The organism is Halomonas sp. YLGW01 (assembly GCF_014840935.1).
Lineage (GTDB): Bacteria > Pseudomonadota > Gammaproteobacteria > Pseudomonadales > Halomonadaceae > Onishia.
On sequence record NZ_CP062005.1, the window covers coordinates 564,167 to 620,626 of the forward strand.

At 67.2% G+C, this 56,460-nt stretch carries 51 protein-coding genes (2 of these 51 only partly in view); 30 read left to right on the top strand and 21 right to left on the bottom strand.

From position 1 onward, the window contains the following. Positions 1 to 348, top strand: the 3' end of a protein-coding gene (locus IEJ03_RS02670) for a DUF3488 and transglutaminase-like domain-containing protein (protein ID WP_192036186.1). It extends 2,031 nt beyond the left edge of the window; 348 of the gene's 2,379 nt are visible here — the last part of the coding sequence; its start codon lies off the left edge, out of view; the stop codon is at positions 346 to 348. A gap of 19 nt (positions 349 to 367) precedes the next feature. Then, on the top strand, positions 368 to 862 hold the full coding sequence (locus tag IEJ03_RS02675) for a glutathione peroxidase (protein ID WP_192037147.1): 495 nt from the start codon (positions 368 to 370) through the stop codon (positions 860 to 862). A 75-nt stretch (positions 863 to 937) separates the two neighbouring features. On the opposite strand, the gene IEJ03_RS02680 is transcribed toward IEJ03_RS02675, so the two are convergent. After that, positions 938 to 1,333 (bottom strand): hypothetical protein, encoded by a 396-nt coding sequence (locus IEJ03_RS02680; protein ID WP_192036187.1) that lies wholly within the window; start codon positions 1,331 to 1,333, stop codon positions 938 to 940. Between the two features lie 139 nt (positions 1,334 to 1,472). On the opposite strand from IEJ03_RS02680, the gene fabV reads away from it, so the two are divergent. From fabV to rluF, 4 genes are all read left to right on the top strand, one after another. Continuing rightward, positions 1,473 to 2,672, top strand: a complete 1,200-nt coding sequence (gene fabV / locus IEJ03_RS02685; protein WP_192036188.1) for an enoyl-ACP reductase FabV — start codon at positions 1,473 to 1,475, stop codon at positions 2,670 to 2,672. 65 nt (positions 2,673 to 2,737) lie between these two features. Next, positions 2,738 to 2,941: a hypothetical protein gene (locus IEJ03_RS02690; RefSeq protein WP_192036189.1), complete on the top strand. Its 204-nt coding sequence runs from the start codon at positions 2,738 to 2,740 to the stop codon at positions 2,939 to 2,941. A 210-nt stretch (positions 2,942 to 3,151) separates the two neighbouring features. Next, positions 3,152 to 4,126, top strand: a complete 975-nt coding sequence (locus IEJ03_RS02695) for a GlxA family transcriptional regulator (protein ID WP_192036190.1) — start codon at positions 3,152 to 3,154, stop codon at positions 4,124 to 4,126. 178 nt (positions 4,127 to 4,304) lie between these two features. Next, entirely contained in the window at positions 4,305 to 5,456 is a 1,152-nt protein-coding gene (gene rluF, locus IEJ03_RS02700; protein ID WP_192036191.1) for a 23S rRNA pseudouridine(2604) synthase RluF, read from the top strand. On the opposite strand, the gene IEJ03_RS02705 is transcribed toward rluF, so the two are convergent. The 7 genes from IEJ03_RS02705 to IEJ03_RS02735 all read right to left on the bottom strand — a co-directional run bounded on the left by IEJ03_RS02705 (position 5,436) and on the right by IEJ03_RS02735 (position 12,614). Further along, complete coding sequence (locus IEJ03_RS02705) at positions 5,436 to 6,068, bottom strand: class I SAM-dependent methyltransferase (RefSeq protein ID WP_192036192.1); 633 nt, start codon at positions 6,066 to 6,068, stop codon at positions 5,436 to 5,438. The genes rluF and IEJ03_RS02705 overlap by 21 nt on opposite strands. A 42-nt stretch (positions 6,069 to 6,110) precedes the next feature. Beyond that, positions 6,111 to 6,977 carry an ABC transporter ATP-binding protein gene (locus tag IEJ03_RS02710; RefSeq protein ID WP_192036193.1) on the bottom strand — a complete coding sequence of 289 codons (867 nt, stop codon included), beginning with the start codon at positions 6,975 to 6,977 and terminating at the stop codon, positions 6,111 to 6,113. After that, positions 6,977 to 8,122, bottom strand: coding sequence for an iron ABC transporter permease (locus tag IEJ03_RS02715; RefSeq protein WP_192036194.1), 1,146 nt, complete (start codon positions 8,120 to 8,122; stop codon positions 6,977 to 6,979). The genes IEJ03_RS02710 and IEJ03_RS02715 overlap by 1 nt, the downstream gene beginning before the upstream one ends. Before the next feature lie 63 nt (positions 8,123 to 8,185). Beyond that, positions 8,186 to 9,163 (bottom strand): iron ABC transporter permease, encoded by a 978-nt coding sequence (locus IEJ03_RS02720; RefSeq protein ID WP_242458094.1) that lies wholly within the window; start codon positions 9,161 to 9,163, stop codon positions 8,186 to 8,188. A 122-nt stretch (positions 9,164 to 9,285) separates the two neighbouring features. Then, on the bottom strand, positions 9,286 to 10,218 hold the full coding sequence (locus tag IEJ03_RS02725) for an iron-siderophore ABC transporter substrate-binding protein (RefSeq protein WP_242458027.1): 933 nt from the start codon (positions 10,216 to 10,218) through the stop codon (positions 9,286 to 9,288). After that, the gene (locus IEJ03_RS02730; RefSeq protein ID WP_192036196.1) at positions 10,215 to 10,550 is read right to left on the bottom strand and encodes a DUF2218 domain-containing protein; all 336 of its coding nucleotides are present in this window, start codon (positions 10,548 to 10,550) and stop codon (positions 10,215 to 10,217) included. The genes IEJ03_RS02725 and IEJ03_RS02730 overlap by 4 nt, the downstream gene beginning before the upstream one ends. A 129-nt stretch (positions 10,551 to 10,679) precedes the next feature. After that, positions 10,680 to 12,614 (bottom strand): ligand-gated channel protein, encoded by a 1,935-nt coding sequence (locus tag IEJ03_RS02735; RefSeq protein WP_192036197.1) that lies wholly within the window; start codon positions 12,612 to 12,614, stop codon positions 10,680 to 10,682. Positions 12,615 to 12,780: 166 nt separating this feature from the next. On the opposite strand from IEJ03_RS02735, the gene IEJ03_RS02740 reads away from it, so the two are divergent. The 7 genes from IEJ03_RS02740 (at position 12,781) to zapE (ending at position 21,602) form a co-directional block, all read left to right on the top strand. Beyond that, the gene (locus IEJ03_RS02740; protein ID WP_192036198.1) at positions 12,781 to 13,686 is read left to right on the top strand and encodes a LysR family transcriptional regulator; all 906 of its coding nucleotides are present in this window, start codon (positions 12,781 to 12,783) and stop codon (positions 13,684 to 13,686) included. 115 nt (positions 13,687 to 13,801) lie between these two features. Next, on the top strand, positions 13,802 to 15,016 hold the full coding sequence (locus IEJ03_RS02745) for an aspartate aminotransferase family protein (RefSeq protein WP_192036199.1): 1,215 nt from the start codon (positions 13,802 to 13,804) through the stop codon (positions 15,014 to 15,016). Between the two features lie 65 nt (positions 15,017 to 15,081). Then, entirely contained in the window at positions 15,082 to 16,146 is a 1,065-nt protein-coding gene (locus IEJ03_RS02750) for an arginine N-succinyltransferase (RefSeq protein ID WP_192036200.1), read from the top strand. Then, a complete protein-coding gene (astA, locus tag IEJ03_RS02755) occupies positions 16,146 to 17,186 on the top strand; it encodes an arginine N-succinyltransferase (RefSeq protein WP_192036201.1) in 1,041 nt (346 codons plus the stop codon). The genes IEJ03_RS02750 and astA overlap by 1 nt, the downstream gene beginning before the upstream one ends. A gap of 116 nt (positions 17,187 to 17,302) precedes the next feature. Continuing rightward, positions 17,303 to 18,772: a succinylglutamate-semialdehyde dehydrogenase gene (gene astD / locus IEJ03_RS02760; protein WP_192036202.1), complete on the top strand. Its 1,470-nt coding sequence runs from the start codon at positions 17,303 to 17,305 to the stop codon at positions 18,770 to 18,772. Beyond that, the gene (gene astB, locus IEJ03_RS02765) at positions 18,769 to 20,112 is read left to right on the top strand and encodes an N-succinylarginine dihydrolase (protein ID WP_192036203.1); all 1,344 of its coding nucleotides are present in this window, start codon (positions 18,769 to 18,771) and stop codon (positions 20,110 to 20,112) included. Before astD ends, astB begins: the two co-directional genes overlap by 4 nt. A 299-nt stretch (positions 20,113 to 20,411) precedes the next feature. Further along, the gene (zapE, locus tag IEJ03_RS02770) at positions 20,412 to 21,602 is read left to right on the top strand and encodes a cell division protein ZapE (RefSeq protein ID WP_192036204.1); all 1,191 of its coding nucleotides are present in this window, start codon (positions 20,412 to 20,414) and stop codon (positions 21,600 to 21,602) included. An 83-nt stretch (positions 21,603 to 21,685) separates the two neighbouring features. On the opposite strand, the gene IEJ03_RS02775 is transcribed toward zapE, so the two are convergent. From IEJ03_RS02775 to IEJ03_RS02820, 10 genes are all read right to left on the bottom strand, one after another. After that, the gene (locus IEJ03_RS02775) at positions 21,686 to 23,083 is read right to left on the bottom strand and encodes an amidase (protein WP_202884387.1); all 1,398 of its coding nucleotides are present in this window, start codon (positions 23,081 to 23,083) and stop codon (positions 21,686 to 21,688) included. Next, on the bottom strand, positions 23,080 to 23,763 hold the full coding sequence (locus IEJ03_RS02780; protein WP_192036205.1) for a DUF2848 domain-containing protein: 684 nt from the start codon (positions 23,761 to 23,763) through the stop codon (positions 23,080 to 23,082). The genes IEJ03_RS02775 and IEJ03_RS02780 overlap by 4 nt, the downstream gene beginning before the upstream one ends. A gap of 173 nt (positions 23,764 to 23,936) precedes the next feature. Further along, positions 23,937 to 25,223: a TRAP transporter large permease gene (locus tag IEJ03_RS02785; RefSeq protein ID WP_192036206.1), complete on the bottom strand. Its 1,287-nt coding sequence runs from the start codon at positions 25,221 to 25,223 to the stop codon at positions 23,937 to 23,939. After that, positions 25,223 to 25,798: a TRAP transporter small permease gene (locus IEJ03_RS02790; protein ID WP_192036207.1), complete on the bottom strand. Its 576-nt coding sequence runs from the start codon at positions 25,796 to 25,798 to the stop codon at positions 25,223 to 25,225. The genes IEJ03_RS02785 and IEJ03_RS02790 overlap by 1 nt, the downstream gene beginning before the upstream one ends. Before the next feature lie 53 nt (positions 25,799 to 25,851). Then, positions 25,852 to 26,916 (bottom strand): TRAP transporter substrate-binding protein, encoded by a 1,065-nt coding sequence (locus IEJ03_RS02795; RefSeq protein ID WP_202884388.1) that lies wholly within the window; start codon positions 26,914 to 26,916, stop codon positions 25,852 to 25,854. A 105-nt stretch (positions 26,917 to 27,021) separates the two neighbouring features. After that, positions 27,022 to 27,822, bottom strand: coding sequence for a putative hydro-lyase (locus IEJ03_RS02800; RefSeq protein ID WP_242458028.1), 801 nt, complete (start codon positions 27,820 to 27,822; stop codon positions 27,022 to 27,024). Positions 27,823 to 27,932: 110 nt separating this feature from the next. Then, positions 27,933 to 28,832, bottom strand: a complete 900-nt coding sequence (locus IEJ03_RS02805; protein ID WP_192036208.1) for a LysR family transcriptional regulator — start codon at positions 28,830 to 28,832, stop codon at positions 27,933 to 27,935. 4 nt (positions 28,833 to 28,836) lie between these two features. Further along, complete coding sequence (locus IEJ03_RS02810; protein WP_192036209.1) at positions 28,837 to 29,886, bottom strand: SPFH domain-containing protein; 1,050 nt, start codon at positions 29,884 to 29,886, stop codon at positions 28,837 to 28,839. Positions 29,887 to 29,888: 2 nt separating this feature from the next. Then, the gene (locus IEJ03_RS02815) at positions 29,889 to 30,359 is read right to left on the bottom strand and encodes an NfeD family protein (protein ID WP_192036210.1); all 471 of its coding nucleotides are present in this window, start codon (positions 30,357 to 30,359) and stop codon (positions 29,889 to 29,891) included. A 99-nt stretch (positions 30,360 to 30,458) separates the two neighbouring features. Continuing rightward, complete coding sequence (locus tag IEJ03_RS02820; RefSeq protein WP_192036211.1) at positions 30,459 to 30,656, bottom strand: hypothetical protein; 198 nt, start codon at positions 30,654 to 30,656, stop codon at positions 30,459 to 30,461. Positions 30,657 to 30,856: 200 nt separating this feature from the next. Between IEJ03_RS02820 and IEJ03_RS02825 the strand changes: the two genes are divergently transcribed. The 5 genes from IEJ03_RS02825 to IEJ03_RS02845 all read left to right on the top strand — a co-directional run bounded on the left by IEJ03_RS02825 (position 30,857) and on the right by IEJ03_RS02845 (position 39,181). Beyond that, entirely contained in the window at positions 30,857 to 32,194 is a 1,338-nt protein-coding gene (locus IEJ03_RS02825; RefSeq protein ID WP_192036212.1) for a DUF2252 family protein, read from the top strand. Between the two features lie 45 nt (positions 32,195 to 32,239). Beyond that, positions 32,240 to 33,211, top strand: coding sequence for a cysteine synthase A (gene cysK, locus IEJ03_RS02830; RefSeq protein ID WP_192036213.1), 972 nt, complete (start codon positions 32,240 to 32,242; stop codon positions 33,209 to 33,211). Between the two features lie 94 nt (positions 33,212 to 33,305). Continuing rightward, positions 33,306 to 35,291 (top strand): DNA recombination protein RmuC, encoded by a 1,986-nt coding sequence (gene rmuC / locus IEJ03_RS02835; RefSeq protein ID WP_242458029.1) that lies wholly within the window; start codon positions 33,306 to 33,308, stop codon positions 35,289 to 35,291. A gap of 120 nt (positions 35,292 to 35,411) precedes the next feature. Next, a complete protein-coding gene (locus IEJ03_RS02840; RefSeq protein WP_192036214.1) occupies positions 35,412 to 37,388 on the top strand; it encodes a PhoX family phosphatase in 1,977 nt (658 codons plus the stop codon). Between the two features lie 251 nt (positions 37,389 to 37,639). Next, positions 37,640 to 39,181 carry a glycoside hydrolase family 32 protein gene (locus tag IEJ03_RS02845; protein WP_192036215.1) on the top strand — a complete coding sequence of 514 codons (1,542 nt, stop codon included), beginning with the start codon at positions 37,640 to 37,642 and terminating at the stop codon, positions 39,179 to 39,181. 36 nt (positions 39,182 to 39,217) lie between these two features. Here IEJ03_RS02845 and IEJ03_RS02850 read toward each other — a convergent pair whose 3' ends face one another. Next, entirely contained in the window at positions 39,218 to 40,246 is a 1,029-nt protein-coding gene (locus IEJ03_RS02850) for a LacI family DNA-binding transcriptional regulator (RefSeq protein ID WP_192036216.1), read from the bottom strand. 271 nt (positions 40,247 to 40,517) lie between these two features. On the opposite strand from IEJ03_RS02850, the gene ltnD reads away from it, so the two are divergent. From ltnD to IEJ03_RS02910, 12 genes are all read left to right on the top strand, one after another. Beyond that, positions 40,518 to 41,471: an L-threonate dehydrogenase gene (ltnD, locus tag IEJ03_RS02855; protein ID WP_277950338.1), complete on the top strand. Its 954-nt coding sequence runs from the start codon at positions 40,518 to 40,520 to the stop codon at positions 41,469 to 41,471. Continuing rightward, entirely contained in the window at positions 41,468 to 42,841 is a 1,374-nt protein-coding gene (gene otnK, locus IEJ03_RS02860) for a 3-oxo-tetronate kinase (protein ID WP_192036218.1), read from the top strand. The genes ltnD and otnK overlap by 4 nt, the downstream gene beginning before the upstream one ends. Further along, positions 42,838 to 43,485: a 3-oxo-tetronate 4-phosphate decarboxylase gene (gene otnC, locus IEJ03_RS02865; protein WP_192036219.1), complete on the top strand. Its 648-nt coding sequence runs from the start codon at positions 42,838 to 42,840 to the stop codon at positions 43,483 to 43,485. The genes otnK and otnC overlap by 4 nt, the downstream gene beginning before the upstream one ends. Positions 43,486 to 43,570: 85 nt before the next feature. Beyond that, positions 43,571 to 44,365 (top strand): 2-oxo-tetronate isomerase, encoded by a 795-nt coding sequence (gene otnI / locus IEJ03_RS02870; RefSeq protein WP_192036220.1) that lies wholly within the window; start codon positions 43,571 to 43,573, stop codon positions 44,363 to 44,365. Between the two features lie 93 nt (positions 44,366 to 44,458). Continuing rightward, positions 44,459 to 45,421, top strand: a complete 963-nt coding sequence (gene denD, locus IEJ03_RS02875) for a D-erythronate dehydrogenase (RefSeq protein WP_192036221.1) — start codon at positions 44,459 to 44,461, stop codon at positions 45,419 to 45,421. A gap of 59 nt (positions 45,422 to 45,480) precedes the next feature. Next, a complete protein-coding gene (locus IEJ03_RS02880) occupies positions 45,481 to 46,482 on the top strand; it encodes a TRAP transporter substrate-binding protein (protein WP_192036222.1) in 1,002 nt (333 codons plus the stop codon). Positions 46,483 to 46,546: 64 nt separating this feature from the next. Beyond that, positions 46,547 to 47,164 (top strand): TRAP transporter small permease, encoded by a 618-nt coding sequence (locus tag IEJ03_RS02885; protein WP_192036223.1) that lies wholly within the window; start codon positions 46,547 to 46,549, stop codon positions 47,162 to 47,164. After that, on the top strand, positions 47,161 to 48,435 hold the full coding sequence (locus IEJ03_RS02890) for a TRAP transporter large permease (protein WP_192036224.1): 1,275 nt from the start codon (positions 47,161 to 47,163) through the stop codon (positions 48,433 to 48,435). Before IEJ03_RS02885 ends, IEJ03_RS02890 begins: the two co-directional genes overlap by 4 nt. Before the next feature lie 93 nt (positions 48,436 to 48,528). Continuing rightward, a complete protein-coding gene (locus IEJ03_RS02895) occupies positions 48,529 to 49,989 on the top strand; it encodes an aldehyde dehydrogenase family protein (protein WP_192036225.1) in 1,461 nt (486 codons plus the stop codon). Between the two features lie 33 nt (positions 49,990 to 50,022). Continuing rightward, complete coding sequence (locus IEJ03_RS02900) at positions 50,023 to 50,910, top strand: NAD(P)-dependent oxidoreductase (RefSeq protein WP_192036226.1); 888 nt, start codon at positions 50,023 to 50,025, stop codon at positions 50,908 to 50,910. A gap of 86 nt (positions 50,911 to 50,996) precedes the next feature. Beyond that, positions 50,997 to 51,737, top strand: a complete 741-nt coding sequence (locus tag IEJ03_RS02905) for a trimeric intracellular cation channel family protein (RefSeq protein WP_192036227.1) — start codon at positions 50,997 to 50,999, stop codon at positions 51,735 to 51,737. A gap of 83 nt (positions 51,738 to 51,820) precedes the next feature. Beyond that, a complete protein-coding gene (locus tag IEJ03_RS02910; RefSeq protein ID WP_192036228.1) occupies positions 51,821 to 52,900 on the top strand; it encodes a DUF3541 domain-containing protein in 1,080 nt (359 codons plus the stop codon). A 6-nt stretch (positions 52,901 to 52,906) separates the two neighbouring features. Here IEJ03_RS02910 and IEJ03_RS02915 read toward each other — a convergent pair whose 3' ends face one another. Together IEJ03_RS02915 and IEJ03_RS02920 are read right to left on the bottom strand one after the other, a co-directional pair. Next, on the bottom strand, positions 52,907 to 53,677 hold the full coding sequence (locus IEJ03_RS02915; RefSeq protein ID WP_192036229.1) for a PEP-CTERM/exosortase system-associated acyltransferase: 771 nt from the start codon (positions 53,675 to 53,677) through the stop codon (positions 52,907 to 52,909). Between the two features lie 53 nt (positions 53,678 to 53,730). Next, positions 53,731 to 56,460, bottom strand: the 3' portion of a protein-coding gene (locus IEJ03_RS02920; RefSeq protein WP_192036230.1) for an EAL domain-containing protein. The gene runs 117 nt beyond the window's last position; the window shows 2,730 of its 2,847 coding nt (coding positions 118-2,847); its start codon lies beyond the right edge, outside the window — the gene reads right to left on this strand; the stop codon is at positions 53,731 to 53,733.

Here is a 56,460-nt window from a genome sequence, read left to right on the forward strand (position 1 = left end):
TGGCCGGGGGAGGCGCCGGCCGCGCGGCTCAGGCGCCTGGCCGCAGAGCAGGTGAGCGATGCGAGCGAGCCTGAAGGCCGGGATGGGGCTGTCGAGGGGGCTGTCACAAGGGATGCCCGGCGTGAACGGCTGGCCTTTGCAAGCGAGGCGCTGGCCGAGGCCATCGAGCGGCTCTGTTACGCGCCTCTGGAAGAGGCCGAGCGGAGGCGCTGGGAGGCCCGCCTCGAGAGGCGGCGTCGGCACTGGCGCCGTGCCTTCCGCCGCGTCCGCTGGTCCCGTTCAGGGGGCTCTTCGGGGCGGGCGGGCAGGCTGGCGCGCTGGCGCCAGACATGGCATCTTGGAAGCTAAAGCCGGACCGGTGCTCGCCATGCATATCCACGACATCGACTGTCAGACTCCCGCGGGCGACCCCTTCAACCTGTTGGCCCTGCGGGGGCAGGTGCTGCTGGTGGTGAATGTCGCCAGCCGCTGCGGTTTCACGCCCCAGCTCAAGGAGCTCGAGGGCCTCTACCGGCGCTATCGCGATCGGGGCTTCATGGTGCTCGGCTTTCCCTGCAACCAGTTCGCCCACCAGTCGCCGGAATCGGCGCGGGCCTTCTGTGCCTTCGGCGAGCAGGAGTTCGGGGTGACCTTTCCGCTGCTTGAGAAGGTCCAGGTCAATGGCGCGGGGGCGCACCCGTTGTTCCTTGAGCTGCGCCGCCAGGCGCCGGGGGTGCTCGGCACCACCATGATCAAGTGGAACTTCACCAAGTTCCTGGTCGGTCGCGAGGGGCAGGTGATCCGCCGCTTCGGCCCCCGTGACGGGGCCCGGGCGATCCGCACGGCGCTGGAGGAAGCGCTGGACGCGCCTTTCTCGGCCTAGGATCGGCCCGAGCTTGGACGGCCCGAGGCGCCCGGGCCTCTCACTGACGGTTCTCGCGACGGCGCCGCCACCCTGTCAGGGCGACTCCGGGGCCTCGCCACGTGCCACCATCACCCGCGACATCAGCTCGTTCCAGCGGTGGCGGGTCATCATGGTGGTCAGCCCCGAGAACAGCAGCCACATCTTGCGACGCCAGCCGGTCAGCCGCTTGTGATGGGCCACCAGCTGGGCGACCAGCTGCCGGTCATCGAAGCGGCGCCACTCGCCGGCCACCGACAGCTGGTGGCGCGCCAGCACCGGCGCCAGCTCCAGGCGAAAGATCCACTCCAGCTCCTTGAGGGTCAGGTCATGGCGTTCGATGACCTCGACCATATGGGCATAGTCGCTCTCGCGGGGCTCGCGCTCGAGCCACAAGGGCGCCAGGGCGAGCCACAGGGGGGAGCGCAGGTCGACCAGGGTTTGGGTGTCCATGACTATCCTCTCGGTTGAGGGGGCATCTTCGGCGATGGGCGCGGCTGACTCAAGGGGCGGACACTCGCGCGCCGAGCCGCTAGAATATGCACCACTGTCATTTTGAATACTCTTATATCACCGACTGTCGAGGTTGCCTGTGATCATCAAACCGAAGGTTCGCGGTTTCATCTGCACCACCACTCATCCCGTCGGCTGCGAGAAGAACGTCCTCGAGCAGATCGAAGCCACCAGGGCGCGTGGTCTGGACAAGGCGAGCGGACCCAAGAAGGTGCTGGTGATCGGGGCCTCCAGCGGCTACGGCCTGTCGGCGCGCATCACCGCGGCCTTCGGCTATGGCGCCGACACCCTGGGCGTGTTCTTCGAGAAGCCCGGCACCGAGAAGAAGCCGGGCACCGCCGGCTGGTACAACTCGGCCGCCTTCGACAAGTTCGCCAAGGCTGAGGGCCTGTACAGCAAGTCGATCAACGGCGATGCCTTCTCCCACGAGGCGCGCGACAAGGCCATCGAACTGATCAAGCAGGACATGGGCCAGGTCGATCTGGTGGTCTACTCGCTGGCCTCCCCGGTGCGCAAGCTGCCCGACAGCGGTGAGATGAAGCGCTCGGTGCTCAAGCCGATCGGCGAGACCTACCGCGCCACCGCCATCGACACCAACAAGGACGCCATCATCGAGGCCGAGGTCGAGCCGGCGAGCGACGAAGAAATCCAGGACACCATCACCGTGATGGGCGGCGAGGACTGGGAGCTTTGGATGCAGGCCCTCGACGAGGCAGGCGTGCTGGCTCCGGGCGCCAAGAGCGTCGCCTTCAGCTATATCGGCACCGAGATCACCTGGCCGATCTACTGGCATGGCGCCCTGGGCAAGGCCAAGGAAGACCTGGACCGCGCCGCCCACGCCATCGACGCCAAGCTCAAGGCGACCGACGGCGGCGCCAACGTGGCGGTGCTGAAATCCGTGGTCACCCAGGCCAGCGCCGCCATCCCGGTCATGCCGCTCTACATCGCCATGGTCTACAAGGTGATGAAGGAGCAGGGCCTGCACGAGGGCACCATCGAGCAGCTTAACCGTCTCTACGGCGAGGCCCTCTACGCGGGTGCCCCGGCGGCCACCGACGAGGTCGGTCGCCTGCGGCTGGACGACTGGGAGCTGCGTGACGATATCCAGCAGGCTTGCCAGGACCTGTGGCCCCAGGTGACCACCGAGAACCTGTTCGACATCACCGACTATGCTGGCTACAAGCACGAGTTCCTCAAGCTGTTCGGCTTCGAGCGTGACGATGTCGACTACGATGCCGATGTGGACCCTGTGGCGAATTTCGATGTCGTAAGCCTGTAAGAGGCTTGTCGCACGCCTGCGAGGGTCTCTGCTCGGCAACGACACAGCGACCACGGAGGTGGGTGATGGATACACGAACCAGCCAGATGCCCGAGGAAGAGCTTCAGCACTTCAAGGAAGTCAGCCAGCCCGAAGACTTCGAGCATCCGGAGCCTGATGAACTGCAGGCCGAGGCACAGGAATCCGCCCACGGCCTGCACTGGATTCTGCCGGTGGTGGTCGGCCTGGTGCTGGTTGCCGGCGTGGCCTTCGTGATGCTGAAGGGCTGAGCGCCCGCCGCGCTTTTTCGGGGCGGTTCGCCGCCTAACTGTGACCTTCAGTCGGCGGCCGTCTGCTGCCAACGCCCGCCTCTGCGGGCGTTTTTCATGCTGGCACCGCAAGTTTCATCGTCGCCCCGGGCGACGGCCGGTTCGGCTGTCGCCGTCGCGGCGATGCCCTATGATGTTCTTCCCGCGCTGGATGGAAAATGGCGACCCGCGATGCATGACCTTTCTCTCGAGCCTTCGGCCCGGCCCCCGCGCCAGGTCGGGGTGCTGCTGCTGCCCGGCTTCTCGCTGCTGGCACAGGCCTGTGCGCTGGAGCCCCTGGCGGTGGCCAGCCAGCTAGCCGGTCGGCGGCTCTATGCGCCGGTGGCCTTCAGCCTCGATGCCCGGTCGGTGACCAGTGCCGCCGAGCTCTCGCTCTCGCCACAGCTCGGCGCCGGAGACGACGACCGGGATCTCGACCTGCTGCTGGTCTGCGCGCCGAGCCCCTTGGCCGCCTCGCTGCCGGCGAGCCTCGCCGACTGGCTCAAGCGTCTGGCGGGGCGGGGAGTGGTGCTCGGCGGCATCGCCGGCGGCGCGGAGGTGCTGGCCCGAGCCGGGGTCCTCGACGGTTACCGGGCGACCCTGCCCTGGCAGCGGGTCGAGGCGGTGGGGCAGGAGCATCCGCGCATCAACCTCTCGCCGCAGCTCTTCGAGATCGACCGGGATCGGCTGACCTGCGGTGGCGGCACCTCGGCCATGGACATGGTGATGACCCTGATCGGCATGCATCACGGCCAGCGCCTGGCCGAGAAGGTCTCCGAGCACTTCGTCTGCGAGCGCATCCGCATGGCCGACGAGCCCCAGCATGTGCCGCTGCGCTCCCGACTCGGCCATGCCCCCCAGAGCCTGATCGATGCGGTGGCGCTGATGGAGGCCAACATCGAGGAGCCGCTGACCACCCATGAGCTGGCCGAGCACCTGGGCATCTCCCGGCGCCAGCTCGAGCGGCTGTACAAGAAGTATCTGCAGGCGGTGCCGAGCCGCTACTACCTCGACCTGCGCCTCCAGGAGGCCCGCAAGCTCCTGCGCGAGAGCGACCGGGCGGTGGGTGATATCGCCCTGCAGACCGGCTTCTCTTCCGGCGCTCACTTCTCCACCGCCTACCGCAATCATTTCGGCATGACGCCCCGGGAAGAACGCCTGGGCTGAATGGCCACTCCTGACTCGAGCCCCTGACCTGCGGATCAGAGGCGGCCATCCGCCGGCGCCGCTGGGCGCGGGCGGCCGGGGACGCTACCATTGGCCGACATTCATACACGCAGGATGCGGCGATGGTCGAGCCCCGTCTCGACGCCCGCGTCATGCCCCGACTCTCCACGGTTTCCCCATGGCACTCGACGCAAGCGATACCCGCCTCAACAAGTTCATCAGCGAGACCGGCATCGTGTCGCGCCGCGAGGCCGACCGGCTGATCGAGGAAGGGGCGGTGAAGGTCAACGGCCGTCGTGCCGAGATGGGCATGCGCGTGACCGATGCCGACCGGGTCACGGTGCGCGGCAAGCCACTGCGCCCGAAGCCTCGGCCGGTCTATCTGCTCTACAACAAGCCGGTCGGCGTGACCTGCACCACCGATCCTGCCGATCCCACCAACATCGTCGAGGCGGTCAACTACCCCGAGCGCATCTTCCCCATCGGGCGGCTCGACAAGCCCTCCCAGGGCCTGATCCTGCTGACCAACGACGGCGATATCGTCAACAAGATCCTGCGGGCCGGCAACGCCCACGAGAAGGAATACCAGGTGCGGGTCGATCGGCCCATCGACGCCCGCTTCATCGAGCGCATGGGCGCCGGCATTCCGATTCTCGGCACCGTGACCCAGCCCTGTCCGGTGCGCCAGACCGGGCCCGACAGCTTCACCATCGTGCTGACGCAGGGCCTCAATCGTCAGATCCGCCGCATGACCGAGTACCTGGGCTATGAGGTCACCTACCTGAAGCGGGTGCGGCTGATGAATATCCGCCTGACCGGGCTTTCAACCGGCCAGTGGCGCGAGCTGAGCGATCAGGAGATGGCCACCCTCGAGGGTATGCTCGGCGATTCGCGCAAGACCGAAGATGCCTCGCTGCCTAAGCGCAAGGCCAAGCCCGCTAAGCCAGGATCTGGTAAGCAAGGGGCTGGGAAGCCAGGCGCTGGTAAACAAGGCTCCGGCAAATCGGGTGCGGCCAAGCCCGGCGCCAAGCGGACCGCCGGGCCTGGACAGCGTAAGCCGGGGCAGGGCAAGGCGGGCCAGAGTCAGTCAGCGCAGGGCAAGCCCGCCGCCAAGCCCAAGCGGGCGATCAAGCAGGCGGGGAAATCGGCAGCGGGCAAGCCCGGCGAGGGCCAGGGTGCCAAGCCCAAGCGCGCGATCAAGCAGGCGGGAAAACCGGGCGCCGGCAAGCCAACAGGCAAGGGCGGTCAGGACAAGGCTGGATTCAGCAAGAAAGGGCCGAGCAAGGCTGGTGGCCGGCCCGCGCGCCGCTCACCGCGCGGGCGTTCCTGACTTTCGCGCCAGCAGGGCGCGAAACAGCTCGCCCATCATCACCGGCTCGTCGTTCTCGATCGCGAAGCCGGCGCCTTCCAGCAGCGGCCGGGCCTGACGGGTAATGTCGGTGGCGATGGCGCTGGTCACCAGGTTCAGGGCGCGCCGCCCCGGGCCTGCCGGGCGGGCATCGGGTTGGAACTTGTCCAGCACGCACAGCTGACCGTCCTCGGCGAGCACCCGTCGGGCCTCACGCAGGCCCTGCTCGGGATGCGGCATCACCGCGAGGATCAGGTGCATGATCACCACGTCGAAGTGGCCGTCCGGGTAGTCGAGGCGCTCGGCGTCCATCACCCGGGCGCTGGCATCGATGCCCAGGTGGTCGGCCCGTGCCTGAAAGCGGCGCACCATGGCCGGGGCGAGGTCGGTGCCATGCACTTCGATGCTGCGGGGCAGCCAGGGCAGGTCGAGCCCGGTGCCGGCCCCGACGATCAGCACCCGCTGGCCAGGCCGCCAGTCCACCGCGGACAGCGCCTGGCGCCTGGCGCGGCGAAAGGCCCGATCGGCCACAGCATCGTAGACCGGGGCGTAGAGGCTGTAGCGCAGCCGGTTCCATCCGGTGGTGTTGAACATCGCGACGTCTCCTTTCGATCGCCTGATCCCGCTTTCCCTGCATCATGCGCCAGTGTTGCGAGCCTGAGAAGAGGGGCGATCGCTGCCGCCTGCCAGTGGCGCGTCGGTGCGGCGCATGTTGGCAAGGATCGGGCTACCGGTGGCGGGATCACTGAGCAGCGTGCAGTCGATGCCGTAGAGCTCGCGGACCAGGTCCTCGGTGACCACCTGGCGGGGGGCGCCTGCGGTGACGATGCGCCCGGCCTGCATGGCCACCAGGTGGTCGGCGAAGCGGCAGGCGCTGTCCAGATCGTGGACTACCATGACCACCGTCTTGCCGGCGGCGGCGAGGCCGCGCACCAGCTCGAAGACCTCGATCTGGTGGCCCAGATCCAGCGCCGAGGTCGGCTCGTCGAGCAGCAAGAGCGGCGTCTGCTGGGCGATCGCCATGGCGATCCAGGCTCGCTGACGCTGTCCGCCGGACATGGCATCCAGCGTCCGGTCGGCGAGATCCGTGAGATTGGCCGCCGAAAGCGCCGCCTCGACCACCCGTTCGTCCTCGCCGGACCACTGCCGGAGCACGCCCTGATGGGGCTGGCGGCCGAAGCGGATCAGCTCGGTGACGGTCAGGCCTTCGGGGGCGTGAGTCTCCTGGGGCAGCAGCGCCAGGCGCCGGGCCAGCTCCCGGGCCGGCAGGCGCTGGATGTCCCGGCCGTCCAGCTGCACCGCACCCTGTTGGGGAGCATGCAGGCGGGCGAGACCGGCCAGTAGGGTCGACTTGCCGCAGCCGTTGGGGCCGACGATGGCGGTGACCTGGCCTTGTGGCAGGGCGAGGTCGAGATTCTCGATGACGACCTGGCGGTCCTTGCCGCGGCCGTAGCCGAGGCGAAGTCGCTGGGCGCCGAGCGGCGCCTGGGGGGCGGAATGCATCAGGGGGTCCTCCGATTGGGGCGCAACAGTATCCATAGCAGGACGGGGCCGCCGATCACGGCGGTGACGATGCCGACCGGAACCTCCAGCGGCGCGAGCATCAGCCGGCCGGCGAGGTCGGCGCTCACCATCACCAGGGCGCCGGCCAGCGCCGAGCCCAGCAGCGGCACGCCCCGCGGCGACGAGACATGACGGGCCAGCTCGGGGCCGATCAGGGCCACCATGCCCACCGGGCCTGCCACCGCGACGGCAAGCGCCGTGAGCGCCACCGAAATCATCAGCGCCCAGCGGCGACAGCGCCGAACCCGGATGCCGAGCCCCGCGGCCACGCCGTCGGAGAAGCGCAGCACGTTAAGGGCCCGGGAAAGGCGCCTGGCCATCAGCAGGCCGATCGCAAGCGCCGCGCCCAGCACCCAGAGCGAGTCAGGATCGCGGGCATTCAGGCTGCCCACCGTCCAGGGGTAGGTGGCGTTGGCGGTGTCGATATCGACCCGGGCCAGCATCAGCTGGGTCAGGGCTCCGAACACCGCACCGACGCCGATCCCGGCGACGATGAAGCGGTAGCCCCGGGTGCCGATGCCACCGGCCAGGCCGAAGGTCAGGGCGGTGGCGGTGGCTGCCCCGACAAGGGCCAGGGCCGGCGGGGCGAGACTGGTGCCCAGCCCGACCACCGAGGCCACCGCGAAGGCGGTGGCGCCGTTGTCGATGCCGATGATGCCGGGCGTGGCCAGGCGGTTGCGGGCCAGGGTCTGCATCAGGCAGCCGGACAGGGCGAAGGCGGCGCCGGTGGCGATGCCGGCGGCCAGCCTGGGCAGGCGCAGCTCTCGCACCAGAAGCTTGTCCATCGCGCCGCCCTGGCCGAGTAGCGTGCGGGCCGCCTCCAGCGGCGACAGCGTCACGCTGCCCAGGCACAGCGACAGTCCGCCAAGGGCCAGCAGGGCGAGGGCCAGGCCGAGGTTGGCGGCAAGGGCGCGCCGATCGATGAGGATCGCCGCGTCGCTGCCCACGACGGGCAGGGCGAGCCGCCAGTAGCCGGCGGGCGGCCTGATGGTCGGCGCATGGTGCCGGGTGTCGCCCGGTGAGCCGGCGCTGGCGCCGGATAGGTCGTTCAGAGCCACGAGCGAAGGGGAGGGGCTAGTGTTCATGGAGTGTGGACATCTCGGGTGGCACGAGTCAGGAAACGTTGAGCTGGCGTCACGGTTCAGGGCTCACAGGGTCGGCAGACGGCGGGCGCGCACCACAAGCACCAGGACCGGGGCGCCGATCAGCGCGGTGATCACGCCAAGCGACAGCTCCGAGGGCGGCACGAGCACCCGGGCGACGATGTCGGCGGCGAGGACCACGATGGGCCCCAGCGCCAGCGCCAGCCACAGGGTACGGCGGATGTCCGGGCCGGCCAGCGCACGGGCGGCGAAGGGCACCACCAGGCCGACGAAGGCAATGGGACCGGCCACCGCGGTGGCCGCCCCCACCAGCAGCGCCACCACGACCACCGCCAGCAGCCTGACCCGCCGGGGGTGATGACCAAGCCCCATGGCGACCCGCTCACCGAGCGCCAGTGCCGAAAGGGGGCGGCCGATGGCCAGGGTGATGGCCGCGGCCAGCGCCAGGCTTGGCAGGATCGCCTGCAGATCGGCGAGGTGACGGCCGGCCAGGCTGCCGACCAGCCAGAAACGGATCTCGTCGGCGGCGCGCTGATCCAAAAGCAGCATCAGCGAGGTCAGCGCCACCAGCAGGCCGGACAGCACCGCGCCGGTGAGCACCAGGCGAATCGGGTCGTGACCCACGGCATTGAGGCGACTGGCGGCAAGCACGCAGGCACAGCCCCCAAGGGCGCCGAGCTGGGCCACCGACACCCGCAGGGTGGCGGCGCTGGCGCCAAGCATCAGCGCCAGGGCGATGGCGAAGGTGCTGCCGGCACTGACGCCAAGCAGGCCCGGCTCGGCGAGCGGATTGCGGGCGACCGCCTGCAGCAGGGCGCCGGCCACGCCGAGGGCGGCGCCCACGGCCAGCCCGACCAGGGTGCGGGGCCCACGCAGCTCGAAGATCACGAAGTGCGCTTCCTCGCTGCCCATCGAAGGATCCAGCAGGGTGGCAAGCGACGTCAGGGGGCCGATCTCGCCGGCGCCGATCACAAGGCTCGCCACACTCAGTACGGCCAGCACCGCGACCAGCCACAGCCCGATGATCACCCAGGCATGACGACGCTCCCCGCGGGGAGCATCGTCAGGGGTGTCAACGAGAGCAGCAGCGGGCGTGGCCTTTAGCGCAGCATCGGGCCCGCGCGGCTCGCCCCAGCGTCTTTGCCTCATGGCAGTGCCGTTTCGATGTCGTCGAGGATGGCGCTGGCGGCCAGTGGCCCGGAGGCGCTGGTCCACAGCTGGCCATCCACCGGCACCACCCGATCACGCTTGGCCACGTCCAGGCGAGCGAAGGCGGGGGAATCCATGGCGGCGGCCAGGGCCGACTCGCCCTCGGCGTCGAGGGTGGCCATGAACAGCCAGTCGCCGTCGAGGCGCGAGAGGTTCTCGAGGCTCAGCGGGTCGCTGTGCGGGCGGCCCTCGGGCACGCTGTCGCCGCCGATGACGGTGAAGCCGCTTGCCTTGAGCAGGCCGGTGGCAAAGAGCTTGGGCGACATCACCAGGGCTCCCTGGGGCATCCAGCGGGCCAGGCTTGCCGTCTGGCCGCTTGCGGCGTGCTCGCGTAGCTCGGCGGCCTTTACTTCCACGGCCTTGATGGCGGCCTCGACGGGCGCTTCGCGGCCCAGCGCCTTGGCGAAGAAGCGCGCCTCCTGCTTCCAGGCGCCTGCGGAAAAGGGCGCGACGTCGGGCACCAGGGTCGGGGCGAGCTTCGACAGCAGCCGATACTGCGCCTCGGGCAGGCGCGCCGGGGCGAGGATGATGTCGGGACGCTGGGCGATGACGGCCTCGAGGTTGGTCTCTCGCGCGGTGCCGATGATGGCGATGCCTTCCGTTCGCTCCTGTAGATAGCTAGCCACATCGTCCCCGCCGCGGGTGGCGATGGCGGCCAGGGGCGTCACCCCGGCGGTCAGGGCGGCGTCCAGGGCGCCTTCATAGAGCGTTACCACGCGCTTGGGCTGGCCCTCGACGCTGACCTCGCCGTAGGCGGTGTTCAGGGTGCGGGCCGACGCTGGCGAGGCCGCCAGCAGCAGGCCAAGCCCGAGGCCCGCTAGCAGGGTGGAAAGGGCCTTGCCCCGGTGACGTCCAATGATCCGCATCATGCCTCTCCCGCCGCATGCTCGCTGGCATGTGGGCGTTCGATGGCCGGGGCGCCGGGCTGCCAGTCGACCGTCAGGGACTCCTTGTGGGCGAAGCGCAGCAGGTGATCGGCGGTCACCTTCTTGAGTTGTTCGAGCCTGGCCTCGTCGTCCGCCTGGCCTGTGAGCACCAGCGTCTGATCGCGGATCTCGAGCCGGGTCAGGCCGAAGGGAAAGCGGATCTCGCCCTGGGTGTCGTCGAAAGAGACCTCCAGCTTGTGGGCAAAGTGGCGGCAGAGCTTCTTGAGCTGAGTTGACGGGTTTTCGGTGGCGACCCGCGCATGCGTTGCAAACATGAGGGGCTCTCCTGTGTTGGTGGTGAGGGAAAAAAGGGTGAAATAGAAAACGGTGAATGCGGAACGGTGATCGGCAAGCATGGGCCCGGCACGGCCCCGGGTCGCGTGCCGAGCGTTTGTGGGCTTGGATCAGAAATCGATGTTCAGGCCCAGCCAGTAGCGACGGCCGTCCTCGACATAGCCGTACTCGTCGAAGCCCACCTCCTTGTCGAAGAGGTTGTAGACCCCGAGGTTGAGCTTGGCCTGTTCGGTCAGCTGGTAGCCAAGACCGGTGTCGACGAAGGTGTAGGAGGGCGCGACGGTGGCATCCTGGGAGGGGCCGGTGTTGGGCTGGCTTTCCTCGCCGCGATAGCTCACCCGGGCCCAGGGGCTCAGGCGCCGGGAGGCCTGCCAGTCGAGCGACAGGGTGGCCAGGTGCTTGGGCAGCTGGGTCAGCGGCTCGCCTTCGTATTCACCGGTCTTCTGTTCGGAGTCGGTGTAGGTGTAGCTGGCCGTGGCCTCGACGCTATCGCCAAGCGGCGTCGACAGGGACAGCTCGACCCCCCGGGTGACAGCCTCGTCGACGTTGACGCGGTAGGTGGGGGCGGCGCCGAACTGGTTGGGGCCCGCGGTGCAGACGTCGCTCGGACAGGCGATGCGAGTAATCTTGTCCTTGAAGTCGTTGTGGAAGACGGTGACGCCGGCATTGAGCCCGCCCCGCGCGGCATAGAGCAGCGCCATCTCCTTATTGAGGGAGGTCTCCGGTTCGAGATCAGGGTTGCCGTAGACATTGCCGCTGCGGCTGATCTGGGCCCAGCCGGGGCTCAGCTCACGCAGGCTCGGCGAGCGATAGCCGGTCGAGACGCCCCCCTTGAGGGTCCAGCGGGGTGCCAGGTTCCACACGCTGTAGAGGCGCGGGCTGATATGGCTGCCGTAGTTCTCGTTGTCGTCCAGGCGCAGCCCGCCGGTGAGCGACCAGTCGCGGGCCAGCATCCACTCGTCCTCGACGAACAGCGCCCATTGGGTCGCCTCGAGTTCTTCAAGATCCGAGGCCTGATTGGAGGTCCTGTCCTCGAGGCGTTCCTCTTCGAGGCTGGCGCCGAGGGTCACGATATGAGCCGCAAGCGGCATCACCAGGCTGGACTTGGCGGTGGTAGTGGTGATCGTCATCTCGCGGGAGGTGTTCTCGTTGACCTCGCGCTGCACATAGCTTTCGCTGGTGCCGAGGTCCCAGCGCCCGTCATGGCTCAGGGCGAGGTGCTCGCGGGTATAGTCCTGGTCCACCGCGTCGCTGGCGTCGGCGGCCGAGCGCCCGAGCCTGGCCTCGCGGGTCTGTTCGGAGCGGCCGGCCTCGAGGGCGAGATCATGATCGTCGCTGGCGGTCAGGGTCAGGCGCGCGTTGAGGCTGCCAAGGTCGCTTTCGGCATGGCCGCCCGGGATCTCGTCCTCGTCCCGGGTGCTGGTCTGGCCATAGACCTGCAGGCCTAGCAGGCCAGGTGCGAGGGGGCCGCTGAGATAGACGTTGGTCTGCTGGCTGTCGCCGGAGGCGCTGTCTTCCTGGAGCACGGTCTGAGTCTGCAGGTTGCCATGCCAGTCGTCGGCGACCTTGCGGGTGATCACGTTGATCACGCCGCCGATGGCGTTGGAGCCGTAGAGGGTCGACATGGGGCCGCGCACCACCTCGATGCGTTCGATGGCTGCGAGCGGCGGCAGCCAGCCCTGTTCGATGCCGGGGCCGTCGCTGTTGGGGCGGGTCTCGCGGCTGCTTTGCGGCTTGCCGTCGACCAGCAGCAGGGTGTAGTCGGCGGGCATGCCGCGCAGGCTGATGTCCTTGGAGGCGCCGCCGCCGGTGACGATCACGCCGGGCACGTCGCGCAGGGCATCGGTGACGTCCTGGTAGTAGCGTTCCTCCAGATCCTCTCGTGTCAGCACGCTGATCGAGGCCGGGGCGTCCTTGGTCTGCTGTTCGTAACCCGCGGCCGTGACCACGACGTCATCCAGGGCCACCTCGTCGGCGGCCTGTGCCGTGGCACCAAACCCGGCCACTGCCAGGCCGAGCAGTGTCTTGCGATATGGAGAAGCCATGTTGCCCCTTGCTTTATAGTAATGCGAATCTTTGTCATTTGCATTATTCCATGGCTTCAGGTCAGATGTCCTGCGACGCCGCGTTGCAATTCCTGCAACGGCTCGATCCCGACCAATGTCCGCCCCGACAAATGCTCGATCCCGACCAACGGAAGACGCCCTGGATATGTACGATTTCGATGAGCTGGCCGCCTTTGCCGCGGTCATGGAGGATGGCAGCCTTTCCCGCAGCGCCACGCGGCTGGGGGTGTCCAAGTCGACGCTCAGCCGACGCATCCATCAGCTGGAGGGCCACCTGGGCCAGCCGCTGCTGCGCCGCCAGTCCAATCGCATGATCGCCACCGAGGCGGGCGAGGTCTTCCTGCGCTATTGCCATCAGCTCCAGCAGCTGGCCCGGCAGAGTCACCAGGCGCTGGATGAGCTCAAGGAGGCGGTCAGCGGGGAGCTCACCGTGCACGTGCACAGCGTGTTTCTGCGCGGCTGGTTTGCGTCCTGCGCCGAGGCGTTCCTGGCGCACTATCCGGGGGTCAGGCTCGAGGTGCGAACCCAGTTCGCCGTACCGACAGCGGGCGACGATCGGGCGCTATGCCTGTGGTTGGGGAGGGTGCCGGAATGTGGCCTGCGTCAGGAGACCCTGGGGCGGCTGAGCCGCCGTCTCTATGCACACCCGGATTATCTGGCGCGCCGTGGGATGCCTGGCCATCCTCGCGAACTGGCCGGGCATGATTGGGTGGATCTGCTGGGGGATGCCGAGGAGGGGCTTGGCCTTCACCACGAGCGGGAAGGTATCGTCGACGTCGCCCCTTCGCCGTCGCGGCTGCGGGTCGATCAGTACGCCATGCATATCGATGCCATTGCCCGGGGCCGGGGGCTTGGGGTGTTGCCCGACTGGATGGTCGCGCAGCGCGAGAAGGCGCATCCCGGTGACCTGGTGCCTTGCCTCGAGACCTGGCGTCCGGCGGATCTGCCGGTGATGCTGCTGTACCCCTTCGGCCAGCGGCCCAGGCGGGTCTCAACCCTTCTTGAGATGCTGCGTCAGTCGGTCCCGCCGGCCTGGCAGCGGGATCGCTGAGACCCGACAGTCGGCCGCCGCTTTTCATAATTCGCCGTCCCATCGCTGAAAGCCCCGCGTGACGACGCCCCCGTATACTCTTTCAATACCCAGATCCCAAAGGATGGAACAGACCATGAGCTATACCCCGACTCGCAGCGACTTCGACCGCTACATGGCGCCCAACTACGCGCCCCAGCAAGTCATCCCGGTGCGCGGGGAGGGCAGTCGGCTGTGGGATCAGGAAGGCCGCGAGTACATCGACTTCGCTGGCGGGATCGCCGTCAACGCTCTCGGCCACTGCCACCCGGTGCTGGTCGATGCCCTCAAGGATCAGGCCGACAAGGTCTGGCACCTGGCCAACGTCTATACCAACGAGCCGGCCCTGAAGCTCGCCAAGGCGATTACCGAGCGCACCTTCGCCGACAAGGTGTTCCTGTGCTCCTCCGGCGGCGAGGCCAACGAGGCGGCGCTCAAGCTGGCGCGTCGCTGGGCCTACAACGAGCACGGCGAGCACAAGGACAAGATCATCTCCTTCCGCCAGTCGTTCCACGGCCGCACCTTCTTCACCGTCAGCGTCGGCGGCCAGCCCAAGTACTCCCAGGGCTTCGGGCCGGTGCCGGGCGGCATCCTGCACGCCGAGTTCAACGATCTCGAGGCGGTGCGCGAGCTGATGGGCGACGACACCTGTGCGGTGATGGTCGAACCGATGCAGGGCGAGGGCGGCATCGTGCCGGCCACCCAGGAGTTCCTCGAGGGCGTGCGGGCGCTGTGCGACGAGCACCAGGCGCTGCTGATCTTCGACGAGGTGCAGACCGGTGTCGGCCGCAGCGGCTCGCTGTACGCCTACATGGAATACGGCGTGACTCCGGACATCCTGACCAGCGCCAAGTCGCTGGGCGGCGGCTTCCCGGTCGGCGCCATGCTGACCACCGACGCCATCGCCCCGGCGCTGGGCATCGGTACCCACGGCTCCACCTACGGCGGCAATGCCCTGGCGTCTGCCGTGGCGCTGGCCGCGGTCGAGTTCATCGACACCCCCGAGGTGCTCGAGGGCGTCAAGCGTCGCCACGCGCTGTTCCGCGAGCTGCTCGAGGAGATCAACCAGAAGCACGGCGTATTCAAGGAAGTGCGCGGCATGGGCATGCTGCTGGGCGCCGAGATGTCTCCCGCCTTTGAGGGCCGCGCCAAGGACATCCTGCCGCTGGCCATCGAGGAGGGCCTGATGGCGCTGATCGCCGGGCCCAACGTGCTACGCATGGCGCCCTCGCTGGTGATTCCCGAAGAGGACATCCGTGAGGGCATGGCGCGCCTCGAGCGAGCCATCGAAAAGCTCGTCGCGGCGGCATGAGCCTGACCATGACGGCCTCCGCCCCCGGTTCTTCCCCCACTCATGGTTCAGATGGAGGACAGCCCATGCTGGTCGTTCGTCCCGCCCGGTCGGCGGATCTGCCGGCCCTGGAGCGCCTGGCCGGCAGCGCCACGCCGCGCCTGACCAACCTGCCGGCTCACCGCGATCGCCTGGAGGAGCGGATCACTCGCTCCCAGCGTGCCTTCGGCCGTGCGGTCGACTTTCCCGGTGACGAGCACTACACCTTCGTGCTCGAGGACCGGGAGCGCGGCGAGGTGGTGGGCACTGCCACCATCCGCGCCCAGGCCGGGGCGGTGGATGCCTACTACACCTACCGCCAGGAGACCCTGATCCACGCCTCGCAGCAGCTCAACGTGCGCCGCGAGGTACAGACCCTGTCGCTGTCCCACGAGGTCTCCGAGGCGTCGCTCTTGTGCGCGCTGTCTCTGGACCCGCGCTACAAGGGCACCAGCGCCGAGAGTCTCTTGCGCCGCGCGCGGCTGATGTTCATCGCCCAGTACCCGGAGCGCTTCGCCGATTTGCTGGCGGTGGCCTTCCCGGGCTTCCTCGACGAGGCGGGCGAGTCCCCGTTCTGGGCGAGCGTCGGTGAGCACTTCTTCCAGCGCGGCTATCAGGAGATCAATCACATCGCGGGGGTGCGCTCGAAGAGCTTCATCGCCGAGGTGATGCCGCAGTTCCCGCTTTACCTGCCGCTGCTCACGCCCCCGGCGCGGGCCGCCATCGGCCGCGAGCACCCGGATCACGAGACGGCGCTGGAGGAGATGCTGGCCGAGGGCTTCGTGCGCAGCCGCCACGTCGACATCTTCGATGCCGGCCCGGTGGTCAAGGGCGAGCGCGAGCGCCTGGAGACCTTCCGCCGGGCCAGCTGGCATCCGGTGCGCATCCGTCCGGCGGGCGCGCTGCCCGATGCGGAGCCGGCGATGATCGCCAACCAGAAGCTCGGCGAATTCCGCTGCGTGGTGGCCCGCTATGCGCTGTCGCCCACCGGCCAGCTGATGCTGTCCCCCGAGCATGCCGAGATCCTCGGCGTCGAGGAGGGCCGCGCCGTGCTGGCCGCGCCGCTGACGCTGCCCGACGCCATCGATGCCCTCGATGAAGGAGAACTGTGATGCGCATTCGTCCGATTGCCCGCGGCGACCTGGACGGCCTGCAGGCCCTCTCCCGACAGACCGGCGTCGGCTTCACCTCGCTGCCCGACAACCGGGACTTCTTGGAAAGCAAGATCGAGTCGGCGGCGCGCGCCTTCGAGGAGCGCACCCCGGTCGATGACCGCCTGTACTTCTTCGTGCTGGAAGACGAGACCAACGGCGAGCTGGCCGGCTGCTGTGCCATCGAGGCCCAGGTGGGCCGCGAGGTGCCCTTCTACCACTACCGGCTCGGCACCCTGGCGCATTCCTCGGTACAGCTCGACCTGCACCGCACCATCGACACCCTCTTCCTGAGCTCGGATCACACCGGCGATGCCGAGGTGGCCTCGCTGTTCCTGCGTCCGGAGTACCGCGGCGCGGATCGTCGCCATGAGCGCAACGGGGCCCTGTTGTCCAAGGCGCGCTGGCTGTTCATGGCTCAGTTCCGCGATCGCTTCCCGGACAAGGTGCTGGCCGAGATGCGCGGCGTCTTCAACGAGGACGGCGTGAGCCCCTTCTGGGAGAACCTGGGCAGCCACTTCTTCCCGCTCGACTTCAACCAGGCCGACCGCCTGACGGGCCTGGGGCAGAAGAGCTTCATCGGCGAGCTGATGCCCAAGTTCCCGATCTACACCACCTTCCTCTCCAAAGAGGCGCAGGCCTGCATCGGCGAGGTCCACGAACACACCCGCCCCGCGCTCGAGATGCTCAAGAAGGAAGGGCTGCGCTGGGAAGGCTACATCGACATCTTCGATGCCGGCCCTACCGTGGAGGCCTACATCGACGACGTGCGCGCGGTACGCCAATCGACGCTCTGTCAGGTCGAGGTGAGCGCCGAGGCCGGGGGCGAGAGTGAGAGCGGTGAGCGCCCCGAATGGCTGGTGTCGACCACCGCCATGGTCGGCTTCTGCGCCTGCTGGGTCGGCCGCGGCCCCGAGGGCGAGACCATCAACCTGACCGACACCGAGGCCCGTCGCCTCGGTGTCAGCGCCGGCGACACCGTGAGGGTGCTCGGCACCTGAGCCGCTGACGCTCCACCATAACAATCCGCGACCGGGCGCTCGGCAGCGCCGCGACATCCCGGTCCGCCACCCACTTCGCGAGCGCGGCGGCCTCGCCGCGCCGAGGGAGAGACTCCATGCACGCCAAGCAGCAACTCCTGATCGGTGGCACCTGGCTTCCCGGCGAGGCCGAGGGCTTCGTCAAGATCGACCCGGTGTCTAACGAGACCCTGTGGCAGGCCGGCAGTGCCAGTGCCGACCAGGTCGGCGCCGCCGTCAAGGCCGCCCGTACCGCCTTTCCGACCTGGGCTCGCACGCCCTTCGCCGAGCGCCAGGCGCTGGTCGAGCGCTTCCGCGATGTGCTCGACAGTCGCCGCGAGGCGCTTGCCACCGCCATCGCCCAGGAGACCGGCAAGCCGCTCTGGGAGGCCAGAACTGAAGTCGGCGCCATGATCGGCAAGGTGGCGCTGTCGGTGGCTGCCTACCACGAGCGCACCGGCGAACGCAGCAAGGACGTCAACGGCACCACGGCGGTGCTGCGTCATCGCCCCCACGGCGTGCTGGCGGTGTTCGGCCCCTACAACTTCCCCGGCCACCTGCCCAACGGGCACATGGTGCCGGCGCTGCTGGCCGGCAACACGGTGGTCTTCAAGCCCAGCGAACAGACGCCGCTGACCGCCGATCTGACCCTGCAGTGCTGGCGCGAGGCCGGCCTGCCGGACGGCGTGATCAACCTGGTGCAGGGCGCCGCCCCGGTCGGTCAGGCGCTCTCCGCGGACCCGGACATCGACGGCCTGCTGTTCACCGGCAGCGCCAAGGTCGGCGGCATCCTGCAGCGCCAGTTTGCGGGCCAGCTCGACAAGATCCTGGCCCTGGAGCTCGGCGGCAACAACCCGCTGGTGGTCAAGGACGTGCCCGATGAGAGTGCCGCGGTGCTGGCCATCCTGCAGTCGGCCTTCCTCTCCGGCGGCCAGCGCTGCACCTGCGCACGCCGGCTGATCGTGCCGGAAGGCCCGGTGGGGGATCGCCTGATCGAATCGCTGGTCACGGCCATTTCAAAGCTGCGGGTGGCCGGTCAGTTCAGCGAGGATGCTCCCTTCTACGGTGGCCTGGTAAGCCGGGAGGCGGCCGACGGCCTGCTCAAGGCTCAGGACGATCTGGAAGCCATGGGGGGCAGTGTGCTTTCGCGCATGCACTGCCTGGAAGCGGACACCAGCCTGCTGTCGCCTGCGCTGATCGACGTCACCGGCATCGCGGTGCCCGATGAGGAGCACTTCGGCCCGCTGCTCAAGGTCCACCGCTACGCCGACTGGGACGAGGCGATCGCACTGGCCAACGACACCCGCTATGGCCTCTCCGCCGGCCTGATCGGCGGCGAACGCGCCGACTGGGACGACTTCCTGCTGCGCATCCGCGCCGGTATCGTCAACTGGAACCGCCAGACCACCGGCGCCTCCGGCGACGCGCCCTTCGGCGGCGTCGGCGACAGCGGCAACCATCGTCCCAGCGCCTATTACGCCGCCGACTACTGCGCCTACCCGGTCGCCTCCATGGAAGCCGAGAGCCTGGTGCTGCCCGAGACCCTGCCGGCGGGGGTGGTGTTATGAGTGACGTGCGCGAAGTGAACTTCGACGGCCTGGTGGGGCCGACCCACAACTACTCGGGGCTGGCCCACGGCAACGTGGCCTCGATGAGCCACAGCGGCCTGGTCTCGAACCCCCGGGAAGGCGCCCTGCAGGGCCTTGGCAAGATGAAGTCGCTGATGGACGCCGGCTACGCCCAGGGTGTGCTGCCGCCCCAGCAGCGCCCGGACCTCGGCGCCCTGCGTGCGCTGGGTTTCACCGGCAGCGATGGCGAGGTACTCGCCCGGGCCGCCAAGGAGGCCCCGCAGATCCTGCGCGCGGTCTGCTCGGCCTCCAGCATGTGGACCGCCAATGCCGGCACCGTGACACCGAGCGTCGACGCCCCTGACGGCCGGGTGCACTTCACCCCGGCCAACCTGCAGTCGAGCTTTCATCGCTACCTGGAGCCGCAGACCACCGGGCGGGTGCTGGCGGCGATCTTCGCCGACGAGGGCCACTTCGCCCATCATCCGGTGCTGCCGGCGACCCCGGCGTTCTCCGATGAGGGCGCGGCCAACCACACCCGGCTGTGCGGCGCCTATGGCGAGCCCGGCGTGCACCTGTTCGTCTATGGTCGCCAGGCCTTCGGCGGCGATGGCATCGAGCCCAAGCGCTACCCGGCCCGCCAGACCCTCGAGGCCAGCCAGGCCGTCGCCCGTCAGCACGGCCTGACGGACGCCCAGACGGTGTTCGCCCAGCAGCACCCGGCGGCCATCGACGCCGGCGTCTTCCACAATGACGTGATCGCCGTGGGCAACGGCCCGGTGCTGCTCTACCACGCCAAGGCCTTCCGCGACGAGCAGGGCACCCTGGACGAGCTGCGCGCCAAGATGGCCACGCCGCTGATCCCGGTGCGGGTGCCGGAAGAGGCGGTCAGCCTCGAGGACGCCGTGGGCTCCTATCTCTTCAACTCCCAGCTGCTCGCCAACCCGGATGGCTCCATGACCCTGGTGGTGCCCGGCGAGTGCCAGGAGAACGAGGCCGTATGGCGCACCATCCAGGACCTGCTGATCGCCGGTCCGAACCCGATCAACGAGGTGCTGGTCAAGGACGTCAAGCAGAGCATGCGCAATGGAGGCGGCCCCGCCTGCCTGCGTCTGCGGGTAGCGCTGTCCGACGCCGAGCGTGCCGCCGTGACCGGCCGGGTGCTGCTCGACGACGGCCTCTATGGTGATCTCACCGCCTGGGTCGAGCGTCACTACCGCGATCGCCTGGCGCCGGAGGATCTGGCCGACCCGCAGCTCGCCGTCGAGACCCTCACCGCCCTGGATGAGCTGACCAGGCTCTTGAAGATCGGCTCGGTGTATCCGTTCCAGCTGGGCTGAGCGGTCACCTTACGCGGCCCGTCGAGCGCCTCCATCCACTTGATGGAGGCGCTCGAGCGGTAACGTGACAAAGCTGCGCCCTCGTCGGCTTCTCTGGTCGGCGGGGGCGTTTTCTCTGGTGGCGCTTTTTACAGTGCCCCGATGCCGGCACCTTTACCGTGCCCCGACGCCGACACTTTCTACCGTGCCTCTTTCTACCAAGCTCTGGGCTGACACTTTCTCAAGTACCCCTTTCTGCCCTGTCCCGAGGCTGGCACAGTCATGTCTCCTTCAAGCTCTCGTTCTCCCAGGTCTCGCCCATGACCCAGTCGTCCCTCTCGCGCCTCTCACCCCTCTCACCCCTTGGCGCCTATGAGCACGCCCTCGAGCGCGGCTTCGTCGAGGACGGCGCCCAGCGTCGGGCCGCCGAGGCGTTGGACGCCTGTGTCGAGGCGCTGCACGAAGCGCCATCCCAGGGGCCGGGCGAAGGGGACAGGCAAGGGGATCGGGTGGCGGCCGGAGGCCTCTATCTCTGGGGGCCGGTGGGTCGCGGCAAGACCTGGCTGATGGATCGCTTCGTGGCATCGCTTGAGGTGCCGGCGCGCCGCCAGCATTTCCATCACTTCATGCGCTGGGTACACCGGCGCCAGTTCCAGCTGATGGGCACCGCCGACCCGGTGGGGCAGTTGGCGGCCGAGCTCGCCGACGAGGTGCGGGTGCTGTGCCTGGATGAGCTCTACGTCAACGATATCGCCGATGCCATGCTGCTGGGCGGCGTGCTGATGGCACTGTTCGAGCAGGGCGTGGTGCTGGTCACCACCTCCAACCAGGCACCGGATCAGCTCTATGCCGACGGCTTCAACCGCGAGCGCTTCCTGCCGGCCATCGCCACCCTCGAGCAGCATCTTGAGGTGCTCAACCTCGACGGCGGCAAGGACCACCGCCAGCATCCGGGCGAGGCGCGGGAGCGCTACTGGGTGGTCGCGCCCGGCGCGCCGAGTCCCTTGCCGGCGGTCTTCGAGGAACTGGTGGGGCAACAGGTGACGACAACCGCGCCCATCACCCTTGGCCATCGGGAGATCGATATCGAGCGCCGGGGTGAGGACGTGCTCTGGTGTCGATACGCCATGCTATGCGAGCAGCCGCTGTCGGCGCTGGACTTCATCGGCCTGTGTGATCGGTTTCGAGCCATCCTGCTGGATGAGGTGCCAAGCCTTGGCGGCGAGCCCGAGGCCGCGCTTATCGCTCGCGGCACCGAGGATGGCGTGGCGCGGGTCGCCGCCGGCGATCGGGCGCTGCCCGCGCTCTCGCCCCGGGACGACGGCGTTCGCCGCTTCATCGCCCTGGTCGATGAATGCTACGACCGGGGCATCCCCCTCTACCTCGCCGCCCGGGTGCCCCTCGAGGCGTTGTACTCCGAGGGGCACCTGGCCTTTCCCTTCCGGCGCAGCCTGAGCCGCCTTCAGGAAATGCAGCTCAGGCGCTTCGGCGCCGAGGCGTCCAGGCGATGAGGCCCAGCCCCTGGCGCGAGTGGTTTACCACCTGTCCGACGGTCCGTGGTCCGGACGTGACGCGAGGGGCCTGGCGGCAGGGCTTAGCCCAGTTCGGCCTCGAGCACGCAGGCCACCTGCAGCAGCGCCGCGTCCTCGCCCTGGGGACGGGCCAGCATCAGGCCGATCGGCAGCTCGGCACCGGCCGCGGTGTAGGGCAGCGAGATGGCACTGGCATCCAGGTAGTTGAAGACGCTGGTGTTGCGCAGGGCGCGCCGGTTGGCGGCCTGGAAGGCCTCGGCGTTCGTTTCGAGCGGGCGGCGCTCGGGCGGCAGCATGGCCACGGTGGGCAGCAGCACCGCATCGAAGCCGACCAGTTCGGCGGCGAAGCGTGTCTGAATGCCGGGGCGCGGCCAGAGCCTGTCCAGGTAGTCGCTTGCCAGCACCTCGCGACCGCCACGCAGCCGCTCAGCGATGAAGGGGTCATAGTCGGCTTCGTGGGCGGCCAGCTGCTCCCGGTGTAGGGCCGCCGCCTCAGGCACCACGAGCCCGCCCTGCAGGTTGATGGCGTGAGCATCCTCCACCGCAGCCAGCGGCAGCCGCTCGATGTGCCAGCCGCGTCGGCGCAGGCTGGCCACGGCCTCCTCGAAGGCGGCGGCGACCTCGTCGTCGAGCTCCTCGAGCAGCGCACCGTCGGGCATCGCCAGGCGCAGCGGGCGAGGCGTCGCATCCAGCGTGACGGTCTGCCCGCTCAGTACCTCCCACAGGGTGGCGCAGCAGGCCACACTCGGGGCGATGGGGCCCACGCAATCGAGGCTCGGCGACAGCGGGTAGGCGCCCTCGCCGGACACGCTTGACTGGCTAGGCTTGAACCCCACCAGGCCACAGAAGGCCGCCGGGATGCGCAGCGAGCCGCCGGTATCGCTGCCCAGCGCCGCCGCGGCCAGCCCGAAGGCCACCGAGGCGGCGCCGCCCGAGGTCGAGCCACCGGTGATGCAGGTGGCATCGAAGGGGTTGGGTGGGGTGCCGACATGGGGGTTGAGCCCGAGGCCCGAAAAGGCGAATTCGCTCATGGTGGTACGCCCGGCGAGCAGGGCGCCGGCCTGGCGCAGGCGGGTCACGGCGGGGGCATCCTTTGTCGCCGGCAGGCTCGCCTCGAGCACCCGCGACCCGGCCCGTGTCACCTCGCCGCGCACGTCGAAGAGATCCTTGATGCTGACCGGCACGCCGGACAGCGCGCGTGGCGCCTCGCCTGCCGCCTGCAGGGCCTGCTGAGCATCGGCCTGGTCGGTCAGGCGGGCCGGGTCGACGCTGACGAAGGTCTCGCGTGCGACGTCCGCTAGCGCCGCGGCGCGCCGGCTCAGCGCCTCGCTGGCCTCGCGCGGGGTGACGTCGCCACGCTGGAAGGCCGCGGCGAGATCCGTCAACCGACGCTTGGCGGGCGGGCGCGCCCAGAAGGCATCCGCCATCGCCTGTGACGATTCGGGGGGACGCTCGCTCATTGTGCCACCTCCAGGGCCTCGACCCGATAGTGGTGGCGGAGCGCGCGACCACGCACCGGGTCCTTCAGGTGCATGGTGAAACCCGCGCTGGGGCGGATGCCGCCAATCGCCGGCACGGTACCGCACAGCAGCACGCTATTGGGTGCCAGGCTGCCGTTTTGCGCGAGGGCCGCCGGCAGCTTCGCCAGCAGCGCCGGTACGTCGAGCAGCTCGGCCAGGGTGCCCTGCTGGTAGGTGACGGTCTGGCCGTCTTCCTCGATCTCGCTTCCAAGCTCGAGCGCATCCCAGTGATCGCGGACCTCGTCATAGCGCCAGGCCTCGCCACCGATCGGCTTGGCGCACAGCTGCTTGGACTCGGCGACGCCGACGGCCTCGAGCTTGCGGTCGGTGTGATCGGAGGCCAGGGTCACCCACAGGGTGCCGTCGGCGTCGCTGATCAGGCAGGCCTCGACCTCGCCGGAGCCGTGGGTGCCGAGCATCTGCACCCGTTCGCGCTGGGTCAGCAGCTCGACGCCACCGCGGTAGAACAGCGGGGTGGTGGAGGGAGGCTGTACGCCGAGCTCCGCCAGTTCCTCGATATGGTGCTGTACGCCGGCCTGATCGCGGCCGGCCCAGCCGGCGATCGCCAGGCGCTCGGGTGTCAGGGTGAAGGTGCCGCCGGCATGGGTGAAGGTCAGCATGGAAAAGACTCCGTTCTTGTTGTCATGAAGATTGTTGTGATGAAGCTTGTTGTGATGAAGATGGGCGCGGAAAGCTTGATCCCGCGCCCACCGATTCCGCATGGGTGAGCCAGAGCTGTCGCTAAGGCAGTGGGCTCAGGGTTATTGGTTCAGGGCTATATATAGGCTCAGGGTCATTGACTCAGGGTCTGGGGCAGCCACAGGGCGATCGACGGGAAGGTCACCAGCAGCGCGGCCATCACCAGCATGGCGGCGAGGTAGGGCAGGGTGCCGATGATTACGTCGGAGAAGGCTTCGCCGCGGCGCGAGGCCTGGACGATGTAGAGGTTGAGCCCCACCGGTGGCGTGATCAGGGCCAGCTCCACGAACAGGATCATCACGATGCCGAACCACACCTTGTCGAAGCCGGCGGCGACGATCAGCGGGGTGACGATGGGGATGGTGATGACCATCAGCGACAGGGTCTCGATGAAGAAACCCAGCACGATGAACAGCGCGATCACCGCCATCAGCAGCGCGAAGGGCGAGAGATCATAGGCGTTCAGCAGGCCGGTGAGCTGCTGCACCATCCCCGAGGAGGCCAGCGCGAAGTTGAGGAAGGACGCGGCCAGGATGATGAACAGGATCATCGAGCTGGTCTTGATGGTGCCGTCCAGGGCGGCCATCAGCATCTTGCGATCCAGGCTTTGGTTCAGCGCGGCAAGCCCCAGCGAGGCGATTACGCCGATGGCCGCGGCCTCGGTGGGGGTCGCCCAGCCCAGGTAGATCGAGCCGACGATCACCAGGAACAGCACCAGCAGCGGCAGCAGGAACTTGAGGCTGTTGAGGCGGGTGCCCCAGGAAGCCACGGTGCTGGGGCCGCCGAGCGACGGCTTCCACAGGCACAGCAGCAGCGAGGCGATCATGAACAGGAGCGCCAGCCCCAGACCCGGCACCAGGCCGGCCATGAACAGCTGCGGAATCGAGGTCTCGGTGAGGAAGCCGTAGACGATCAGGTTGATCGAGGGCGGAATCAGGATGCCCAGGGTGCCGCCGGCGGCGATGCTGCCGCAGAACAGCTTGGCGTCGTAGCCCAGCGTCTTGCCCTGGGGCAGGGCCACCGTGGAGACCGTGGCGGCGGTGGCCACCGAGGACCCGGAGGTCGCCGAGAACAGCGCCGAGGTGGTGATGTTGGCGTGCAGCAGGCCGCCCGGCAGCCAGGATAGCCAGTGATCCATGGCCCGGTAGGCCTTCTCGGCGATGCCGGCGCGCACGATGATCTCGCCCATCAGCACGAACAGCGGAATCGCGATCAGCAGGAAGGAGTCGGCGGCGGACCACAGGTTCTGCCCGAGCGCCTTGGTCAGCGGGAAGAACGAGAAGAACTGATCGATGCCGAAGGCCAGCAGGAACAGCGTCACGGCGACCGGAATGCCGGCCAGCAGCAGGCTCAGGATACCGACGGAAAGAAAGGCAAGCATCAGGTGGCCTCCTGGGCGGTCTCGCCCTTGTCCGGGCCGGCCAGGGCCTCGATGGTAGCGGCGTCGCGGGTGAACAGGGCGGCCAGCACGCGCACGCCGAGCACGCTGGTGGTGATCGCGAACCACACATAACCGGCGAGCCACAGCACCTGCGGAATCCACAGCGGGGTAGCCAGCGGCGTGTTGGCGGTGGAAGCGTTGGCGAGCGACTTGGCCAGCACCGGGTAGGCATTGATCGCGATGGTCCACGCAACCAGGTTAAGCGCCAGCAGGGCGATGATGTCGAGCATCTGGCGCGAGCGAGGCGATAGCTGGCCGTGGACCACGTCGATGCGGATATGGGCACGCTCCAGCAGGGTGTGCGAGAGCCCCCAGGCCGAGAGTACCGCCAGCACATAGCCGGAGTACTCGTGGACCCCGGAGAGGGCGTGGCCGAACAGCTGGCGCATCAGGATCTCGGCGCCGATGAACAGCACCACCGCGAGCAGGGCCAGGCCCATCAGTCGGGCGGCGAGACGGGACACGAGGCGCGTGGCGGACACCACGGCATCGAGCACGGGAATGAGCGTCGTCATGGGAGTACCTCGAGGCTTGGCCGCCCCGCTCGCGCGGGGCGGCGGACGGCGGTTTAGGGCGCCGTGGCGGTCAGGTCGACGATCTGGCCGACGCTTTCGTTCCAGGCCTTGCGCGTGTCGGCATCGACCCGCGACGCCCAGGCGGGCAGCACCGTCTCTTCCAGGGCCTGACGGGCGGCGGCCAGGTCATCCTCGGTGGCGCGCACCAGGGTCATGTCGGCCGGCTCGCCCAGCGGGCACTCGCCCTGGCCGGTCAGGCAGGCGATGCCGCGGGCCGTCTCGGTGCGGGCGTTGTCCCAGACCGGGGCCACGAACTCGCTGTCGACGCTCGACTGGATCTGGGTCTGGGTGGCCTCGTCGAGGTCATTCCACTTGTCGAGGTTGATGGCGGTGATCACGTAGTCCCAGCCCCCCATCGGCAGCGCCAGCAGATGGCTCGAGACCTCATGCCAGCCGGCACTGTAGCCCGACAGCGAGCCGGTCACCGCGCAGTCGATCACGCCACGCTCCAGGGAACCCGGCACCTCGTTGAAGGCGATGTTGAGGCTCTGGGCGCCCAGCGCCTCGATGAACTCCCCGGTCGAGCGGCCGCTGGCTCGGACCTTCTTGTCGGTGAGGCTCTCGACGCCTTCGATGGGCGTGTTGCAGAACAGCACCTGAGCCGGGTAGGGCACGATGGCCAGCACATGGCTGTTGAAGCGCTCGTTCATGGTCGTTTCGGCCAGCGGGCGGAAGGCCTGGGCGACCTGTTGGGCGGCGGCGATGTCGCTGGCCATCATCGGCAGGTCCAGGCCCTCGAGGGCGGGGGCATCCCCCACGGTGTAGTCGGCCACCGTCATGCCCACATCGAAGAGGCCATCGCCCAGATAGCGATAGACGTCGGCACCGGCGATGCCCATCTGGTCGTGGGTGGTGACCTGAGTGGTGATCTCGCCATCGCTTTGGGTGGGCAGCGTCTCGCTCCAGAAGGGCTTCTCGAACTGGCGGTGCAGTTCGAGGCTGCTCCAGCTGCCCACCACGTTGAGGGAGGTCTCGGCACTGGCCGTGGCGCTCAAGCCGATCAGCCCGAGGCCGACTAGGGTGGGAACCATGCGTGAAGGACGAAAGGAGTAAGTCATAGGGGCTTCCTTCTTGTTGCTGTTATTGGTGATTGCTGGTGTCAGCGCCTGAGGATGCCGGGTCAGGCGCGTCCCGGAAGGGGGGCACAGGGGGGCTGTATCACCCTAGCTGAACTTTAGCTGCCGGTTGGGCAGATCGGTGATCAGCATGTGTCCCGGGCTGTGGGTTATCACGAAGGGCAGCCCGGCCTGCTCGATGGCGAGCTGCGGGGTCACGCCGCAGGCCCAGAACACCGGCAGGTCGTCATCATGCAGCACCGGCGGTTCACCGAAGTGAGGCGCGGTCAGATCGTCGATGCCCAGCAGTTCGGGGTGGCCGATATGAATCGGGGCGCCGTGTACCTTGGGCATGTCGGTGGTGATCTGGATGGCACGGATCGCCTGCTCGGCGGTGAAGGGACGCATCGACACCACCAGTTCGCCGCTAAAGACGCCACTGGGATTCAGGGCGCGGTTGGTGCGATACATGGGCACGTTGCGGTCATGGGTGACGTGGCGCACATCGAGGCCGTCGGCGATCAGTGCCTCCTCGAAGGAGAAGGAACAGCCGATCGAGAAGCTGACGAAATCATCCTGCCAGTACTCGGCGATGTCGGTGCACTCGTCGTCCAGGGCGCCGTCGCGGTAGAGCCGGTAGCGGGGCAGATCATGTCGCAGGTCGATGTCCTCGCCCAGGGCGTGGGGCACCGGATCGCCGGGGCGGGTCACGTCGAGCAGTGGGCAGGGCCGAGGGTTCATCAGGCAGAAGCGCATGAAATCGTCGGCATATTGCGCCGGCAGGATCACCAGGTTGGTCTGGGCGAATCCGGCGGCCAGGCCGCTGGTGTGTCGGGTCCAGTCGCCGCGGCGAATCGCCTGGCGGACCTCGAAGGGGCTGGCCGTGGCCATCGTGGTGTAGGAAGGCATGGCGATATCTTGTGGTTGTGATTATGCCTTCACGATAGAAACCCGCCTTCGATAAATCCAATCGATTATTATGATCACATTTGATCGGAAAAACTTTTCATGCGGCGATATCACCCGCCTTCATGGGCCGCCTGGTCGCGCTGGGCGATCTCGATGGCGAGCTCCGTGACACCTTCCGCCAGAGTGCTGTCGAGGTGCTGGGGCCAGCAGGCGGTGAAGGTCAGCTCGGGCAGGGTGCAGGGCAGCTTGACCAGGGTGCCGCTGGCCAGCTCCTGGGTGACGATGCGCGGCGGGATGGCGCCGATGCCGAGCCCGTCTAGGGTCATGCGCACGATGGTCCACAGTGAACTCGAGCAGTGCAGCTTGACGCCGTCGAGCCCCTGCTGGTGCAGCAGCGAGCCCAGCTCGTGATAGGGGCGGGTGTGGCGGGCGAAGGTGATCAGCGGCGTGGTACCGAGCCGCTGCAGGGAGAACCGGGTTGGGTCGAAGCCCAGCGCGGGGCTCGCCACCAGCCCCATGGTGTAGTGGCAGAGGAAGCGGTTGAGCACGTTCTCGGTGTTCACCGGGCCCATCAGGAAGGCCAGGTCGATGTCGTGCTGGTTGAGCTTCTCGGCGAGCCCCGGCGAGCTGTCGACCTCGAGCTCCAGGGTCATCTCGGGGAAGCGCTGGGCCAGCTCGCTGAGGAAGCTGGGCAGCCAGCTGTGAGCCACGGTTTCCACTACGCCCAGGCGCAGGGTGCCCTGGAAGGGGGTCTCCAGGTCGAGCATCGTAAGGGCTCGTTGGCGCGCCTCCAGCAGCTGTTCGGCATGGCGATAGAACTGGCGGCCCTTGGCGGTGGGTTTGACCGGCCGCTGGGATCGCTCCAGCAGGCGCTCGCCGATCAGCGCCTCGAGCTTGCCGATGCGGTCGGACACCGAGGGCTGGGTGAGATGAAGATGGTGCGCCGCCAGCCGAAACGAGCCGAGGCGCACGATCCACACGAAGGCTTCGAGTTCCTTGAAGTCGAACATGGCGCTAGCCGGCGCTGCTGGCCCCGCCCAGCATGCCGCTGCGCAGGCCGGTCTGGCTGGCATTGGCCTTGAGATGCTGTCCCACGGTGTCTTCCGGGGAGCCGGCCAGCTCGCGGAACATGCCCATCGAGCCGAGCAGCGCCGAGGATTCGTAGGGCACGAAGACCCGCTCACCGTCCTTGGCCATGGTCGGCAGGGCCTTGATGTAGCTCTGGCCGAGCAGGTAGCCGACCACGGTGCGCTTGTTCTCTTCGCTCTCGCCGATGGCGTTGAGCACCAGCTTGATCGACTCCTGCTCGCCCTGGGCGCGCAGGATGGCGGATTCCTTGTCGCCTTGGGCATTGAGGATCGCCGACTCCCGCTGGCCCTGGGCCATGGCGATGGCCGCGGACTTTTCGCCCTCGGCCTCGGTGACGGTGGCGCGACGCTTGCGCTCGGCCGCCATCTGCAGGCGCATGGCGGACTCGACCTCCTCGGGCATGGCGATGTCCTGCACCTCGACCCGGGAGATCTTCACCCCCCACTTCGAGGCCGGTTCCTCCATGGAGGCCTGGATCTCGTTGTTGACCTCGGCACGGGACTCGAACAGCTTGTCGAGCTCCATCTTGCCGACCACCGAGCGCAGGGTGGTCTTGGCCAGCACCTCGACCGCCTGGCTCATGTTCTCGACTTCATAGACCGCCCGCTTGGGGTCGATGATCTGGTAGTAGAGGGCGCCGTTGATGGTCACGGTGACGTTGTCGGTGGTCACCACCGGCTGGCCGGGGAAGTCCATCACCGTCTCGCGACGATCGATGCGGACCTCGTCGGTGGTCAGCGGCAGGTACTCCTCGCCCATCTTCTTGTAGCGGATCATGGTGATGGCGCGGGGCTGCTCGATGAAGGGGATGATGATGTTGATGCCGCTCTCCAGCACCCGGCTGAACGAGCCCAGCCGCTCGATCACCATGACCTCGGACTGGCGCACGATCACCAGTCCCTTGGCGATGATCAGGATACCCATGACGACGACGATAAGGCTGAGAATCAGCCCCGGGCTCAACGGAAGATCCATGTTCACTGCTCCTGTGATGACACGGCGGCGGATGCCAGCGTGACGATGGCGGTGGTGCCATCGAATTCCTTGAAGATGACTTCTGTGCCCGGAGGCAGGTGCGTGGTGGCGCTGTCGGCGACGCGCAGACGGTAGAAGTCGCCGTTGATCTTGAGGCCGCTGGCGCCGTCGAAGTCGCGATTGAGGGTCAGATAGTGACGGCCGTTTTCCACCCCGCTACCAGTGGTGCCATAGGCCACCCCCCGAGGCGAGAAGCGCGGCCGGATCACCTTGATGGTGAGCGGTACCAGCACCCCGGCGAGCACGCCCATGGCGAGCAGCTGCCCTGTGAAGGGGAGCCCGAGGGCGGCGATGCCGGCGGTCAGGGCGGCGGCGATGGCCAGCGCCAGCAGCAGCAGGGCGCCGGAGGTCAGCTCGGCGAGGCCGAGCACCAGGGCGGCGGCGAGCCAGAGCGTAGCGGGGGTCCATTCCATGGCGAATCCTCGTGGGGCAGGCCGGTTTGGCGTCTCACGCCCGTCTCTGCAGTCGTATCTTGAGTGCGTGCGTCGTATCAGGGTGTTTATATCAGTTCGTCAGCGCGGCGCGTCGGTGATCGCGCGTGGTTCGCCATGCTCGTCGAGGACCACCCCCGGTGAGTAGGGCGTGGGTGTCTCGTCGCCAGGGGCGCCGAGCACGGTCTCGCGATGGCCGTCCGGATAGGTATTGATGGTACAGCCGGCGAGCAGCAGCGCGAGGATCAGACCGGCAAGCAGCGGCAAGGAGTGCGGCATGGGGCGTGGCCTTCTACGGATGGCACATGATCGAAGCGTAATGCACTGATCATACCCCGCGCACCACGGCGGTGACATCCTCATGCTGATCCGACGCATGGCTGTCATATCATCGAACGATATCCGTCCCTACCATGGAGCGACCGGCCGTTTCCGGCAGTGACGCCGGTCATTGCCCTTTTTTCGAGGAGATACATCGCATGTCGCAGCCCCTGACGCGCCACAACCGCCCCCAGCAGGTGCTGGATGCCATCGATGCCGCCAACGCAGGCCTCAGCAAGGCGGACCGTCAGGCCAAGTTTTCAAAGCTGGCCGCGTCGCCGTACCGCTTCTTTCGCGGCACCAATCATCTCTACTGGGACGATGTCTGGCACGACTGGCGCTTCGCGCTGTTCGGCGGCCTGCCCGAGACCCAGACCTGGCTGCAGGGCGATGCCCATGCCTACAACTTCGGCGCCTACGGGCATCATGACGATGCGGTGCGCTATGGCATGGATGACTTCGACGATGCATTGATCGGCGACTATCAGTACGACCTGTGGCGGCTGGCCATCAGCCTGGTGCTCGACGCCCGGGAGAACGTCGGCCTGTCGCGCAAGGGCATCCGCAAGGCGCTGAAGAAGCTGCTCGAGAGCTATCACGACGAGCTGGCCGGGCACGTGCGCGGCGAGGTGCCCATGGCGGTGACCCAGGAGACCGCCAAGGGGCCGCTGGCCCCCTTCCTCGACAAGGTCACCTCCAAGCAGAGCCGCGCCCGTATGCTCGACAAGTGGACCCGGCTCGAGGCCGGCGGGCGCTGCTTCGCCGAGCGTCCCGGTAAGCTGGCCCCGCTGCCGGCCCCGCTCGATCAGGCCCTTCGCCAGGCGATCGAGGCCGAATACCGTCAGACCCTGGCCGGCGCCCGCGCCGCCGCCCCGGAGGATCACTTCCGGGTCAAGGACACCGCTGCCCGGCTGGATGCCGGCACCGGCTCGTTGGGGGTCGAGCGCTATTACGTGCTGATCGAGGGTGGGCGCGGGCTCGAGCACGACGACGTGATTCTCGATGTGAAGGAGCAGACCCCGCCGGAAGGCTTTCGCAAGATGAATGCCGCCGAGAGGCGCGCCTGGGAGGCGACCTTTCCCCACGAAGGGGTACGGCATGCTGCGGCCTTCCGCGCCATCGCCGAGCATCCGGATATCTATCTGGGCTGGCTGCATCTGGGTGAGCGGGTGTTCTCGGTGCGCGAGCGCTCGCCGTTCAAGGAAGACTTTCCGACCCACAAGCTCGATGGCGCCAAGCCCTACCGCCAGTTGGTCAAGCAGTGGGGGCGGATCCTCGCTCGCGAGCACCTGCGGGGTGCCCGTGCGCTCAATCAGGACGACCCGGCGCGCTTCGCGCGCAGTGTCTGCGAGCGCCTCGACGGCCGGCTGGAGCCGTTTATCGAGGTGGTGAGCACCCTGGCGGTGACGTACGCCGACTGCGTGGCTCAGGATTACCGGACCTTCGTCGAGGCCCGCATGGCCGACGTGTCTAACAAGACTCAGCCGGTGCTATGATCGGCTGAATCTTACTTCATGCATACACCACCCAGGGAAGGCATCATGGCCAACATCCACGACGACAATTCGCTCTCGATCGGCAACACCCCGCTGGTCCGTCTCAACCGGGTCAGCGAGGGCGCGACCATCTGGGCCAAGATCGAGGGTCGCAATCCGGCCTATTCGGTCAAGTGCCGGATCGGGGCGGCGATGATCTGGGACGCCGAGGAGCGCGGCCTGCTCACGCCGGGCATGACCATCATCGAGCCGACCAGCGGCAATACCGGCATCGCCCTGGCCTTCGTCGCCGCCTCCCGCGGCTACCGGGTGATGCTGACCATGCCTGCCTCGATGAGCCTCGAGCGGCGCCAGGTGCTCAAGGCGCTGGGCGCCGAGCTGGTGCTGACCGAGCCCGCCAAGGGCATGCCGGGCGCCATCGCCCGTGCCGAGGAAATCGCCGCGGCCGAGCCGGATCGCTACTTCATGCCCCAGCAGTTCGACAATCCTGCCAACCCGCGCATCCACGAGACCACCACCGGCCCCGAGATCTGGAACGATACCGATGGCGCGGTGGATGTCTTCGTCGCCGGGGTGGGCACCGGCGGCACCCTGACCGGCGTCTCGCGCTATATCAAGAAGACTCAGGGCAAGGCGATACATAGTGTGGCCGTCGAGCCCACCGCCTCGCCGATCATCACCCAGGCCCTGGCCGGCGAGACCCTGGCCCCCGCGCCGCACAAGATCCAGGGCATCGGCGCCGGCTTCGTGCCCAAGAACCTCGACCTTGACGTGATCGATCAGGTCGAGCAGGTCAGCAACGAGGACGCCATGGCCATGGCCCACCGGCTGATGCTGGAGGAAGGCATCCTCTGCGGCATCTCCTGCGGGGCGGCCGTGGTGGCCGCCGTGCGTGTCGGCCAGCAACCCGAGCATCGCGGCAAGAATATCGTCGTGGTGCTGCCCGACAGCGCCGAGCGCTACCTGAGTTCCGCACTTTTTGCCGGTCGTTTCGGCGAGCAGGAAACGGTGCAGTAAGGCCAGCCGATAGAGGCGTGCGTCGCCGGTTCACGGGGCCAGCTCCTGTTGCCGGCCCACGTTGCCGGCGACGACGCATCACAAGGACGAATGCATGACCCTTGATCCGAGACTGATGGCCGCGCTGGCGGCTCTGGTGGCCTTCGCGCTGGGAGCCCTAGTGACCGTCACCTTGGCTCGCCGGCGCGGCCATGTGGTACTGAAAGAGGCACTGAAACAAGCCGAGGCCGAGGCGCAGGCGCAGGCCGAGTCACTGCGCGAGACCTTGGCTCGTCAGGCCGAGACCCTCGAGGCCCGGAACGCGACGCTCGCCGAGCGTGAGGCGACGCTTGCCGAGAAGGGGGAGGCACTCTCTCAGGCCGAGCTTGCCAGGGCGCGGCTCGAGACCGAGCTTTCCGGCGTGCGGGAGGCCCTCACGGCCCGCGCGCAGGAGAGCGCGCGGCTTAACGACGAGCTTTCCGAGTCCCGTGAGCGGGCGCAGGCGCTGGGTCAGGAGACCGCCACCCTTACCGAATCGCTGGCCCGGTTGCGGGAGCACCAGGCGGCGCTTTCGGACGGCTTCCACGAGCGGTTGGCGGAGCGCGAGGCGCGCCTCGAGCAGGCGGAGTCGCAGCGGGCCAGGCTCGAGCAGGCCCTCGAGGAAAGCCAGGAGAAGGTCGCGGACCTGCGCGAGAGCCTGCGCACGGCGAGCACCCAGCGCGACGAGAAGCAGGCGGCGCTGGTCAACTACCAGGCCTGGTGGGAGCGCGAGAAGGCGGCTCGGGAGGCGCTTTCCGAGGAGCTCTCCCGGCTCAAGACCACCCACGGTGAGCTGACCACCACGCTCTCCCAGAAGCAGCAGCACTTCGACGAGCAGCTCGCCCTGGTCAAGGAGAGCCGCGATCAGCTCAAGCAGGAGTTCGAGAACCTCGCCAACGAGATCCTCGAGCGCAAGGGCAAGGCTTTCTCCGAGCTGTCCCAGCAGCGCCTGACCGGCCTCTTGCAGCCGATCCAGCACGAGATGAAGGGCTTTCGCGAGAAGGTCGAGTCGATCCACCAGCAGGAGAGCGAGCAACGGGTGCAGCTGCGCACCGAGCTCCAGCACCTGCAGAGCCTCAATCAGGCGATCACCGACCAGGCCGACAAGCTAACCACCGCCCTGCAGGGCCAGAAGAAGATCCAGGGCAACTGGGGCGAGCTGATGCTCGAAAACGTGCTGGATGGCGCCGGCCTGCGCCGGGGCAAGGACTATGACCGCGAGGTCAGCTTCACCACCGAGGATGGCCGCCGGCGCCCGGATGCCATCGTCTACCTGCCTCAGCACAAGCATCTGGTGATCGACGCCAAGACGTCGCTGGCTGCGTACACCCGGTTCGTGAACGGCGAGAGCGACGGCGAGCGCCATCAGGCCCTCGCCGAGCACTGCAGGGCCGTCGGCGATCGCATCACCGAGCTCGCCGATCGCCACTACTACGACCTGCCGGGGCTCAACTCGCCGGAGGTGGTAGTGATGTTCATCCCCGTCGAATCTGCCTACGTCGAGGCGCTCAAGCACGACGAGAGCCTCTACCAGCGGGCCATCGAGAACAATGTGCTGGTGGCCACCCCGACTACCCTGCTGACCAGCCTCAACATCGTGCGTCAGCTGTGGCGCTTCGAGGACCAGAGCCGTCATTCGGCGGAGCTTGCCAGCCGCGCCGAGAAGTTCTACGACAAGCTGCGCGTCTTTCTCACCAGCATGGAAGACGTCGGCAAGAAGCTCGATGGCGCCCGCCTGAGCTATGACAAGGCCATGAACCAGCTGAGCGCCGGCAAGGGCAACCTGATCAAGCAGACCCATGAGTTCCGCGAGCTCGGTGTGGCGGTGAAGAAGGAGCTGCCTCGGGAGCTCACCGCGCGGGCGCGGCTGGAGCTTGAGCCTGGCAGCGAGGTAGAGGGCAGCGAGGCGGCCGACTCGACGGGCAAGAAAGCGCCGGTTGAGAAAGAGTCAGTTGAGAAAGAACCAGGTGAGAAAGAGCAGGACGCCAACGCAGCCACAGAGCGCGACGGCGAGCTGCCGTCACGGCCGACGCTGAGCTGGGAGGCGGCGGAGCGTCCCTGACACGGAACTGACACCAGACTGCCACATGACTGCCATCTGAGCATCACGCCGCTGTCATGGGGCAGGCGGCATGCTATCAGCCCGACACGACCTGCCCCTGGCTGATAGAGGACGACCCCCATGGTGTTCAACCGCCGCGCCCATTTCGAAGATGCCGAAGACACCCCCAGCAACCCGGCGATCAGCGAGCCGCTCGGTGACATCATCGCCAGGCGCTATTCGCGCCGCGGCTTCCTCAAGGGCATGAGCGTTGGCGGCCTGGGAGTCGCCGCGATCGGCGCTATGAACCCGCTGACCGCCGCCATCGCCAGCGAGGCCGGCCGGGCCGACCGCTTCGCTTTTGAGGAGATCGCCCACGGCGTCGACACCACCCACCACGTCGCCGAAGGCTACAACGCCGACGTGCTGATCCGCTGGGGGGACCCGCTGTTCGCCGATGCCAAGGCGCTCGATCCGCAGAAGCAGACCGCCGATGCTCAGGAGCGCCAGTTTGGCTACAACAACGACTACATCGGCTTCCTGCCCCTCGACGGCAACCCAGATCACGGCCTCTTGGTGGTCAATCACGAGTACACCAACGAGGAACTGATGTTCCCGGACCTGCCCGGCCCGCTGGACAAGCATGACTTCACCGGCCTGACCCGGGAGCTTACCGAGATCGAGAAGGCCGCCCACGGGCTCTCGGTGGTCGAGATCAAGCGCCAGAATGGTAAGTGGCAGTACCTTCAGGACAGCCAGTACAACCGCCGCATCACCCCGCGCTCCACGGCCATGGCGATCAGTGGTCCCGCCGCCGGCGATGCGCTGATGCGCACCAACGCCGACCCGTCCGGCAAGCGAGTCATCGGCACCCTCAACAACTGCGCCGGAGGAACCACGCCCTGGGGCACGGTGCTGACCTGCGAGGAGAACATCCACTACTACTTCATGGGCGACGCCGCCGGCCATCCCAACGCCGATCTGCTCGAGCGCTACGGCATCCCGGCCATGGGCTATGCCTGGGGCCGCTATGACGACCGCTTCGACATCGCCAAGGAACCCAATGAATCCAACCGCTTCGGCTGGGTGGTCGAGATCGACCCCATGGACCCGACCTCGACCCCGGTCAAGCGCACGGCGTTGGGGCGCTTCAAGCACGAGGGCGCGGCCAGCGTGATCTCGAGCGACGGCCGCCTGGTGGTCTACATGGGCGACGACCAGCGCTTCGACTATCTCTACAAGTTCGTCAGCCGCGACGGCGTCGACACCGCCAACCCGGCCGCCAACCGTGACCTGCTGGATCACGGCACCCTCTATGTGGCGCGCTTCGACGCCGAGGGCCAGGTCGAGTGGCTGCCGCTGGTCCACGGCGAGGGCCCGCTGACCGCCGAGAACGGCTTCGCCAGCCAGGCCGAGGTGCTGATCAAGACACGGCTCGCCGGCGATGTCCTGGGCGCCACGCCGATGGATCGCCCGGAAGATGTCGAGGCCAACCCCGAGACCGGCCGCGTCTACGTGATGCTGACCAACAACACCAAGCGCGAGCCGGGCCAGGAAGACGCCGCCAACCCGCGCGCCGACAACACCTTCGGCCATATCATCGAGATCGCTACCGAAGGCGGCGACCACACCGCGAACCGCGACGCCTGGGAGATCCTGGTCAAGTGCGGCGACCCGGCCAAGGCCGAAGTGGGCGCCATGTGGAACCCGGCCACCAGCGAGAATGGCTGGTTCGCCGCCCCGGACAACTGCGCCGTCGACCATCGCGGCCGGCTGTGGGTGACCACCGATCAGGGCAGCAACTGGGCCACGTCCGGCACCGCCGATGGTGTCTGGGCCATGGAGACCCAGGGCGAGCGCCGCGGCACCGGCAAGATGTTCTTCCGCGTGCCGCTGGGCGCCGAGATGTGTGGGCCCTGCTTCAGCCCGGACGACAGCGCCCTGTTCGTCGCCGTGCAGCACCCCGCCTCCGACGGCACCGAGGCCTTCCCGGGCCGCGAAGGCCGCCGATCCTCCTTCGAGGACCCGGCGACCCGCTGGCCGGACTTCAAGGACGGCATGCCGCCGCGTCCCTCGGTGGTGGTGATCACCCGTCAGGGCGGCGGCACCATCGGCTGACGAGCTTGGCTTCGCGCCAGGTTCGCGCAGTCGACGCCTGAATCATGCCTACCCGAAAGGCCTCGCGCTCCTGCGCGGGGCCTTGGCGTTGTGGATTTTTCATGAATGGTGGCTACAAGAGTTCACGCAGCATCCCTAGGCGGGCGCTAGGTAGTCCGCGACCAAGGTGGTAGGGTCGGTGCCTTCGCGTCGACGCCCTCAGTAGGTCGATGCCTCCTTCGTTTCGACGTCATCATCGCCGCGAGCCTGCTATGACCGATGCCGCTTCCTCCTCGCCGGAATTTCGCCCGCTTTTGCACTTCACCCCGCCAAAGGGTTGGATGAACGATCCCAATGGCCTGGTGCATCACGCGGGGCAGTACCATCTCTTCTACCAGTACCATCCCGATGACACCGCCTGGGGGCCGATGCACTGGGGGCATGCCAGCAGCCGCGACCTGGTGCACTGGACCCATCGGCCGGTGGCGCTCACGCCCGACGAGCGCGGCATGTGCTTCTCGGGCAGTGCGGTGGTCGACTGGCGGCATGCCTTCGTGCCGGAATGCGAGATCACTACGGCGCCGCGCAAGACCGAATGCGGCACCCTGCGCGCGGACATGGTTACGCCGCTGGTGGCCTTCTTCACCCGCCATCTGCCGGGCGGTTCGCCCGAGCGGGATCATCAGTCCCAGGCGATGGCGGCCAGCCGTGATGGCGGCCGCAGCTGGCAGGTTCGCGAGGCGGCGATCCTCGACAACCCGGGCCTTCAGGACTTCCGCGATCCCAAGGTGTTCTGGCATGCCCAAAGCGAGCACTGGGTGATGATCCTCAGCGAGGGGCAGGAACTCGGGATCTATCGCACCCGCGGCGGCGCCGGCTGGAAGAAAGTCTCGGTGTTCGGCGCCGAATTTGGCGCCCACGACGCACTGGCCTGGGAGTGTCCCGATCTCTTCCCGCTGCCCATCATGAAAGGCGAGGGGACGGGTCTTGAGAGCGGCGAGGAGCGCTGGGTGCTGATGGTCGGCGTGCAGCGCTGCGGCCCCGCCGGCGGCTCCGGCACCCAGGTGTTCATCGGCGACTTCGACGGGATCCGCTTCACGCCCCATCAGGCCCCGGAGACGGTCACCTGGTTCGACAAGGGGGCCGATTGCTACGCCGCCCAGAGCTTCTCGGATCATCCCGGCGAGCGTCTGGTAATCGGCTGGATGAGCAACTGGCTATACGCGCATCAGACGCCGACCGGTGACTGGCGCGGGGCGATGACGATCCCCCGGACGCTGAGCCTGCATCGTGAAGAAGGAAGCGAACGTTACGTGCTGCACCAGGCGATCCCGGATCGGGTCCGTGATAGCGCCGCGGCCCTGGATGCGCTCATCGTGCCGCGTCGGCCGCCCCCGGGCAGCATGCTGGAGCTCGGCGAGGCCGAGGCCGCGCTGGCCGAGTTCCAGCTCACTCTCGCGACGGGCGCCGCGGTGGCGCTGCGCCCCTTCGGCGATGACAGCCTGATCGTTCGACTGGAAGGCGTCGGGGCGGGGCTGGACATCACGGTCGAGCGCACCGCGCCGGTCGAGGTGGACGTCGCGGCCGCGGCAGACCTGATCGAGCACTTTCCCCACCGTACCCGCCATTTCCTGCCCGGGGGGCGGCGTATCGCCTGTCAGCTTCTGCGCGATCGCTGCTCGGCGGAGCTCTTCATCGATGAGGGGCGACTGGTGATCACCGAGCTGGCCTTTCCCAGCGTACCTCTGGCCATGACCCTGAGCGTCGAGCAAGGCGAGGTAGGCCTCGGCGCCGTCAGCGGGCGTCATTGGTAGGGGGCAGTCGCACTGATTATTAGTTAGGGGCGGGCCTCAGGTGCTCTCGCCGACCAGCAACTCGAAGCCCACATCGTGCTGCAAGGGCTCCCGGGCCGCGCCCTCGAGCCGGGCGATGATGCGACGGGCGGCCTCGCGGCCGATGGTTTCTCGGGGCGAGCGGATGGTGGTCAGGCGCGGGGTGGTGCGCTGGCCGATCGGCAGGCCGTTGAAGCCGGCGATGGCGATCTCCTCGGGCACCCGGATGCCCTGACGCTGGGCGTGCAGGATGGCGCCAGTGGCGAGATCATCGTTGGCGAAGTGGATCGCCGTGGCCTCGGGGTGGTGCTCGAGGACTTCCTCCAGCGCCTGGGCGCCGGTCTCGAACTGCCCCAGATGCGCCAGGTCCAGGAGCGGCGCATCGAGGCCCTGTTCCTCCAGCACTTCCCGGTGTCCCGCGAAACGCAGGCCGGCGCGGTAGTCCCGCTCGAGTTGGGCGGCCACGTAGACGATCCGGCGATGGCCACGCGCCAGCAGGTGCCTCGCCATGGTGCGTCCCGCCTCGGCATGGTCGAGGCCAATGTTCAGGTCCCGGGCCTCGCCGAGCTCCATGATCTCGGCGATCGGGCGCTCCCAATTATCCAATACCCGCTGGCAGGCCTCGCTGTGGCGCAGGCCGGTGAGCACCAGCGCCGAGGATGACCAGCCGAGGAAGGTGCGCACCAGCTCGCACTCGCGATCCATGTCGTAGTCGGTGTTGCCGAGCAGGATCTGGTAGCCATGGCGCTCGAATTCCTCCTGCAGGCCGGCGATCACCTCGACGAAGACGATGTTGGCAAGCGAGGGCACGATCACCGCGATGAAGCGGGAACTGGCCGAGGCCAGGCTGCCGGCCAGCATGTTACGCACATAGCCCACCTTGTCGATGGCGGCCTCGACCGTGGCGCGGGTGTCGGGGCGCACCGCCTCCGGCGAGTTGAGCACCCGCGAGACGGTGATCGATGACACCCCGGCCTCACGGGCCACGTCGGCAAGCGTTGGCTGCATGGCTTTCTTGCGACTGCGTCGCGGCTTGTCACTGGCCATGAGTGCTTCCTCTGATGATTGTTGCGGACGGGTGATGGGCCCGTTCACCTGCCTGCCGCGAATTGTCGCGATCGACCCGCCGAGTGTCGTTATCTGGCCGCGTTAGACATTGGTCTCGCTTTGTCATCCCCGCCTTGCCCCGGTTCGCATCCTACTCTAAATATGGATGGTAGCGCTAACACCGGGGTGTCACCAGTGGCCGTCAGTGGTCTGTTTTTCTCCTCGGGCGAGCGTTCTCTTTTTATCCATCAACGCCAGGCAGGAGTCTCTCGTGTCCTCACAAAACGCCTCATCCATCGGTGTCATCGGCCTTGGTGCCATGGGCCTCGGCTCCGCCACCGCCATGCTCGAGGCCGGTCTGCCGGTCATCGGTTGCGACATCTCGGCCAAGGCCCGTGAGACCTTCGAGGCCCGGGGCGGGCGCAGCGTGGCGACCCCCGCCGAACTCGCCGCCGAGTGCAGCGTGGTGGTGCTGGTGGTGGTCAACGCCGACCAGGTCGAGAGCGTGCTGTTCGATGCGCCGGCCCCGGGCGAGGTCGCCCTGGCCGAGCGCCTGGCGCCAGGTAGCCTGGTCATGCAGTGCGCCACGGTGGCGCCGAGTTATGCCACGGCGCTGGGCGAGCGCCTGGCCGCCCTGAATCTCGAGATGCTCGACGCACCGATCAGCGGCGGCGCCGCCAAGGCACGCAGCGGCGACCTGTCGGTGATGGCTTCCGGCGCCGAGACGGCCTATGCCAAGGGCCAGGCCGCGCTGGATGCCATGGCGGCCAAGGTCTATCGCCTCGGCGACACCGCGGGGCCGGGCTCCAGCGTTAAGCTGGTCAATCAGCACCTGGCCGGGGTGCATATCGCCGCGGCCGCCGAGGCGATGGCGCTGGGCATCCGCATGGGCATCGACCCGGACACCCTCTACGACGTCATCACCCACTCGGCGGGCAATTCCTGGATGTTCGAGAATCGGGTGCCGCACATCCTCAAGGGCGACTACACCCCGCTCTCCGCGGTGGACATCTTCGTCAAGGATCTGAACATCGTGCACCAGACCGGGCGCGAGCTGCGCTTCTCTATGCCGGTGGCGGGCAGTGCCCTGCAGCAGTTCACCGCGGCCAGCGGCGCCGGCTTCGGCCGCGAGGACGATTCGGCGGTGATCAAGGTCTACCAGCACCTGTCCGGCATCGATCTGCCGGCGGCCAATGACGCCGATGCCGGGGAGGGGAACTCATGAGCTCGACGCCCGCAGCCAACCTCGTCCTCGGCGCGATCGCCGATGACTTCACCGGCGCCACCGATCTTGCCAACAACCTGGTGCGCGCCGGCATGCGCACCCTGCAGGTGATCGGTGTGCCCGACACCGGCCTGGCCCTGGACGACGTGGACGCGGTGGTGGTGGCGCTGAAGTCCCGCTCCTGCCCCGTGGCGGAGGCCGTCGGCGATTCCCTGGCGGCAGTGGAGTGGCTCCAGGGCCAGGGCGCCCGCCAGATCTTCTTCAAGTACTGCTCGACCTTCGATTCCACCGATGCCGGCAACATCGGCCCGGTGGCCGATGCTCTCCTGGAGCGTCTTCAGCCGACCCCACAAGAAGAGCAGCTGAGCAGCCAGCAGACGGTGATGGTGCCGGCCTTCCCGATCAACGGTCGCACCGTCTATCAGGGCCACCTGTTCGTCGGCGACCGGCTGCTCAACGACAGCGGCATGCAGCACCACCCCCTGAACCCGATGCAGGACGCCGACCTGGTACGCGTGCTCTCGCACCAGACCCCGCACCGGGTGGGGCTGCTGGCCCGGTCGACCCTCGCCGAGGGCGCCGATGCCGCGCGGGCTCGGCTGTCCGCTCTCGGCGAGGCCGGCGTGCGTCACGTGATCTGCGACACCCTGGATGAGGGGGATCTCTCCGTGATCGCCGCCGCCGTGGTCGAGCTGCCGCTGGTCACTGGCGGTTCCGGCCTCGGCCAGGCGTTGCCCGCCGAGTACCGCAAGCAGGGCTGGCTCGCCCCTGTCGAGAATGCCGGGCGCCTGGCGCCGGCCAGCGGTGCGGCGCTGGTGCTCTCCGGCAGCTGCTCCCGGGCGACTCTCGGTCAGGTCGAGCACTTCCTGGCCCGTCACGAGGGCTTCGCCCTGGACCCGCTGGCGCTGGCCGAGAGCGATGCCCCCATCGAGGAGGCGCTGGCCTTCGCCCGAGCGCGGCTGACGGGCGCCGATGCCGGCCCGGTGCTGATCTACGCCTCGGCGGCGCCGGACGCGGTCGAAGCCGCCCAGGCGACCCTGGGAGCCGCGCGGGCCGGCGAACTGGTCGAGCGGGCGCTGGCCACCATCTCAAGAACGCTGGTCGCCGAGGGCGTGGGTCGGTTGCTGGTGGCCGGCGGCGAGACCTCCGGTGCCGTGGTCTCGGCGCTGGGCGTCGAGGAGCTGCGCATCGGCGAACAGATCGATCCCGGCGTGCCCTGGACCCAGACCCGGGTCGCGGGACGTGAGGCTCCGCTGTCGCTGGCCCTCAAGTCCGGCAACTTCGGTGGCGTCGACTTCTTCACCCGGGCCTTCGCGGTGTTGACCGAGCAGACCGGACAGCCCGCACACCCAGGCGAGGAGGGCGCATGAGCGTTCGCGACGACAACCGGCTGCGCGAGCAGATCGCCATCCATGGCCAGTCGCTGTTCGCGCGCGGCCTGACCATGGGCTCCAGCGGCAATATCAGCGTGCGCCTCGATGACGGCGGCTGGCTGATGACCCCCACCAACGCCTGCCTGGGACGCCTCGACCCGGCGCGCATCTCGCGGCTCGACCGCGAGGGCCGCCACCTGGACGGCGACAGGCCGACCAAGGAAAGCGTGCTGCACCTGGCGATGTACGGTGAACGTCCCCAGTCCGAAGCCATTGTGCACCTGCACTCGACCCACTCGGTGGCGGTGTCCTGCCTGCCAGAGGTCGATCCCTGTGATTGCATCCCGCCGTTGACCGCCTACTACGTGATGCGGGTCGGCAAGCTTCCATTGGTGCCCTATCACATCCCCGGCGACCCGGCGCTGGGTGATGCGGTGAAGGGCCTCGCCGGCAAGCACAGTGCCGTGCTGCTGGCCAATCACGGCCCGGTGGTGGCCGGCAAGTCGCTGGAAGCCGCGGTCTATGCCACCGAGGAGCTCGAGGAGACCGCCAAGCTTTATCTGCTGCTGCGCGGCCAGAACCCGCGGGGCCTGACCGATGAGCAGGTGGCCGAGCTCGAGGCGCGTTTTCCTCGCGACTGAGACCGCCCAATGACCGCCCCTGATGCGCCGACGCCGCTCGCGCCGGCTGGATGAACGAACCGACCGATAACAACGAGACATCGACATGATCCGACTGGCCGCCAACCTCAGCATGCTGTTCCCGGAGCACGATTTCCTGGAGCGCTTCCCCGCCGCCGCCGCGGCCGGCTTCAAGGGCGTCGAATACCTCTTTCCCTATGCCTTCGAGGCCGGCGAGCTGCGTGCGGCCCTGGATGACAACGCCCTGAGCCAGGTGCTGTTCAATCTGCCGCCGGGGGACTGGGAGGCCGGCGAGCGCGGTCTGGCGAGCCTGCCCGGTCGCGAGGCCGAGTTCCGCGATTCGGTGATGGAAGGCATCCGCTACGCCGAGGCGCTGGATTGCCCGCGCCTGCACGCCATGGCCGGCCTGCTGCCCGATGGCGCCGACGCGGCGACTCGCGAGGCACACCTCGCCACCTACGTGGAGAACCTGCGCTTCGCCGCAGGCGAGCTTGAGAAGGTAGGCAAGACCCTGCTGATCGAGCCGATCAACGGCCGTGACATGCCGAACTTCTTTCTGCAGCGCCAGGGCCAGGCCCGGGAGGTGCTAAAGGCGGTCGGCGCCGACAACCTCAAGGTGCAGTTCGACCTCTACCACTGCCAGATCGTCGAGGGCGATCTGATCCGCAACATGGAGGCACAGTTCCCGCACATCGGCCATGTGCAGCTCGCCGGGGTGCCGGAGCGCCATGAGCCGGATGTCGGCGAGGTGAACTACCCGGCGATGCTCGCCCACCTCGATGCGCTCGGCTACCAGGGCTGGGTGGGCTGCGAATACCGCCCGGCGGGCGATACCCGCGCCGGACTCGGCTGGGGCCGCGACTACGGCCTGCTGGATTGAGGCGTCCCCCGATACGGCAGCTTTCGCTACAGTAGTTTTCGCTACCGTAGTTTTCGATACAGCAGCTTTCGAGACAACAACCAGGTAATTGCCATGCACGTTCTGATCACCGGTGCCGCCGGCTTCCTCGGCCAACGCCTCGTCCAGGCCCTCGCCACCTGCCGCGAACTGGACGGCCAGCCGCTCACGCGCCTGACCCTGGTCGACCAGGTGGAGGCCTCCGCTCCCGAGATCGCCGGGGTCGAGTGCGTCGCCCGGGCCATCGACATCGCCGCCCCCGGCACCCTGGACGCAAGCCTCGATGAGCGCCCGGATGTCATCTTCCACCTCGCCGCGGTGGTCAGTTCGGCCGCCGAGGCCGACCTGGATCTCGGCCTCACCGTCAACTTCGAGGCCACTCGGGCCCTGCTCGAGGGCTGTCGGGCCCGCAAGCTCGCCACCACGCGCCTGATCATGGCCAGTTCGGTGGCAGTCTATGGCGGCGACCTGCCGGACGTCGTCGAGGACATGACCGCGCTGACGCCGCAGAGCTCCTACGGCACCCAGAAGGCCATGTGCGAGCTCTTGATCACCGACTACAGCCGCCGTGGCCTGATCGATGGCCGGGTGCTGCGCCTGCCGACCATCGTCATCCGTCCGGGGCGGCCCAATGCTGCGGCCTCGAGCTTCGCCTCGAGCATCCTGCGCGAGCCCCTCAACGGTGAGGACGCGGTCTGCCCGGTACCGACCGAGCTCGAGCTGTTCGTGATGTCGCCGCGCCGGGTGACCGAGGCGCTGATCCATGGCGCCGAGGTGGCCGGTCAGGCCTTCGGCCCCTCCCGGGCGCTGATGCTGCCGGGGATCACGGTCAGCGTCGCCGAGATGCTCGAAGCGCTACGGGAGACCGGAGGCGAGGAGGCCCTGGCACGAGTGCGCCACGAGCCAGATCCGCGCATCGAGGCCATCGTCGCCAGCTGGCCGTCCCGCTTCGCAACGAATCGTGCCCACGCCCTGGGCTTCCAGGGCGATGCCAACCTTCGCGACATCGTCGAGAGCTATCTCGGCGAGCGTGACTGATACCTCGACGCCGTCGAGGGAAACCCCAGCGTGTCTCTGCAACCCAAGAGGTCATAACAATGAAAGCCAAGTTTGCACGCCACAGCCTGTCCGTTGCCATCGGCAGCCTCACCACCGCGGCCCTGGCGCTCGGCGCCATGAATGCCCAGGCGGCACAGACCATCAACCTGGGGCATACCCTGTCCGACAGCTCCCACTACTCGGTGGGCGCGGATGCCTTCAAGGAGACCCTGGAGCGACTGAGCGGCGGCGAATTCGAGGTGGCCGAGCACCCGTCCGGCGCCCTGGGCGGCGAGCGGGCGATGATCGAGGGGCTGCAGATCGGCACCGTCGACGTGGTCATCACCTCCACCGGGCCGCTCGGCAACTTCGTGCCGGAATCCTACGTGCTGGACCTGCCGTTCCTGTTCAAGGACTACGACCAGGCTCGCTGCGTGCTCGATGGCGAGATCGGCCAGGAGCTGCTCGACAAGATGGGCGATCACAACCTGGTGGGCATGGCCTGGTCGGAGAACGGCTTCCGCCACATGACCAACAGCAAGCGGGCGGTGAAGGCCCCGTCGGACGCCGAGGGCCTCAAGGTGCGCACCATGGAGAACAAGGTGCACATGGCGGCCTTCGAGCAGATGGGCGTGCACCCGACCCCGATGGCCTTCCCGGAGGTCTTCACCGCCCTGCAGCAGGGCACCGTGGACGGCCAGGAGAACCCCATCACGGTGATCGTGGCGACCAAGTTCTGGGAAGTGCAGGACCACCTGTCGCTGACCGGCCACGTCTACTCGCCGGCCATCGTGCTCGGCTCGCCGATCCTGCTGGATGGCCTCAGCGAGGAAGAGCAGGGCTGGTTCGACCAGGCCGCCCAGGCGTCTGCTCAGGCCACCCGCGAGGAGGTCTCGCGCCTGGAGCGTGAAGGCGTGGAACTGCTGCGCGAGAACGGCATGACCGTCGAGACCGAGATCGACAAGGCGCCGTTCCAGGAGGCCGTCCAGCCCGCCTACGAGATCTACACCGAGCAGTACGGTAGCGAGATGCTCGACCGTATCCGCGCCAGCAGCTGCTGAGGCTGGCAACACCCCGACCCGGTGCCGCCCGGCACCGGGTTCTCCCTAGAAGATGGTGGATGTGATGGTGGAGCTCTTTTTGCGCTTCGAGCGCCTGACCACCCGGATCGCCCTGATGGCGGCGATCGCGATGCTGATCGTCTCGGTCACCCTGGGCTTTTATCAGGTGGTCACCCGCTTCGTGCTGGATGCGCCCTCGACCTGGTCGGAGGTGATCTCCCGCTCGTCGATGATCTGGTGTGTGTTCCTCGGCGCGGCGGCCGGTTTCCGTGGCGGCTTCATGATGTCCGTCGAGGTCATCTACAAGCTGCTCCCGGCGCGTCGTCTGATCTGGCTCGAGGCCTTCGTGGCCCTGTGCTGCCTGATCGTGTTCGTGGTGCTGATCCACTACGGCACCTCCATGACCCTGCGCGTGCGCACCCAGATGCTCTCCGGGCTCGAGGTCTCGATCGCCTGGGCCTATGCCGCCATGCCGGTGGGGGCCGCCTTCGCGCTGATCGCGGTGCTGGCGCGCTTGCTCGCGCAGGTCACCGGCCGCGAGACCATCGGCCCGGCGGAGAGCGAGACCCCCGAGGTCGCGGCGCCCACGCCCGACAGCGAATCGCCTTCCCCACGCCAATCCAGCGCCCCACGTGACGACGCGGCGGCGGTGACCCATTCGCAAGACGAGGTGCGCCCATGAATGCGGCCATTGGTCTGTCGTTGATCATCCTGTTCAGTCTCGGGGTGCCGATCGCCGTCTCGATCGTGCTGGCCTCGATCATCGGCATCGAATTTTTCTCGCGTCTGCCGCTGTTGCTGGTGCCGCAGCAGATGTTCGTCGGCATCGACAACTTCCCGTTGATGGCGATTCCCTTCTTCATCCTCGCCGGCAACCTGATGGCGGCCGGCGGGATCTCGAGGCGCCTGGTCGACCTGGCCAAGGCGATGGTCGGCGGGGTGCAGGGCGGGCTGGCCATGACCTGCGTGCTGACCTGCATGATGTTCGCCGCGGTGTCCGGCTCCAGCGTCGCGACCACCTTCGCCATCGGCTCGATCCTGATCCCGGCGATGGTCAAGCATGACTACCCGAGACCGCTGGCGGCCTCGATCCAGGCCTCCTCGGCGGAACTCGGCGTGCTGATTCCGCCCTCGATCCCGTTGATCCTCTACGGCGTCAGCACCGATACCTCGATCGGCAAGCTGTTCATCGCCGGCATCGGCCCGGGTCTCCTGATCGGCGGTGCGCTGCTGCTGTTCCTCTATGTGTTCTGCAAGCTGCGCGGCTATGGCCTGCGCGATCGCGAGGACCGTCACGACCTGCCCACCGCCTTCAAGCGGGCCTGGGCGGCGATGCTGATGCCGGTGGTGGTGATCGGCGGCATCTACGGCGGCGTCTTCACCCCCACCGAGGCGTCTGCGGTGGCGGTGGTCTATGCGGTGGTGGTCGGCGGGCTGGTGTATCGCGAGCTGAACCTGGACGAGCTGGTGCCGATCCTCAAGCAGAGCGTGATCTCCACCGCCGCGGTGATGCTGATCATCGCCGCCGCGGCGCTGTTCAGCTTCCTGATCAGCCGTTCCGGCCTGCCCACCCAGGTGGCGGCCTGGGTGACGCAGGTGTTCGATAGCCCGATCACCTTCCTGCTGGCGGTCAACGTGATGCTGCTGATCGTCGGCATGTTCATCGAGACCTCGGCGGCGATCCTGGTGCTGGCACCGATCTTCACCCCGATCGCCATGCAGTACGGCATCGACCCGGTGCACTTCGGCCTGATCGTGGTGGTCAACCTGGCGCTCGGCATGTTCACGCCGCCGCTCGGCGTCAACCTGTTCGCCGCCTGTGCGGTGGCCAAGCTGTCGATCGATCAGTTGCTGCCCTGGCTGATGCGTTTCGTGCTGGTGGTGCTGGCCTGCCTGATCGCCATCACCTACATGCCCTGGATCTCGCTGGGCCTGGTCGACCTGCTGTACTGATCGCATCGAAGACATGGTGTCATCGACGACATGACGCCACCGATGACATAGCGCTACCGACCACATAACAACAAGCACAAGGAGAGTTCGCCGATGCGTGAGCTGCCCAACACGCCCCCCGCGGCCGCCCTGATCGACGGCCGCTGGGTGGACACCGCCGAGACGCTCATGGTCGAGGCGCCGGCCAGCGCCTCGCCGCTGGCCCGCATCGCCCGGGGTGGCGAGGCGGAGATCGATGCCGCGGTGGCCGCGGCTCGCCGGGCCTTCGCGGGGCAGACCGGCGACTGGCCCGCCTGGCCGGCGCGCCGGCGCGGCCAGTGGCTCGCGGCCTTCGCCGAGGACATCGAGGCCGATGCCGAGACGCTCTCGGCCCTCGAGTGTGCCGATACCGGCAAGCCGATCAGCCAGGCCCGGGCCGACATCGCCGCCTGCGCCCGCTACTTCCGCTTCTATGCCGGCGGCGCCGACAAGCTGCACGGCGAGACGATTCCCTTCGAGACCGACTATGCGGTGATGACGCTGCGCGAGCCCTTCGGTGTCTGTGGCCAGATCATCCCCTGGAACTATCCGTCGCAGATCTTCGGGCGCTGCGTGGCCGCGGCCTTGGCCGCCGGCAACACCGTGGTGCTGAAGCCCGCCGAGGACGCCTGCCTGAGCGTGCTGCGCCTGGCGGCGCTGGCCAGTCGTACCGAGCTGCCGCCGGGGGTGCTCAACGTGGTGCCGGGGCTCGGGCGTGAGGCCGGGGCGGCGCTGGCGGCGCACCCGGGCATCGATCATCTGTCCTTCACCGGCTCGCCCGAGACCGGAACCCGGGTCACCCAGGCGGCGGCCGAGCACCATGTGCCGGTGACCCTGGAGCTCGGCGGCAAGTCGCCGCAGCTGGTGTTCGCCGATGCCGATCTCGACGCAGCGCTGCCGGCGGTGCTGCGCGGCATCATCCAGAACGCCGGCCAGACCTGCTCGGCGGGCAGCCGGCTGCTGGTCGAGGCCGGCTGCTTCGATGAGGTGGTGGGGCGGCTGGCCGAGTCCTTCGCCGCCCTGCGCTGCGACGTGGGCGAGGCCGACCCGGACTGCGGCCCGTTGATCAACGCCCGCCAGCGCGAGCAGCTCGAGACGCGGCTGGCGGCGGCCAGGGCCGACGGCATCCGCGTGGCGGCGGCGGGGCGCCTCGCCCCGGGTGCGCCCGAGGGCGGCCACTTCGTGATGCCGCAGCTGCTGGTGGATGTACCGCCGGGGCATGCGGTGACCCGCGAGGAGCTGTTCGGCCCGATGCTGGTGGTCGAGCGCTTTGCGGACGAGGCCGAGGCGCTCCGGCTCGCCAATGCCACCGACTTCGGCCTCTGTGCCGGGGTCTGGACCCGCGACGGCGGCCGCCAGCTGCGCCTGGCCAAGGCCATCCGCAGCGGCCAGGTGTTCGTCAACAACTACGGTGCCGCGGGCGGCGTCGAGCTGCCCTTCGGCGGGGTGGGGCGGTCCGGTCATGGCCGCGAGAAGGGGTTCGAGGGGCTGAAGAGCTACACCCGCCTGAAGACCATCGCCATCCGTCACGGCTAGGCCCGTGATCCGGCACCATCGAGGAGAGCCATCATGAGTGAATTTCGCCGTGTCGGGCTGATCGGCGTTGGCCTGATGGGCCACGGCATCGCCCGCAACCTGCTGCGCCACGGCCATGCGCTGCACTTTCTCGACCATCCGGGTAACCAGCCGGTGGAGGATCTCATCGTCGATGGCGCGGTGCGTCATTCAAGCGGCGCCGAGGTGGCCGCCGTGGCCGAGGTGGTGATCCTCTGCGTCACCGGTTCGCCCCAGGTCGAGGCGGTGCTCTGCGAGGCTGGTGGCGTGCTCGAGGGGCTCACGCCCGGCACCACGGTGATCGACTGCTCCACGGCGATTCCCAGTGCCACGGTGGCACTCGCCGAGCGGGTCGAGGCCTGCGGCGGGCGCTTCTGCGATGCGGCCATGACCCGCACCCCGAAGGAGGCCGAGGCCGGGCGGCTCAACCTGATCGTCGGCGCGCCGCCGGCGCTCTATGCCGAGATTCGGCCGCTGCTGACGAGCTTCGCCGAGACGATCAGCCATGTGGGGCCGGTGGGCAGCGGACACCGGGTCAAGCTCCTGCACAACTTCGTCTCGTTGGGCTTCTCGGCGGTGCTCGCCGAGGCGGCGGCCGCCGCGCGCCGTGCCGATGTCGCGCCGGAGGCGCTTATCGAGGTGCTGGGGAACGGCGGCGGGGCGGGGGTGGTACTCGAGCGCCTGAAACCCTTCATTCTCGCCGATGATGCATCGGGCTTTCGCTTCTCGCTCTCCAATGCCGGCAAGGATATCGGTTACTACCAGCAGATGGTCGAGGAATTGGGCGCCAGCCACCAAGCGGCCGATGGCATTGCCGGGCTGTATCGACAGGCCATCGAGCAGGGGCACGGTCAGGCGGCGGTGCCAGAGCTTGTCGCCCTGCTGGCTGAGGCACCGCGTTAGGCCTGGTGGATGCCCGCAGGTGAATAGACACTGCGCTGTCACAAATCGCGTATCCTTCATCTGAAACATAAGCAAGGAGCGATGAGGTGACAGCACTGGTCTACTGGCTGGACATGGCAGGGGTGATCGTCTTCGCGCTGTCGGGGGTGATTCTCGCCTGCCGCTCACGCATGGACCCCTTCGGCATGCTGGTGCTGGCGGCGGTGGCCAGCATCGGCGGCGGCACCCTTCGGGATCTGGTGCTGGGTGTGCGCCCGGTGTTCTGGGTCACCGACCCGACCTATCTGTGGGTGATCCTGGCCACCGTCGCCCTGTCGATTCTCGGCTTCCACTACATTCACCGCCTGACTCGCGCCTTCCTGCCGGTGACCGATGCCTGTGGGCTGGCGTTGTTCACGGTGATCGGCACCCACAAGGCCCTGATGCTCGGTAGCGCCGGCGTGGTGGCGGTGCTGATGGGGCTGATGACCGGGGTGGCCGGTGGCATGCTGCGTGATGTACTGGCGCGGCGGGTGCCGATGGTGCTGCGCCAGGAGATCTATGCCACGGCGTCGATCGTCGGCGGCACGGCCTATGTGGTGCTGCTCGCCCTCCAGCTTAACGCCGTGCTGGCGATCGGGTTGTCGCTGGCCTTGACCCTCTCGCTGCGCCTGGCCGCCATCTACTGGCACCTGAGCCTGCCGACCTTCGCCTGGGTGGTGACTGCGCCGCCGGCCCCGACGGCTTCCGAGACGGCGGCCGAGCCTGGTGATGCCGTGAGCGTGCGGACGCGGCCCAAGGCCCGCGTCAAACTGATCAAGCCGGGGCAGTCGCGACGGCGCCGCTGATCCCAGGTCGGCCGCGCGGGCCGAGGCCCGCTTCCCAGGGTGGCGCTATACTGCGGGCAGTCATCTTCCGGTAAGGCAACGCCATGCAGCCACGAGCGTTTCGGTATGGAGATTATCACCCGAATGACCTAAGGGTTCGTTGGGTCCTGCTATGGCTGCTGTGTGTCCTGTTGGCGGGCTGTGCCATTGCGCCGCTACCCCAGCCGGACATCGCGGCCGAGATCCGCTCGCGCTATGACGCCGCCCTCGAGACCCTGCCTCAGGCTCAGCAGCGCCACTATGCACAGCGCCTGTACCGCCTCACCGGCGATGAGCGCTATCGCCAAGCGCTCGAGGCCTATGCCGCTCGCCTGGTGGCGTCCCTTCAGCAGGATATTGCCGGTCTCGCCAGGCCGGGGTACGCCTCCCGCCGTGCGGCGGTGCTGCTCGAGCGCTACCCCCAGCGCACGGCGAAGCAGCGCCGACGCAGGCAGATGCTGGGGGAGTGGGGGGAGGTGATCTTCGCCAAGCGCCTGGCCTTCCGCCTCAATCAGGCGCGCTTCCATGGACTCCTGAACGAGGCGCAGCTGCCGGATTACCGGCGGGCGCTCGACTATCTCGCCACGCAGGATTACAAGGCCTTCCTCACGTCGCCTGCAGTGATCGAGGTCTATGCCGCTCAGGTCGCCAACCTGACCCATGACCTTTACGGGCTGGGCGTGGTGGATTATCGCGACGAGGCGATCGCCGCCTTTCGGGCGCACTACCCGGAGGAGCGAGACGCGGCGCTGAGCCGGGTCTCATTTCGCAACAAGATCTATGGCCTGACGCATTTCGTGATCGCCGCCAGCGACTACTATCAGCATCCCGTGTCGGCCGAAGCGCATGGCTGGATCCTCGAGTATTTTGAAACGCACCTCGCGCGCATCCTGGCCGAGACCAAGGAGGATATCTACACGGAAGTCGGCATCGGCTTTCTCTTGGCGGAGCAGGAGGCTCATCCGGCGGTCGAGCGCATCAAGCAGGCACTGCGCCATGCCTATGACCCGATGGCCAGGATGATTCCCGGTGAGTACGGCAGTATCGATCTGGCGAGGGGCGAGCACCGTAACGTGCTGGCCATCATGCTGCTGGAGTGGCCTGAGCGGCTTTATCAGGGGCCGTTGCTTTCGTCAGGGCCGTGAGGCTGTTCAGAGTAGTGCCTCATGGCTCCGGTGCGAAGCGGGGCGGTACTCGTCCGGCAGGCTGTCTCTGATCTGGTGCTTGATATGCCGGTAGAGGGGGGCGAGTTCGCGCTTGAATTCGTTGCTGGCCCGCTGGTGGTTGATGTAGTAGGCACCGCGGGTTCCAAAATATTCGAAGATGTCGGTTATTCTGGTGAAGTGGAAGCCTGAAAACGACAATGCTCGTGGTAGGTTAGGCTGCATCAGTGCAAAGACATGTGGCCTCCCCGTTAATCCGACCAAGGCGAAGGTGGCAAGGAAGAGGCCGATCATGATCATTGGAAACAGCGCGACTTCAGCCTTGTGAAATTCGATCTGTTGCCCTTCGCAATTGCTCTGCCTGCTTTTGTTTCGGAATATTCTGGGGATGGCGAACCTTGATACTTCACAGACTTTTTCATGCGGAAAGTGCTGGGGGTAATAGGTCGGATGCTTGAACAGCGGTGAGCAGAAGTCTTCTAGTGGCAGTGCCGGTGCCAGGGTGCCTTCCCCGAAAGGAAGGACCAGTCTCATGCAGCCTGCGATGAGTCCCGTCCGCTTATGTGTAATGAAGCAATGAATGGCTGCGTCATCGAAGTGATCGTGCTCTAGCTTTCTTTTCTCGTCGGCTTTTAGCTGGTACTCGAGTTCTTCGATGAAAATTTCATGCCTAAGCCTGCGAAGAGTTTCCTTTTCCTTCTTGGTGTTGGCGATGTTGACCTGGAACTGATTGATAAACCCGTCGATTTTTTCGTCCATGTCGTTTTTTGTTCCCACTTTCCTTGGTGTCGAATTTATAATTGACTGATCATTCAGTGCTGAGAGATTCTTGCCGAACTTATCTCACTAAATAGCTTGTTGGCGGGTTCGGGCTTTCCGATATGAAACCCCTGGCCATAGGCGATGCCATACTCTTTCAATGCCGCGATCGTGTCATCGTCGGAGACAAACTCGGCGATGGCTTGCTTGCCGAAGCCATGGGCAATATCCGCAATGGCCTTGACGATGACTTGGCTGTCAGTACTTTCGCAGATCGTCTGAATGAATGATCCATCTATTTTTATGTAGTCGACAGGAAGCTTTCCCAGGTAATGGAAACTGCTGAAGCCCACGCCAAAGTCATCCAGGGCCGTTTTACAGCCCAAATCGCGTAACGTCTGGATGACTTCTCTGGCAGTCGAGAAATCCGTGACGGCAGCTGTTTCGGTGATCTCCAGGATCAATTGCTCGGGATTCGCGCCACTGTCATGGATTTCCTTCTCGATGAAGCGGCTCAAGTCAGGATCATGCAGGGTATGTCCGGAAAGGTTGACCGATAAGGTGATGCCGCTGTTCTGGATGGCATAGAGAATCCTGAGGCTTTTGCTCAGGACCCAACGGTCTATCTGCACAATCTGTCCACTACGCTCGGCGATAGGGATGAAGTGCCAAGGTGATATCAGCTCTCCCTGCTCTCCTCGCAATCTCAATAATATTTCGTAATGCTGTATTTCGAGGTCGGCCAGGCGGGCGATGGGTTGTGCCATCAGTTCGAACTCATCGTTCTGCAATGCGTAGCGAATCCGCTCTATCCAGTAGACACGCTGCTGTAGTTCATTCTTGGCTTCATCGATGGTGGAGAGAATATGCCAGCGCTGTAGACTGCTTTCTTTCGCCTTGTACATGGCCACATCGGCATTCGCCATCAGTTCGTCGGGTGAATGACCATGCAGTGGATAGCAGGCGATACCGATACTCCCACTCGCACGGTGGCGGCGTCCGTCCGGCAACAGCAAGCAGGTGTTGTCCAGCGTCATTTCCAGCGACTGCGCCACCCGGGTGGCTTCCGTCTCGTCGGCCCGTTCAAGCAGCACGGCAAACTCATCGCCTCCCAGTCGGGCGACAATCCCTCGCTCACCAATCTGTATCTCGATATTCCGTGCCACGAGCTCGAGGAGTCTGTCGCCGGCGGGGTGACCACTGAGCTCATTGACATCCTTGAACTGGTCGAGGTCCATGAACAGCAGTACCCCCGATTTGCCGCTCGCGAGCGCCGCCTCGACACTCGCGAGGAAGGCACGACGATTATACAAGCCTGTCAAAGGGTCACGATTGGCAAGCCAAGTGAGGCGCGTCTCGGCGGCTTTTCGGTCGGTTATGTCGATACCGACCGAAATGGTGTGCATGGCGCGATTGCCGCTGTCGGAGAGATGAGCGTGATACCAGGCGATGGTGCGTTGCTCACCCTCCGCACTACGCAGCAGGCGCTCCTCCGCCTGCTGCTGGTTCACGCCATTTCTCGAATCGCCACTGGCAATGAAGAGGGCTTCGAATCGCTGACCAAGAATAATGTCATAGGGCTGGCCCAACATATCCTGGCAGTATTGGTTGATCAGGCTGATTCTGCCGTGGTCGTCCTGGGTCAGGATCAGTACATGAGCCGTGTCCAGAAGGCTTTCAATGAAGTCACGCTCGCTTGCCAGTTCTTGCAAACGAGCAGTCAGAAGCTCGCCACGAGACTGGACTTCACCTTGAAGGGTCTCCAGTTGATCGGCAAGGTCCAGTGCCGTGGCATCAAGCAGATCAATTTCATCCAGCAGACGCCGCTTAGGTCTCGGTATCATCTGCTTGGCTCTGGCAAAGCCGCCTTCTGCCAGCGCGGGCAGTACACTTGAGAGTCGGCGCACTCGTTGCATGGGCTGCCAGAGAATGGCCAGCAGCAAGGCCTCGGCCGCGAGCCAGCCAAGCAAGCCGGTCATGAGGATCGTAGCGGTGTCTCTGTCGATGGCATCCAACTGTGAGGTGATATCGGACATCAGCAGGAAATGGCCATTCGCATCCTGAGCATCGCTACTATCGAGCGAAACCAGGCTGAGTTCGATATGGCGGTCATCCTGCTGCAGCCTGAGCGGCATCTCTCGTAGGTCGGCAAGAGAGCGTTGGTAGGCGGCCTGATAAACCAGTGGCAAGGTTTCCTGCTGGTTGGTGAGGGCAGCCAACCAGCCATGCCAGGCACCGATATGGCGAGTCCTGCCCGGTTGCTCCCGTGCCTCTTGTCCTGTGATCAGCAGGGCGATGTCGCTTCCCGAGACCTTCCGGGCCTGTCGCGTTACATCGGCCAGCGAGCGCGACACCAGAATGACACCATGGCTCTGACCGTCCACCAACATGGGAACCAGCACGTATTGGCGGCAGTTGGTGAAGCAGCGTAATGCCATGAAGGGCATGTCAGAGGTAACCACGTCCTTGCCCCACTTCGCGACGGGAAGGCGATCGTCGGGCTGGTGATCTCCCCACTGAGCCAGTGGTTGGCCATCGACGTCCAATACCATGAGTTCATCGATACCCGCTTCCAGCTGCATGGTCGGCCATTTGTACCTGAAGGTATCGGCGATAGTGGATGCATCTGCCTGCTTCAGGGCAACACCTAGCTCTGGGGTCGGGGATGCATTCAGTGCCGCGATCTGTCTCAGGCTATCCATCGACTGGCTGAGGGCTTGCCGAATCTCCCTGGCCTGGCGTTGCAGTTGGACATCACGGGAGTCATCGAACTGGCGTAGCAG

Bases quoted from the DNA above. Each gene is read 5' to 3' on its own strand.
- IEJ03_RS02675 (WP_192037147.1), top strand. From the start codon at position 368: ATGCATATCCACGACATCGACTGTCAGACTCCCGCGGGCGACCCCTTC.
- IEJ03_RS02680 (WP_192036187.1), bottom strand. From the start codon at position 1,333: ATGGACACCCAAACCCTGGTCGACCTGCGCTCCCCCCTGTGGCTCGCC.
- IEJ03_RS02690 (WP_192036189.1), top strand. From the start codon at position 2,738: ATGGATACACGAACCAGCCAGATGCCCGAGGAAGAGCTTCAGCACTTC.
- IEJ03_RS02695 (WP_192036190.1), top strand. From the start codon at position 3,152: ATGCATGACCTTTCTCTCGAGCCTTCGGCCCGGCCCCCGCGCCAGGTC.
- rluF (WP_192036191.1), top strand. From the start codon at position 4,305: ATGGCACTCGACGCAAGCGATACCCGCCTCAACAAGTTCATCAGCGAG.
- IEJ03_RS02705 (WP_192036192.1), bottom strand. From the start codon at position 6,068: ATGTTCAACACCACCGGATGGAACCGGCTGCGCTACAGCCTCTACGCC.
- IEJ03_RS02710 (WP_192036193.1), bottom strand. From the start codon at position 6,977: ATGCATTCCGCCCCCCAGGCGCCGCTCGGCGCCCAGCGACTTCGCCTC.
- IEJ03_RS02715 (WP_192036194.1), bottom strand. From the start codon at position 8,122: ATGAACACTAGCCCCTCCCCTTCGCTCGTGGCTCTGAACGACCTATCC.
- IEJ03_RS02725 (WP_242458027.1), bottom strand. From the start codon at position 10,218: ATGATGCGGATCATTGGACGTCACCGGGGCAAGGCCCTTTCCACCCTG.
- IEJ03_RS02730 (WP_192036196.1), bottom strand. From the start codon at position 10,550: ATGTTTGCAACGCATGCGCGGGTCGCCACCGAAAACCCGTCAACTCAG.
- IEJ03_RS02735 (WP_192036197.1), bottom strand. From the start codon at position 12,614: ATGGCTTCTCCATATCGCAAGACACTGCTCGGCCTGGCAGTGGCCGGG.
- IEJ03_RS02740 (WP_192036198.1), top strand. From the start codon at position 12,781: ATGTACGATTTCGATGAGCTGGCCGCCTTTGCCGCGGTCATGGAGGAT.
- IEJ03_RS02745 (WP_192036199.1), top strand. From the start codon at position 13,802: ATGAGCTATACCCCGACTCGCAGCGACTTCGACCGCTACATGGCGCCC.
- IEJ03_RS02750 (WP_192036200.1), top strand. From the start codon at position 15,082: ATGCTGGTCGTTCGTCCCGCCCGGTCGGCGGATCTGCCGGCCCTGGAG.
- astA (WP_192036201.1), top strand. From the start codon at position 16,146: ATGCGCATTCGTCCGATTGCCCGCGGCGACCTGGACGGCCTGCAGGCC.
- astD (WP_192036202.1), top strand. From the start codon at position 17,303: ATGCACGCCAAGCAGCAACTCCTGATCGGTGGCACCTGGCTTCCCGGC.
- astB (WP_192036203.1), top strand. From the start codon at position 18,769: ATGAGTGACGTGCGCGAAGTGAACTTCGACGGCCTGGTGGGGCCGACC.
- zapE (WP_192036204.1), top strand. From the start codon at position 20,412: ATGACCCAGTCGTCCCTCTCGCGCCTCTCACCCCTCTCACCCCTTGGC.
- IEJ03_RS02775 (WP_202884387.1), bottom strand. From the start codon at position 23,083: ATGAGCGAGCGTCCCCCCGAATCGTCACAGGCGATGGCGGATGCCTTC.
- IEJ03_RS02780 (WP_192036205.1), bottom strand. From the start codon at position 23,763: ATGCTGACCTTCACCCATGCCGGCGGCACCTTCACCCTGACACCCGAG.
- IEJ03_RS02785 (WP_192036206.1), bottom strand. From the start codon at position 25,223: ATGCTTGCCTTTCTTTCCGTCGGTATCCTGAGCCTGCTGCTGGCCGGC.
- IEJ03_RS02790 (WP_192036207.1), bottom strand. From the start codon at position 25,798: ATGACGACGCTCATTCCCGTGCTCGATGCCGTGGTGTCCGCCACGCGC.
- IEJ03_RS02795 (WP_202884388.1), bottom strand. From the start codon at position 26,916: ATGACTTACTCCTTTCGTCCTTCACGCATGGTTCCCACCCTAGTCGGC.
- IEJ03_RS02800 (WP_242458028.1), bottom strand. From the start codon at position 27,822: ATGCCTTCCTACACCACGATGGCCACGGCCAGCCCCTTCGAGGTCCGC.
- IEJ03_RS02805 (WP_192036208.1), bottom strand. From the start codon at position 28,832: ATGTTCGACTTCAAGGAACTCGAAGCCTTCGTGTGGATCGTGCGCCTC.
- IEJ03_RS02810 (WP_192036209.1), bottom strand. From the start codon at position 29,886: ATGGATCTTCCGTTGAGCCCGGGGCTGATTCTCAGCCTTATCGTCGTC.
- IEJ03_RS02815 (WP_192036210.1), bottom strand. From the start codon at position 30,359: ATGGAATGGACCCCCGCTACGCTCTGGCTCGCCGCCGCCCTGGTGCTC.
- IEJ03_RS02820 (WP_192036211.1), bottom strand. From the start codon at position 30,656: ATGCCGCACTCCTTGCCGCTGCTTGCCGGTCTGATCCTCGCGCTGCTG.
- IEJ03_RS02825 (WP_192036212.1), top strand. From the start codon at position 30,857: ATGTCGCAGCCCCTGACGCGCCACAACCGCCCCCAGCAGGTGCTGGAT.
- cysK (WP_192036213.1), top strand. From the start codon at position 32,240: ATGGCCAACATCCACGACGACAATTCGCTCTCGATCGGCAACACCCCG.
- rmuC (WP_242458029.1), top strand. From the start codon at position 33,306: ATGACCCTTGATCCGAGACTGATGGCCGCGCTGGCGGCTCTGGTGGCC.
- IEJ03_RS02840 (WP_192036214.1), top strand. From the start codon at position 35,412: ATGGTGTTCAACCGCCGCGCCCATTTCGAAGATGCCGAAGACACCCCC.
- IEJ03_RS02845 (WP_192036215.1), top strand. From the start codon at position 37,640: ATGACCGATGCCGCTTCCTCCTCGCCGGAATTTCGCCCGCTTTTGCAC.
- IEJ03_RS02850 (WP_192036216.1), bottom strand. From the start codon at position 40,246: ATGGCCAGTGACAAGCCGCGACGCAGTCGCAAGAAAGCCATGCAGCCA.
- otnK (WP_192036218.1), top strand. From the start codon at position 41,468: ATGAGCTCGACGCCCGCAGCCAACCTCGTCCTCGGCGCGATCGCCGAT.
- otnC (WP_192036219.1), top strand. From the start codon at position 42,838: ATGAGCGTTCGCGACGACAACCGGCTGCGCGAGCAGATCGCCATCCAT.
- otnI (WP_192036220.1), top strand. From the start codon at position 43,571: ATGATCCGACTGGCCGCCAACCTCAGCATGCTGTTCCCGGAGCACGAT.
- denD (WP_192036221.1), top strand. From the start codon at position 44,459: ATGCACGTTCTGATCACCGGTGCCGCCGGCTTCCTCGGCCAACGCCTC.
- IEJ03_RS02880 (WP_192036222.1), top strand. From the start codon at position 45,481: ATGAAAGCCAAGTTTGCACGCCACAGCCTGTCCGTTGCCATCGGCAGC.
- IEJ03_RS02885 (WP_192036223.1), top strand. From the start codon at position 46,547: ATGGTGGAGCTCTTTTTGCGCTTCGAGCGCCTGACCACCCGGATCGCC.
- IEJ03_RS02890 (WP_192036224.1), top strand. From the start codon at position 47,161: ATGAATGCGGCCATTGGTCTGTCGTTGATCATCCTGTTCAGTCTCGGG.
- IEJ03_RS02895 (WP_192036225.1), top strand. From the start codon at position 48,529: ATGCGTGAGCTGCCCAACACGCCCCCCGCGGCCGCCCTGATCGACGGC.
- IEJ03_RS02900 (WP_192036226.1), top strand. From the start codon at position 50,023: ATGAGTGAATTTCGCCGTGTCGGGCTGATCGGCGTTGGCCTGATGGGC.
- IEJ03_RS02910 (WP_192036228.1), top strand. From the start codon at position 51,821: ATGCAGCCACGAGCGTTTCGGTATGGAGATTATCACCCGAATGACCTA.
- IEJ03_RS02915 (WP_192036229.1), bottom strand. From the start codon at position 53,677: ATGGACGAAAAAATCGACGGGTTTATCAATCAGTTCCAGGTCAACATC.